At 50.9% G+C, this 53,590-nt stretch carries 54 protein-coding genes and 2 pseudogenes; 46 read left to right on the top strand and 10 right to left on the bottom strand.

Going from position 1 to position 53,590, the window contains the following annotated elements:
• Positions 1-78: 78 nt before the first annotated feature.
• The 18 genes and pseudogenes from NXS07_RS09115 to ssb all read left to right on the top strand — a co-directional run.
• Positions 79-228 (top strand): annotated as a pseudogene (locus tag NXS07_RS09115) (DUF1281 domain-containing protein); the annotation flags it as partial.
• 105 nt (positions 229-333) lie between these two features.
• A complete protein-coding gene (locus NXS07_RS09110) occupies positions 334-1,017 on the top strand; it encodes an N-6 DNA methylase (protein ID WP_258086574.1) in 684 nt (227 codons plus the stop codon).
• A gap of 228 nt (positions 1,018-1,245) precedes the next feature.
• On the top strand, positions 1,246-2,277 hold the full coding sequence (locus NXS07_RS09105; protein WP_258086573.1) for a TraI domain-containing protein: 1,032 nt from the start codon (positions 1,246-1,248) through the stop codon (positions 2,275-2,277).
• A gap of 87 nt (positions 2,278-2,364) precedes the next feature.
• Positions 2,365-3,381: a tyrosine-type recombinase/integrase gene (locus tag NXS07_RS09100; protein WP_258086572.1), complete on the top strand. Its 1,017-nt coding sequence runs from the start codon at positions 2,365-2,367 to the stop codon at positions 3,379-3,381.
• Positions 3,382-3,841: 460 nt separating this feature from the next.
• Complete coding sequence (locus tag NXS07_RS09095) at positions 3,842-4,729, top strand: ParA family protein (protein ID WP_238126522.1); 888 nt, start codon at positions 3,842-3,844, stop codon at positions 4,727-4,729.
• On the top strand, positions 4,726-5,121 hold the full coding sequence (locus NXS07_RS09090) for a hypothetical protein (RefSeq protein WP_238126521.1): 396 nt from the start codon (positions 4,726-4,728) through the stop codon (positions 5,119-5,121). The genes NXS07_RS09095 and NXS07_RS09090 overlap by 4 nt, the downstream gene beginning before the upstream one ends.
• The gene (gene dnaB-PI / locus NXS07_RS09085; protein WP_238126520.1) at positions 5,105-6,481 is read left to right on the top strand and encodes an SPI-7-type island replicative DNA helicase; all 1,377 of its coding nucleotides are present in this window, start codon (positions 5,105-5,107) and stop codon (positions 6,479-6,481) included. The genes NXS07_RS09090 and dnaB-PI overlap by 17 nt, the downstream gene beginning before the upstream one ends.
• A 3-nt stretch (positions 6,482-6,484) precedes the next feature.
• A complete protein-coding gene (locus NXS07_RS09080; protein WP_238126526.1) occupies positions 6,485-8,068 on the top strand; it encodes a ParB family protein in 1,584 nt (527 codons plus the stop codon).
• A gap of 76 nt (positions 8,069-8,144) precedes the next feature.
• Positions 8,145-8,738, top strand: a complete 594-nt coding sequence (locus NXS07_RS09075) for a DUF2857 domain-containing protein (protein ID WP_238126519.1) — start codon at positions 8,145-8,147, stop codon at positions 8,736-8,738.
• A gap of 7 nt (positions 8,739-8,745) precedes the next feature.
• Complete coding sequence (locus NXS07_RS09070) at positions 8,746-9,003, top strand: ParE family toxin-like protein (RefSeq protein WP_038203215.1); 258 nt, start codon at positions 8,746-8,748, stop codon at positions 9,001-9,003.
• A gap of 110 nt (positions 9,004-9,113) precedes the next feature.
• A complete protein-coding gene (locus NXS07_RS09065; protein ID WP_238126518.1) occupies positions 9,114-10,340 on the top strand; it encodes an STY4528 family pathogenicity island replication protein in 1,227 nt (408 codons plus the stop codon).
• A 7-nt stretch (positions 10,341-10,347) separates the two neighbouring features.
• Complete coding sequence (locus tag NXS07_RS09060; RefSeq protein ID WP_238126517.1) at positions 10,348-10,488, top strand: hypothetical protein; 141 nt, start codon at positions 10,348-10,350, stop codon at positions 10,486-10,488.
• 145 nt (positions 10,489-10,633) lie between these two features.
• Positions 10,634-11,347 carry a PFL_4669 family integrating conjugative element protein gene (locus tag NXS07_RS09055; protein ID WP_258086571.1) on the top strand — a complete coding sequence of 238 codons (714 nt, stop codon included), beginning with the start codon at positions 10,634-10,636 and terminating at the stop codon, positions 11,345-11,347.
• A 13-nt stretch (positions 11,348-11,360) separates the two neighbouring features.
• On the top strand, positions 11,361-13,355 hold the full coding sequence (locus NXS07_RS09050; protein WP_238126515.1) for a DNA topoisomerase III: 1,995 nt from the start codon (positions 11,361-11,363) through the stop codon (positions 13,353-13,355).
• Positions 13,356-13,489: 134 nt separating this feature from the next.
• On the top strand, positions 13,490-13,684 hold the full coding sequence (locus NXS07_RS09045) for a hypothetical protein (protein ID WP_155272371.1): 195 nt from the start codon (positions 13,490-13,492) through the stop codon (positions 13,682-13,684).
• Positions 13,677-14,141, top strand: a complete 465-nt coding sequence (locus NXS07_RS09040; RefSeq protein ID WP_238126514.1) for an STY4534 family ICE replication protein — start codon at positions 13,677-13,679, stop codon at positions 14,139-14,141. The genes NXS07_RS09045 and NXS07_RS09040 overlap by 8 nt, the downstream gene beginning before the upstream one ends.
• An 83-nt stretch (positions 14,142-14,224) precedes the next feature.
• A complete protein-coding gene (locus NXS07_RS09035; RefSeq protein WP_038203137.1) occupies positions 14,225-14,434 on the top strand; it encodes a hypothetical protein in 210 nt (69 codons plus the stop codon).
• A 14-nt stretch (positions 14,435-14,448) separates the two neighbouring features.
• The gene (gene ssb / locus NXS07_RS09030; RefSeq protein WP_238126513.1) at positions 14,449-14,961 is read left to right on the top strand and encodes a single-stranded DNA-binding protein; all 513 of its coding nucleotides are present in this window, start codon (positions 14,449-14,451) and stop codon (positions 14,959-14,961) included.
• Between the two features lie 49 nt (positions 14,962-15,010).
• Here ssb and NXS07_RS09025 read toward each other — a convergent pair whose 3' ends face one another.
• Both NXS07_RS09025 and NXS07_RS09020 read right to left on the bottom strand, forming a co-directional pair.
• The gene (locus NXS07_RS09025; protein ID WP_238126525.1) at positions 15,011-15,682 is read right to left on the bottom strand and encodes a DUF4276 family protein; all 672 of its coding nucleotides are present in this window, start codon (positions 15,680-15,682) and stop codon (positions 15,011-15,013) included.
• Positions 15,679-16,770 (bottom strand): AAA family ATPase, encoded by a 1,092-nt coding sequence (locus NXS07_RS09020; protein ID WP_038216558.1) that lies wholly within the window; start codon positions 16,768-16,770, stop codon positions 15,679-15,681. Before NXS07_RS09020 ends, NXS07_RS09025 begins: the two co-directional genes overlap by 4 nt.
• A 458-nt stretch (positions 16,771-17,228) precedes the next feature.
• Here NXS07_RS09020 and NXS07_RS09015 point away from each other — a divergent pair, with 458 nt between their 5' ends.
• The 7 genes from NXS07_RS09015 (at position 17,229) to NXS07_RS08985 (ending at position 22,602) form a co-directional block, all read left to right on the top strand.
• Complete coding sequence (locus NXS07_RS09015) at positions 17,229-17,513, top strand: helix-turn-helix domain-containing protein (RefSeq protein ID WP_013185134.1); 285 nt, start codon at positions 17,229-17,231, stop codon at positions 17,511-17,513.
• Between the two features lie 105 nt (positions 17,514-17,618).
• On the top strand, positions 17,619-18,155 hold the full coding sequence (gene pilL2 / locus NXS07_RS09010) for a PFGI-1 class ICE element type IV pilus protein PilL2 (RefSeq protein WP_238126512.1): 537 nt from the start codon (positions 17,619-17,621) through the stop codon (positions 18,153-18,155).
• Positions 18,152-18,847: a TIGR03759 family integrating conjugative element protein gene (locus NXS07_RS09005; protein ID WP_258086570.1), complete on the top strand. Its 696-nt coding sequence runs from the start codon at positions 18,152-18,154 to the stop codon at positions 18,845-18,847. Before pilL2 ends, NXS07_RS09005 begins: the two co-directional genes overlap by 4 nt.
• The gene (locus NXS07_RS09000; protein ID WP_238126510.1) at positions 18,829-19,380 is read left to right on the top strand and encodes an integrating conjugative element protein; all 552 of its coding nucleotides are present in this window, start codon (positions 18,829-18,831) and stop codon (positions 19,378-19,380) included. The genes NXS07_RS09005 and NXS07_RS09000 overlap by 19 nt, the downstream gene beginning before the upstream one ends.
• On the top strand, positions 19,377-21,440 hold the full coding sequence (traD, locus tag NXS07_RS08995; protein ID WP_238126509.1) for a type IV conjugative transfer system coupling protein TraD: 2,064 nt from the start codon (positions 19,377-19,379) through the stop codon (positions 21,438-21,440). Before NXS07_RS09000 ends, traD begins: the two co-directional genes overlap by 4 nt.
• 9 nt (positions 21,441-21,449) lie before the next feature.
• Positions 21,450-22,208 (top strand): TIGR03747 family integrating conjugative element membrane protein, encoded by a 759-nt coding sequence (locus tag NXS07_RS08990; protein WP_238126508.1) that lies wholly within the window; start codon positions 21,450-21,452, stop codon positions 22,206-22,208.
• Positions 22,209-22,437: 229 nt separating this feature from the next.
• The gene (locus NXS07_RS08985) at positions 22,438-22,602 is read left to right on the top strand and encodes a hypothetical protein (protein ID WP_155271321.1); all 165 of its coding nucleotides are present in this window, start codon (positions 22,438-22,440) and stop codon (positions 22,600-22,602) included.
• Positions 22,603-22,771: 169 nt separating this feature from the next.
• Here NXS07_RS08985 and NXS07_RS08980 read toward each other — a convergent pair whose 3' ends face one another.
• Positions 22,772-23,464, bottom strand: a complete 693-nt coding sequence (locus NXS07_RS08980; protein ID WP_038203107.1) for a DUF5710 domain-containing protein — start codon at positions 23,462-23,464, stop codon at positions 22,772-22,774.
• Between the two features lie 148 nt (positions 23,465-23,612).
• Between NXS07_RS08980 and NXS07_RS08975 the strand changes: the two genes are divergently transcribed.
• The 10 genes from NXS07_RS08975 to NXS07_RS08930 are packed head-to-tail and all read left to right on the top strand — an operon-like array spanning position 23,613 to position 31,389.
• Positions 23,613-23,939, top strand: coding sequence for an integrative conjugative element protein, RAQPRD family (locus tag NXS07_RS08975; protein ID WP_038203104.1), 327 nt, complete (start codon positions 23,613-23,615; stop codon positions 23,937-23,939).
• Positions 23,939-24,175, top strand: coding sequence for a TIGR03758 family integrating conjugative element protein (locus tag NXS07_RS08970; RefSeq protein ID WP_038203101.1), 237 nt, complete (start codon positions 23,939-23,941; stop codon positions 24,173-24,175). The genes NXS07_RS08975 and NXS07_RS08970 overlap by 1 nt, the downstream gene beginning before the upstream one ends.
• Positions 24,176-24,210: 35 nt before the next feature.
• Positions 24,211-24,588, top strand: a complete 378-nt coding sequence (locus NXS07_RS08965) for a TIGR03745 family integrating conjugative element membrane protein (protein ID WP_038203098.1) — start codon at positions 24,211-24,213, stop codon at positions 24,586-24,588.
• A 10-nt stretch (positions 24,589-24,598) separates the two neighbouring features.
• The gene (locus tag NXS07_RS08960; protein ID WP_038181466.1) at positions 24,599-24,973 is read left to right on the top strand and encodes a TIGR03750 family conjugal transfer protein; all 375 of its coding nucleotides are present in this window, start codon (positions 24,599-24,601) and stop codon (positions 24,971-24,973) included.
• Positions 24,970-25,626, top strand: a complete 657-nt coding sequence (locus NXS07_RS08955) for a PFL_4703 family integrating conjugative element protein (protein WP_038203094.1) — start codon at positions 24,970-24,972, stop codon at positions 25,624-25,626. Before NXS07_RS08960 ends, NXS07_RS08955 begins: the two co-directional genes overlap by 4 nt.
• Positions 25,623-26,459: a TIGR03749 family integrating conjugative element protein gene (locus NXS07_RS08950; protein WP_238126506.1), complete on the top strand. Its 837-nt coding sequence runs from the start codon at positions 25,623-25,625 to the stop codon at positions 26,457-26,459. The genes NXS07_RS08955 and NXS07_RS08950 overlap by 4 nt, the downstream gene beginning before the upstream one ends.
• Positions 26,449-27,879: a TIGR03752 family integrating conjugative element protein gene (locus NXS07_RS08945; protein ID WP_238126505.1), complete on the top strand. Its 1,431-nt coding sequence runs from the start codon at positions 26,449-26,451 to the stop codon at positions 27,877-27,879. The genes NXS07_RS08950 and NXS07_RS08945 overlap by 11 nt, the downstream gene beginning before the upstream one ends.
• Positions 27,879-28,235, top strand: coding sequence for a hypothetical protein (locus NXS07_RS08940; protein WP_038203085.1), 357 nt, complete (start codon positions 27,879-27,881; stop codon positions 28,233-28,235). The genes NXS07_RS08945 and NXS07_RS08940 overlap by 1 nt, the downstream gene beginning before the upstream one ends.
• Positions 28,223-28,624, top strand: coding sequence for a TIGR03751 family conjugal transfer lipoprotein (locus tag NXS07_RS08935; RefSeq protein WP_038203082.1), 402 nt, complete (start codon positions 28,223-28,225; stop codon positions 28,622-28,624). Before NXS07_RS08940 ends, NXS07_RS08935 begins: the two co-directional genes overlap by 13 nt.
• The gene (locus NXS07_RS08930) at positions 28,624-31,389 is read left to right on the top strand and encodes a conjugative transfer ATPase (protein WP_258086569.1); all 2,766 of its coding nucleotides are present in this window, start codon (positions 28,624-28,626) and stop codon (positions 31,387-31,389) included. The genes NXS07_RS08935 and NXS07_RS08930 overlap by 1 nt, the downstream gene beginning before the upstream one ends.
• An 86-nt stretch (positions 31,390-31,475) precedes the next feature.
• Here NXS07_RS08930 and NXS07_RS08925 read toward each other — a convergent pair whose 3' ends face one another.
• Positions 31,476-31,736 carry a hypothetical protein gene (locus NXS07_RS08925; protein WP_238126503.1) on the bottom strand — a complete coding sequence of 87 codons (261 nt, stop codon included), beginning with the start codon at positions 31,734-31,736 and terminating at the stop codon, positions 31,476-31,478.
• Positions 31,737-31,880: 144 nt separating this feature from the next.
• The gene (locus NXS07_RS08920; protein ID WP_038203072.1) at positions 31,881-32,216 is read right to left on the bottom strand and encodes a hypothetical protein; all 336 of its coding nucleotides are present in this window, start codon (positions 32,214-32,216) and stop codon (positions 31,881-31,883) included.
• Positions 32,217-32,371: 155 nt separating this feature from the next.
• Here NXS07_RS08920 and NXS07_RS08915 point away from each other — a divergent pair, with 155 nt between their 5' ends.
• Complete coding sequence (locus NXS07_RS08915) at positions 32,372-35,629, top strand: Ig-like domain-containing protein (protein WP_258086568.1); 3,258 nt, start codon at positions 32,372-32,374, stop codon at positions 35,627-35,629.
• Positions 35,630-35,844: 215 nt separating this feature from the next.
• Here the strand turns inward: NXS07_RS08915 and NXS07_RS08910 are convergent, their stop codons facing one another.
• From NXS07_RS08910 to NXS07_RS08890, 5 genes are all read right to left on the bottom strand, one after another.
• Positions 35,845-36,636, bottom strand: coding sequence for a hypothetical protein (locus NXS07_RS08910; RefSeq protein WP_258086567.1), 792 nt, complete (start codon positions 36,634-36,636; stop codon positions 35,845-35,847).
• 219 nt (positions 36,637-36,855) lie between these two features.
• Positions 36,856-37,497 carry an Imm43 family immunity protein gene (locus NXS07_RS08905; RefSeq protein ID WP_258086566.1) on the bottom strand — a complete coding sequence of 214 codons (642 nt, stop codon included), beginning with the start codon at positions 37,495-37,497 and terminating at the stop codon, positions 36,856-36,858.
• Positions 37,498-37,514: 17 nt separating this feature from the next.
• The gene (locus NXS07_RS08900; protein WP_080717788.1) at positions 37,515-42,107 is read right to left on the bottom strand and encodes a PAAR domain-containing protein; all 4,593 of its coding nucleotides are present in this window, start codon (positions 42,105-42,107) and stop codon (positions 37,515-37,517) included.
• Between the two features lie 15 nt (positions 42,108-42,122).
• Positions 42,123-42,578 carry a DcrB-related protein gene (locus NXS07_RS08895; RefSeq protein ID WP_038203062.1) on the bottom strand — a complete coding sequence of 152 codons (456 nt, stop codon included), beginning with the start codon at positions 42,576-42,578 and terminating at the stop codon, positions 42,123-42,125.
• 40 nt (positions 42,579-42,618) lie between these two features.
• Positions 42,619-44,730: a type VI secretion system Vgr family protein gene (locus NXS07_RS08890; protein ID WP_038203059.1), complete on the bottom strand. Its 2,112-nt coding sequence runs from the start codon at positions 44,728-44,730 to the stop codon at positions 42,619-42,621.
• A 403-nt stretch (positions 44,731-45,133) separates the two neighbouring features.
• Between NXS07_RS08890 and NXS07_RS08885 the strand changes: the two genes are divergently transcribed.
• From NXS07_RS08885 to NXS07_RS08840, 10 genes and pseudogenes are all read left to right on the top strand, one after another.
• Positions 45,134-45,532 (top strand): TIGR03757 family integrating conjugative element protein, encoded by a 399-nt coding sequence (locus tag NXS07_RS08885; RefSeq protein ID WP_038203054.1) that lies wholly within the window; start codon positions 45,134-45,136, stop codon positions 45,530-45,532.
• Complete coding sequence (locus tag NXS07_RS08880) at positions 45,529-46,497, top strand: TIGR03756 family integrating conjugative element protein (RefSeq protein WP_038216522.1); 969 nt, start codon at positions 45,529-45,531, stop codon at positions 46,495-46,497. Before NXS07_RS08885 ends, NXS07_RS08880 begins: the two co-directional genes overlap by 4 nt.
• A gap of 12 nt (positions 46,498-46,509) precedes the next feature.
• Complete coding sequence (locus tag NXS07_RS08875) at positions 46,510-47,949, top strand: integrating conjugative element protein (RefSeq protein ID WP_038216519.1); 1,440 nt, start codon at positions 46,510-46,512, stop codon at positions 47,947-47,949.
• A gap of 3 nt (positions 47,950-47,952) precedes the next feature.
• On the top strand, positions 47,953-48,297 hold the full coding sequence (locus tag NXS07_RS08870; protein ID WP_038216516.1) for a hypothetical protein: 345 nt from the start codon (positions 47,953-47,955) through the stop codon (positions 48,295-48,297).
• The gene (locus NXS07_RS08865; protein WP_238126501.1) at positions 48,294-49,808 is read left to right on the top strand and encodes a conjugal transfer protein TraG N-terminal domain-containing protein; all 1,515 of its coding nucleotides are present in this window, start codon (positions 48,294-48,296) and stop codon (positions 49,806-49,808) included. The genes NXS07_RS08870 and NXS07_RS08865 overlap by 4 nt, the downstream gene beginning before the upstream one ends.
• 658 nt (positions 49,809-50,466) lie before the next feature.
• Positions 50,467-50,889, top strand: coding sequence for a hypothetical protein (locus tag NXS07_RS08860; protein ID WP_038216507.1), 423 nt, complete (start codon positions 50,467-50,469; stop codon positions 50,887-50,889).
• 924 nt (positions 50,890-51,813) lie between these two features.
• Positions 51,814-52,731: an integrase domain-containing protein gene (locus tag NXS07_RS08855; RefSeq protein ID WP_238126500.1), complete on the top strand. Its 918-nt coding sequence runs from the start codon at positions 51,814-51,816 to the stop codon at positions 52,729-52,731.
• Positions 52,732-52,769: 38 nt separating this feature from the next.
• Positions 52,770-53,003, top strand: a pseudogene (locus tag NXS07_RS08850) (antirestriction protein); the annotation flags it as partial.
• Between the two features lie 66 nt (positions 53,004-53,069).
• Positions 53,070-53,279: a hypothetical protein gene (locus NXS07_RS08845; protein ID WP_258086565.1), complete on the top strand. Its 210-nt coding sequence runs from the start codon at positions 53,070-53,072 to the stop codon at positions 53,277-53,279.
• Positions 53,280-53,284: 5 nt separating this feature from the next.
• Positions 53,285-53,581, top strand: a complete 297-nt coding sequence (locus NXS07_RS08840; RefSeq protein WP_238126497.1) for a hypothetical protein — start codon at positions 53,285-53,287, stop codon at positions 53,579-53,581.
• Positions 53,582-53,590: the final 9 nt, after the last annotated feature.

Below are 53,590 nucleotides of genomic sequence, written 5' to 3'. Positions count from 1 at the left end.
CCTCCACTAATTCTTTCATTAGCGTCCCTCTAAAAATGAAAGAATTATCCACTCAATATTTTCATGCGTAACCCCTGGCTCAAAGGCTACGATTGCTATGACCAGGGCGAGCATGTGGACAGCGGCCACGGGCAGTCAGGACGGGAGAACCGGCCGGTGCTTTATCTGGTCAATGGTGAGAAAGCCGAAACCGTGCGGGTATTGCCGGCGATCGCGGTCGGGCAATAGCCTTTGGTTTAACGCCTCATCCATTTATCTTCACTTCAACCGAAAGGGGAACCGGTCCCCTTTCGGGACGTGTTTTCCTTTTTTGTCCTATAAGGAAAACACGCAATGGCATCTCGCCCTGGCCATCAAAAAGAATTTATTTCGCTGTTTAAACAAACAGCACGTTACCACAACCGTCATCAGGTCTTTCGGGATTTCTGTCACTGTGCAATGGCAGCCATTCACAATAAATACTGTTTCAGTGAGGAGCTGGAGCAGTATTACCTGAAAACCATCAACAAGTATAAACGGGACGATGTTGACCGGATTGTGCAGCTGTTTTCGCATGTGACGCTGGGATTAGCTCAGGAACCCTGCGATTTTCTGGGCAGTGTGTTTATGCGACTGGAGCTGGGGAATAAAGGCCTTCAGCAATTCTTTACGCCCTGGGGCGTGGCCAGAATGATGGCGGAAATACAGTTGCACGACGCTGCCGGGCTGTTGCAGACCCAACCGTTTGTCACTTTTTTCGAGCCAGCGTGTGGTGCGGGTTGTATGACTCTGGCCGCCGCCGAAGTGCTGAGAGAGCAGGGGCATGACCCGATGTACAGTCTGTGGGTTTCTGCGATTGATATTGATCCGCTGGCGGCGGTGATGGCGTACATCCAGCTTTCACTGACCGGCATTCCGGCCGCTGTCACCATTGGGGATGCCCTGCATGATGGCGGTAAAAAACGGACGCGTTACACACCCGCTCATTATCTGGGGAACTGGTCTCAACGTTTGCAGGAATATGAACAAGCAGCCTGAAACCCGTTTTCACGTTTTTTCCTTTTTTCTCTTTGCGCCTTTCGGGGCGCTTTTCAGTTTTTAAATGTCATTAATATGTTGATTTATGATGAAAATTAAGCTGATTCAGTCAGTCAGTTAATGGGTGACTCGAGTCAGGTTAATTTTCATTTTCGCAAAAAGAGTTTCTCCTTGTTTCAGATTGGGATTCACCGACACTGAGCCAAATTTGAAAAGGAGGAAAACAACATGTTTGCGCGTTTTAAATCGCATTTTACCCGCCCGCCAGCGCCACAGAAAAAATCATCAGAGCAAAAAACAAGCGAGGTTCGTGATAACGGGGGCTATTTCCGGCCACAATCGGCTGATGCGTTGCTGGCAACGCCCTTGCGCCGTCAGTGCCTGCAACAATTATGGCAAAACAGTACATTACCCGAAGGCTTGTATCAGCGTTTTTACCTTGCACCGGTGAAGCAATTGCTGGGCAGCGTTCAGCAGGTACCCGCCGCCCCGGAGGGCGACTGGTCAGGCCGTGGTGGGTTTGCTGACCTGACGATGCAATTTACCACCTGTGCCGTGCGGTTAGCGAAAGGGCATCTGTTACCACCGGGTGTCGCACCAGAAATGCAGGCAGCACAGAGTGTCTTATGGCAGACGGTCGTGTTCTGGGCCGCACTGTTTTATCACCTGCCGCTGTTGCGGCAGCTTGAAGGGGAACTGGAAGACGGGCATTACTGGCAGCCGGGTGTTTGTATCCCCGACAAACCGTTTCGTTTCCGTTTTCGCACACCGGAGAACATACCGACGGTTCCTCAGGAAGTGTTGCTGGCTGCCTGTCTGTTACCGGAAAAAGCCATGATGTGGCTGGTGACCGTACCGGAAGTCTGGCACTGTCTGATGCAGCATCTCAATGGGCGTCCTTCCACCGTCCCGCTGATAGATACATTACTTCAGGAAGCCGCCGGGCAGGTTCATTCCCCTTTGTGGGTGAAACCGACGGTTTCGCTGTCTCCGGTGACGGAGACGGCGTTCTCTGCCGGCTGTAACTCTGTGCCGGAAACGGCATCCCCGCCTCCCGTCAGTGATATAACAAGCCCGCTGCCATCTCCCTCTGACGATACCCTGGCATTATTGTCATTATTTCAGTCAACTGATGGAGCTTCGCAGCAAAATAAGGGAAAAAATCACCATCACGACCTGAAACTGACCAAACGGCCGGGGCGGGAGAAAGAAAGTATTGCCACTGACAGTCACCGGCATTCATCATTTAAAGATAAATAATTCAAATGGTTATTTCTATTTTATTGCCGCGAATCGTTTTGGGACAGGAAACGGCAGGATGACATGATGATCCGAGGAAAAAATAACATGTTGCACACAGCAGAAACCCTCAGTTGGGAAGCGCTATTAGAAGAGTACTTTTTTTCACATATCCTGAGACCGGATACCGAGTGGAGTTATTGCAAGGTCACACGGGGTTTTATCCGGTTTATGGGGGAAGCGGCATCACTGGCGCAGATCACTCATCGAGATGTGTTGTGGTGGCGGCGCCATCTTTTGGTGGAGAAAAAGCAGTCGAGCCATACCTGGAATAATAAGGTGGCTCACCTGCGGGCTATTTTTAATTTCGGCATGGAGCGAAAACTGCTGCCTCACACCGAAAACCCGTTTAACAACGCGGTGGTTAAAAAAGAGAAGAAAAAGAAGAAGATTTTGAGTCAATCGCAGATAACCCGTATTAATCTGTTGATGGGAAAGTTTGCTGAAGAGGAAAGAACCGAGGTTACCCCACGGGGAGGGTGTTGTGCCCTGTATCCGACCTGGTATTGGTCAACGGTACTGGCGACATTGCGCTTTACGGGGATGCGTCAGAACCAGTTACTGCACCTGCGTCTGCGGGATATTAACCTGGAAAGCAATTATATTGAACTGGGGCTGGAAGGCAGTAAAAACCACAGTGAATGGGAAATCCCGATTATCCCGCCGCTCAAACCCCGGCTGGCAAAATTAGTGGAAAGGGCGATTGCTGCCGGCGCTAAAGCCAATGATCCGATTTTCGATCTCAGTCGGTTAAGTGTGCCGCACCCAAGCCGGCTTTCCCGTTACAAATATGATATCAACCGGGAAAAACAACAGCTCCGTTCTTTCTTTCGCCGGCTGTCCAAAGAGTGTGATTTTGCGGTCTCACCCCACCGTTTTCGTCATACGTTGGCGACGACCCTGATGAAATCGCCGGATCGTAATCTGCCGCTGGTGAAACGATTACTGGGGCACCGTAATGTGGCGACGACGATGGAATACATTGATCTTGATATGGAAGTGACGGGCAAAGCCCTGGAGCGGGAACTGGGGGTGTATACTGATTTTGCTGATGAGCATGAATAAAACGGCGTAAAAAAAGACAGGGCAGGTCTCAGACAGGATTGAGGTGGAGGTGTGAGTGAACTGCCCTGCATCAATATGGAGGGTATGAAAAAAATGGCTAATTTCGATTCTCTGTCCCGTGAAGTATTCCCCTGACTTGACATCAGAATCAATTACTGAAATCATTACCTTGCACGAAAAAGAGTGTTTGCAAACGCAAACACTCTTTATTCTTTATTTACGGCTTTCTTAAATACTGAGTAGGCAAATCAGAATACCCATTGTTTAACATTTTCTTAACGGCCATAAATTTTAACTTACTTGTTAAGTTTATGATAACTAAAACAAATGAGCTATAAAATTTTGGTGCCCGGAGACGGAATCGAACCATCGACACGGGGATTTTCAATCCCCTGCCAGACTGATGAAAAATAAAACGTAATTTTTTTAGCTTGCATACTTAAATAACTGAGTATGCAATATGATAATTCTTCCCGTTATTTCCCCCAAAGGGGGCGAAGGTAAATCGACTCATGCAGCCAATCTGACGGGTTTTTTTGCCGATGCCGGTTTAAGCGTTCTCCTGATTGATGCGGATTATTCGCAACCCACTTCCAGCAGTATTTTTCCCCTGAGCTATGAAGCACCCACCGGCCTGTATGAACTGTTGATGCAAATGGTGGATCTGAATCAGCCGGAACAGATAATTTCCCGTTCGGTGATCCCCCATCTCGACATCATTGTGTCCAACGATCCCGATGAACTCCTGCCAACGGCGATGCTGCACGCGCCCGACGGGCGTTTGCGCCTGCGAAATATCCTGCAACATCCCCTCTTCAGTCAGTACGATGTCATACTCATTGATTCCAAAGGCGCGGCAGGTGTGATGAGCGAGCTGGTTGTACTGGCTGCCACGCATGGCGTTCTGGGCGTTATTAAACCCATCTTGCCCGATGTCCGCGAGTTCCTGCGCGGTACCCTTCGGATGCTGACCCGGCTTCAGCCTTTTGAAAACTATGGTATCCGGCTGCCCGCTATCCAGATACTGGTCAATGGTATTGAAGGGACTAATCTCGACAGGGATACGCTCCATGAACTGACCGACATTATCAATCATCAACGTTATGACGCCTCCGCACTGGGTGGCAGGCAAGTTTATCAGTTGTTGAATACCCGAATAGACCTGCTGGATATCTACAAACTGGGGCATGTCCGTGCCCAACCCGTCCATCGCCTTGAATATAAAACGACTCGAAAAAGTCCGGCTGCCGCGCAAACTATGCACAGCCTCGCCTGTGAGTTAGTGCCCTTATGGGCGGAAAAATTCGATGCGGTACTGGTTGAACAACCGACGGGAGACGCGCAATGAATAGTATCTGGCGAGCCGTCTGTTTCTGTTATGACAATGCGGAATTACCCTTCACGGATACACAGGATGAGTGGTTTGTGTTTATCGATGCTCCTGACCGTAAAACGGCACAGGCAAAGTTCCGGACATTATTACCTGCAGTCTGGGGTGTTTCTACTGAAATGGCTGAACATTTCAGTCCCCGTTCTGAAGAGGAATTACGCGAGCTGTCTTTGATGCTCAGTGCTCCGGATGATTTGGCACTGCTGGAATGTGGCTGGGAAAATGGCAAGCCACAGTATTTAATAGAAAAAAAGGTTTTATTCTGGGTTTCTGCGCCCGATCTGCAACAGCGCTTAATCAGGGCGTTGAATGCCGTCAGTCAGGAGGTCGCCGATGGATATGGCGCATGATCATTTACAGACCATCAGCGAAGTAGCACCCAGCTATGCTTATGCCGAAGTGGGGGTGCTGGGTGGTCTGGTGCTGGAGAATGAGCGCTGGGATGTTGTTGTTCAGCTATTGGCTGACGACGATTTTTACTTTCCGGCACACCGGATAATATTTCAGGCCATCGCTGAACTGAGCGGAAAAAATTGTCCGTTCGACCTGATCACCCTGACCGATACGCTGACCCAGCGCGGACAAATCGACCGGGCAGGTGGTTTTGCCTATGTGGCAGAAGTGTGTAAAAACACGCCGAGTGCGGCCAATATTGAGGAGTATGCCCGCATTGTGGCAGAAAAGAGCCGCTTACGTCAGTTACTGGCGCTGGGTAACGCGCTCAGTGCTGAAGTCTTTCAGCCGAATACCCGGTCAGAAACCCTGATTGAGCAGGCAGAAAGCCAGTTGTTCAATCTGGCTGAAAAAGGTTCAGCCCGCCAACATCAGGAAATGACCCTGTTGCAGGGGGCAGACAATCTGATTGCCCATCTGGAGCGAATACAGGGCTCACAGGGGATAACCGGTACACCGACCGGCTTTCAGAACCTTGATGAGAAAACCTGCGGCTTGCAGGCCGGTGATCTCATTTTGCTGGCAGCCCGCCCCTCCATGGGGAAAACCGCACTGGCTTTAGCCTTCTGCCTCGGTGCATTGCGCCATCGTGAAGAGGCTGTTGTGCAAATTTTCAGTCTGGAAATGCCGACCACACAACTCATGCTGCGTCTCACCGCCGTGGAAGGTGGTGTCTCTTTGAGCGCCCTGCGCAGCGGGCTGTTGGATGATGAGCAGTGGGGGCGTATCAGCCACAGTCTGGAGCAATTTGCTCAGTGGAACCACAGGCTGATTATTGATGATTGCAGTCAGCAGACCCCAGCGTTATTGCGTGCCCGTGCCCGCCGTTATACCCGAAAATACGGCAAACCGGCTCTGATTATGATTGATTATCTCCAGCTTATGCATTCGCCCGGACAGGAAAACCGCACGCAGGAAATTGCCGACATCTCCCGCAACCTGAAAGCGTTAGGCAAAGAGCTGGACTGCCCGATACTGGCATTGTCTCAGTTGAATCGACAGGTCGAAAATCGCCCTGATAAACGCCCCAACAATGGTGATTTACGTGATTCCGGCTCACTGGAGCAGGATGCTGATCTGATCCTGCACCTTTACCGCGATGAATTTTATCACCCTGAAACGCAGGATATCGGTATCGCCGAAATTATTATCGGCAAGCAGCGTCAGGGCCCTACGGGTACGGTGCGTGTGCGATTTGACGGGCAATATACGCGTTTTTCGGACTTATCAACAGACAGTTATGGTTACGGGGGTTAAATGATGGCACGGCAAAATCTCAATTTAGGCAATGCCCTGTTACAACAAGGGCGTCAGGCGGTGGTCATTATCAATGACAGTCAACCGATGGCTGAAATGCCGATGATACTGACGCTGGATCAGCTACGCCCCAATCCGGATAACCCCCGCACCGGGCGCAACCCGCGCTATGACGATATCAAGTTTTCCATCAAAGCACGCGGACTGGATACGGTGCCGAAAGTCACCCGTGATCCGGAAGGTGATGATGCCTATATCTTCAGTGATGGCGGCAACACACGTTATCAAATCCTGTCTGAACTGTGGCAGGAAACAAGTGACGAGCGTTTTTACCGTGTTCATTGCCTGTTTAAGCCATGGCCGGGGCGCCTGCAGTGCGTGATTGGACATCTGGCTGAAAATGAGCTGCGCGGTGAACTCTGCTTTATCGAAAAAGCGCTGGGTGTCTGCAAGGCCAGGGGGATTTTTGAGGAACAGCAGCAAAAGAAAATTTCTATGCGGGAGTTATCATCATTGTTGGGCAGAGAGGGCTTTCCTGTCAGTGCCAGTCATATCAGCCGGATGGAAGACACAGTGCAATACCTGTATCCGTGGATACCCGACTTGTTGGGATCGGGGCTGGGTGTCGGGCCGATCCGAACTTTGCTGGCATTGCGGCAGGATGCAGAAGCTGTCTGGCGGCAACATGTCGTCAGTATAAATCCGGAACCCGTCTCTACCTTCGATGAGGTCTTTGGTGCCTGTTGCCGCAAGTTTGATGCGCCGGAATCCTGGGCACCAGAGATGTTCCGGGATGAACTGATCGGCGATTTATTACAGGCACTGCCACACCCGTTGCTGAATTACGACCGCTGGATACTGGAATTAGATCCGAAGGAAAGCAACCGCAGACAGCTCTTTGGTGAGCAGGCCACGGCGTTTGAATATGTGCCGGAGCCGGAGGCATCTGAGCCGGATAAAGCGGCGCGGGTTCGAGCGCCGGAGCGGGGATCGGATCCACGGATAATTTCCCGGCCTGCAACGGAGTCGGTACAGGTGGATGAAATCAGTCTCTCATCTTCTGACGAGGAGCCAGCGCCTGCCGCTTTTTCCAGAAAAAATCCGGTTATACCCCCTTATCAACCGGATAACCCGACTGAGTCTGACCTGCCTGTCCCTGAAGCGGAGTACCTGCATTTTGCCCGGACGGGTCTGGAACCCGTCAGTTCGGTCTGGGAAATTTCACCGATGCAGGATGATACCGAGCACCTGCAAAACATGGCGTTTCGGCTGGCTTTCGAACTGGCGGAAACCATGGGGTGTGAAAGCGATTTGCTGTCTGCGCCGGATGAAGGAACAGCGGGATTTTGTCTGGCTGACAGACAAAAAGCCCGCCCCTTTTCGCATTTATTGCTGTCCCTGACCGGGGAAACCGCCCCTGACACGGGTGAATTGACGTTGACTGCCGTATTGCTCGGCACCGCCGGGCAGGAGGATGTTCCTTTACTGGATGATACCCAAACCGTGAAATTCTTACGCCTTATCCGGGTTATCCGCCGCCTGCGTGAACTTCAGCGTCAGATGGCACCGGAGAAGGTGACGGCGTAGCGGTGCCGGTGAGTTGTGCCTGTTTTCCAATGTGTTGTTCATTGCGTTTTGACTGGCCTGATATTGGAGGAAGTGTATGAATCATTTATCACAAGCAACAAACAGCCTGCTGATGCAGCTGGTGATGGATTTGAAGAACGGCTATATCCGCCGTTGTGAGTCATTGGGGCTGGCACCCGGCGAAATGCTGATGTTGCAGAGCCTGACGATTGAGGATTTGCATTACTTAGGCAACAGCCCGGTGTCGGTGCTGACTGTCCGGATCCATCACAGTAATCTGGCGCGCATATTACATCAGGCCCGTATCGAGCAACAGCGGACGCAACGTATTGACCGGGCACTGGAATTAGGCGGTTCGATTGAACTGATGAAGTATTTTTTTGGCTTATCCAGTCTGGAAATTGCGGCCCGCCGGCGTATTGCGGGCATGGCGGTGCGGGCGGGACGCGGCATGGTGCTGACGGAAGCCGAAAACCGTGACCTGTGGCAACGCTGGCAGGCCACAGAGATTGCCGATGCGGACAGTGCCGAAGGGCTGGATATCATGATGGATGTCGCAGAGGGTAACGATGTCTCGCTGACGTCCGTCTGGAATGCGGTCAGGGAATGGCAGCAGAGCGGGACGCCCGAACCGGCACCGGTAAAAAAACAGGCATGGGATGGGTATTAAGGCAACGATGTCAGGAAAATTAAGGGAAATTATGCCCGGTCTGCATGTACCGCTGACCGCACCGGGGCTGTTTCGCCGCAAGGCGCAGCAGCAGGTGAGGCGGTATCAACGGGGTGAGCGCAATTATGTCAGACTGAAAGAAAAAGGCACCGGTTATCTGAAAATCAATGTGGGATTGTTCTGGCGCCTGTTAAGCCGTAACGGCGGTCAATCCTGGGAGTTAATGCACCATGAACGTTACAACAATGAAATCCGTAAATCGTAAGCCATTTTGATTATCAGTGTTGTTATTCTGCACCTTGTCATTGAATTGGGACAGGGTGCAGCCATCACAATATTTTTTAACGGTTAACGCCGGAGAGATAAGGGATCATCATGCACCTGTCAGCAGACAGTTTAATTGCACATACCATTGCCAAAATGAAAGTCCGTCTGGCGCAACGGGCGGACGATGACGTTTCACAACTTCGCAGTGGTCTGCTGTTTATGGGCAATATCCACGATGCGTATCCGCGCCGTTTGTTGCTGGATGAGCGTTTGTCCCCGTTGGATAAAACGGGCTGGATGATGATCCGCCTGTATGCCCAACAAAATGAAGGGGCGATTTTTCCCAGCTATGACGAATTGCAGGTATTGCTGGCATCGCCCTATAAAGGAAAGGCGTCCCGTGAAACGGTCAGCCGGGTGCTATTGATGTTGCGAATAACCGGCTGGCTGAGTTTGTGCAAACGCATACGGGATGAGCAAGGGCGGGTACGGGGCAATATCTATGCTCAGCATGATGAGCCGCTGACCTGCCGTGATGCGGAAACCTTAGATCCCGGCTGGCTGGATGCGGTAGCGGAAGCCTGTCGCAGCAAGAACAGAACTATCAGCCAGACCGCCCGGGACGTGTTGACAGAAATTAAAGAAGATCCGCTGATGCGCCATCGTCACAGTCATATCCGTTTGCTGGAAGACCGGCTTGGGTCAGTGCAGACACCGCAGCAAAGGGTCATACGTCAGGGGATGAAAACGCCATCACCGCCGTCAGCGATTAAAACCGAACCGGGGGCCATCAAGCCGGGTTCGAAAACCGAACTCAGTTGCGAAAAACAGAGACTTAAGCTTAATTCGGAAACCGAACTCAGTCTAAAATCAACGGGTTATAATAATTTAATTAAACCGAACTGTAACGTACGTTCTTTCACACACAGTGTGAATAAAAAAACGTACGTCAATGAGCCATCGGGCATTTCGCTGCCGGAAGGGCTTTGCAGGCAGTTGGAGCCGGAAGATGTGATGATGCTGACCCACCAGTTGCAAGCGCTGCCGACAGAGCAGGGGCAGACTGTTCTCAGCAGTCTGGATAAGGCGTTAAGAGCAGGGAAAGTTAATAATCCGGTGGGTTGGTTGCTGGCGGTGATGAAACGTGCCCGTGAAGGTCAATTGTATGCCAAGCCCGGTCAGTCTGAACCCATTGCCCCTGTTGCTGAACCGGCAAGGCCGCGTGTTGAACTGACGCCTGAAACTCATCGTCCGGTATCCCCGTCTTCACACGTGCATGTGCAAAATGTGGTGAAGGATATTCGCCAGCGGCTGAATCTGGTGAAATACAACTGAGGTGGATGTGAGTGAAATTCGTACGGTGTTGGAGGCTCCAACACCGTATAAAAAACAGCCATCTTTATTTGTAACGGTGATGGTTGAAAATCATACCGTGTTGGCGCCTCCAACAAAGATTAAAAAGTATGCGGTGACACACGACTAATGGCGCTTAAATAAATCATCGTCCTGACAGGGAAATAAAATCAAAGGTTTTTACACCTTCCCATAACTGGTTATTGATTGAGTTCCGAATGCCTTTCCCCTGATAGTCCCGCAGACATAAACAGGCTAAACAGGAGATGATCTTTATGTCTGATATTGGCGAAAAAACGGCACCGCCGCCGCGTTTGCGTGCCGGTGTATTAAAATCCTCTTTGAATATTGAGCTGCATACTTACTACGCGATCCGGCTCTGGGAAGGGCGCAGAAGGGAGGAGATGACGAATCCCCGTAAGTTTTCAGATATTCTCGGTATGCCGCAGGTCATCAAACGCGCAGGTACTATCAGTGCGGACTCGGCAGCCGATAATCCCTACGCCGATGTCTGGCTGGTTAAACTGGAACAGACGCTGGATGCCGCCTCTGCCAATCTCCAGCAGAGCATCACCACCTTGCAGGATACCCTGACCTCCCTGCCGGAACACGTTACCTTATCGTCGGTGTCCTCCGTCGAGCCGCTGAATATCGGTGTCTACAGTCATTCACCATTAGGCTATCGCTGTGTCTGGTTGCTGGTCGGCTATGACCAGTTAGCCATGAAAACTTTTCAGGCTTTTCATTACGGCCTGATTTCACGTTCGGAACGTGATGCGTCGCTACACAATGGCAGCCATGCTATCCGTCAGGTTTATGGCATTGTGCGCTCTTACCGGTCACTGGCTGTCTCCCGACGTGATATTCAGGAAAAAACACCGGCAGGTCTGGAGGCCATGAAACTGCTGGGTGAACCCAACCCCGATATTCTGTCGGGCAGGTTGCGTTCGGTTTTTTCTCCTCCTCTGCGTTCGGTTGAGCAGGATTGAGAGAGGGGACGATATGCAGCTTTATTTATGTGAAAAGCCGTCGCAGGCCAAAGACATTGCCAAAGTTTTAGACGTTAAACAGCGTGGACAGGGTTTTCTCTTTAGCGCGGGTATTACGGTGACCTGGGCTATCGGGCATTTATTGGAGATGGCGAGTCCGGAGCATTATGGCGGGCAATTTGGCCCGCCATGGCGAATGGATGTTTTGCCGGTACTGCCTGCGCAATGGCAATGGGCCGTTAAAAAAGACACGGCGGATCAATTCGCGGTCATTAAGCAACTGTTGAAACAGGCGGATGAAGTGATTATCGCCACCGATGCTGATCGCGAAGGGGAAGTCATTGCGAGAGAATTGCTGGATTATTGCCACTTCACCGGCACGGTCAGGCGGCTCTGGCTTTCAGCGCTGGATGAAACGAGTATCCGGCAGGCGTTAGCGGCGATTTTACCGGGGGAGCAAACCGCGCCGTTATATCAGGCGGGATTGGGCAGGGCACGGGCGGACTGGCTGATGGGGATCAATTTGACCCGTCTGTATACCCTGAAAGCGCAGGTACAGGGTTTTGGTGAGGTGCTGTCCATCGGGCGGGTGCAGACACCGACACTGGCGCTGGTCGTTAACCGGGATAAGGATATTGCCCATTTTGTGCCAGAACCGTACTGGCAGCTGATTGCAGAACTGGAAAAAGAGAACGTGCGCTTTCGCGCCAAATGGCTGCCGGCGGCGGATTACTGTGATGAGGAAAAACGCTGTATCCGGGAGGAGATGGCTCAGGCCGTGCAGCAACGTTGTCAGCAGACAGAACGGTCTACGGTTATCGACGTCAGCAAAAAACGGGAGAAAACGCCGCCGCCGCTGTGTTTTGATTTGGGTACACTTCAGCAGGTGGCTTCCCGTCAGTGGGGAATGGGCGCCGGTCAGGTGCTGGCGATTGCCCAGTCCCTGTATGAAACCCATAAAGCGATCACCTATCCCCGCACCGATTGCGGTTATTTGCCCATCTCCATGCAGAAAGACATTCCCGCTGTTTTCACGGCACTGGCGCGAACCGATCCCGCCATGGCTGCGATTATCAGCCAATTGGATAAGCACGGGGTTTCCCGTGTCTGGAATGACAAAAAAATCACGGCACACAATGCCATTATTCCCACGCGCCATCCCTTTGATATCACCAAATTATCGGCGGATGAGTTAACGGTTTATCAGCTTATCCGCCGGTATTATCTGTCGCAATTTCTGCCGGTACAGGAATCAGATGTGACTGAGGTGATGCTGAATATCGGTGGTCAGCTATTCCGGGCGAAAGGGCGGGTCAACGTTATCACGGGCTGGAAGGCGTTGTTTACGCATGAAAAGACTGAGGATGAGCAGGAAGAGAACTGGCCGCTCCCGGAACTCAGTCAGAATGAGGTCTGTCATGTTATTGGGGTCGATATACAGTCACGGCAAACCAAACCGCCTGCGCCTTTTACCGAAGGCACCCTGATTGCGGCCATGAAAAATGCGGCCGGTTTTGTCAGTGATCCACAATTAAAGAAAGTACTGCGTGAGCATGCTGGACTGGGCACGGAAGCCACCCGTGCCAACATATTGGAGACCTTGTTTAAACGTCATCTGATTGAGCGGAAAAAGAAAACTATTCACTCAACTCCTTTGGCGCAGGAACTCATTGCCGGGTTACCTGATGTGCTGACTAATCCGGGTATGACGGCATTATGGGAACAGTCCCTTGATGATATCGCTCAGGGCAACGCGTCGCTGGCTGTTTTTATGCAAAAACAGGTGCAATGGCTTCAGCATTTAGTGGAGAAGGGTAAGATACAACCGATTCAGTTCACATTACCGGCAACACCGGAATGCCCGGTCTGCGGCAGTATGACTCAAAAACGGCAGGGGAAAAAATCCCCGTTCTGGGGCTGCGTAAACTACCCGGCCTGTAAGGGAATGTTGAATGCCAAAGCTGTGACGCAATCACGAAAAGCCCGGCGGGAAAATCAGCAGAGATGAGGATCCTATTGTTGATTGACTGCCCGGTACGATGCTTTAAAAATCAACCTGTTTACTTAAATGATCTGTGAGCCTGCAAAGATCGCCTCCGGGTGGCTGTAAAACTCCTGTAGCCTGAAAAGGAGAGCATTTCAATGCGGTACATCTGCGCCCCTTTGGAAGCAGATATTGCCAACACCAGGGCAACGAAGGTTTGTTATTTTATCCTTTATCAGTCAGCAAGACAACGTGCACGTCTGGCTCCTGCCGGGAAAACCATTCCCGTCAGGGGATGGAATTTTCTCCGTCACACCTTATTTTATACTCCATGGAGAACTTCTTATGTCTGAGAATACAACGCCATTAACTAAAAACGACTATTTCAATCTGAACATTAAGGGACTGGGCTATCTGAATAATATCCGCCATGTCAGCACGGCCAGCGGCACGTTTCTGAGCTGTGTGATTAATGCGCTGAACGGGCCGGGTGATAACCCGGTCTATGTGCGTTTTGATATTACCGTTGTCGGCAAGGAGGCGACCAGTCTGGTCAGTCGTTGCCAGAAAGCGGTTGATGAGGATAAAAAAGTGTTGTTGGGTTTTACCTTAAGCAATCCCTCAACCGATATTTTTACCCTGAAACGCGGTGACCATGCCGGAGAGCAGCGTGTCAGCCTGAAAGCCCGTCTGATTAAAATTGATTGGATCAAAATCGGTCAGGAAAAAGTGTATCAGGCCGAACAATCTGACTCTACGCCGCCTCAAAACGGTGTCACACAACAAGAATACGCAGAAAACTCTTTCTGATATTTGTCATAACTCACAAGCTTGCCCCGGATTTTCACATCCGAGGCAAGTTTCTTCTTTATTATCAGATAACAGGGGATGTGATGAATTTTTCAGCAATAGGCATTCTGGCATTGCAATATTGCCATAAACAACTGCCGTTAACCGTTTTACCCAGGCGCATCGGCTTTTATATCGGCACGATGGATGGCGATGCGCCTTGTTCCCGCGAATCGGTGGAATACTTCGCCAGTTACGAACAGGCTGAGTTAGCCCTGAAACAGGGGCGCTGGACACAACGTCACCCTCGATAACAGGAGAAAACAAGATGTCTTCACGCGGCGTGAACAAAGTCATTTTACTGGGATATCTGGGGCAGGATCCGGAGATCCGCTACCTGCCAACAGGCGGTACAGTAGTAACGCTTTCACTGGCTACCTCGGAAAACTGGAAGGATAAACAAATAGGCGAACTGCGGGAAAAAACCGAATGGCACCGGGTGGTGATCTTCGGTAAATTAGCGGAAATCGCTGAGGAGTATTTGCAGAAAGGGGCTCAGGTTTATATTGAAGGGCAACTGCAAACGCGTAAATGGCAGGATAATCAGGGCCAGGATCGCTATTCAACGGAAGTGGTGGTGAATGTAAATGGTTCGATGCAGATGCTGGGAAGCCGTAATGAGTCAAAGAGTATGGCACCTCAACAGGCCGGACATAAGCCGGCACAAAAGCAGCCACCGTCTAAACCCGCTAATAACGAGAGAAAAAACACCTGTGCGCTACAACCTCTTGCTTTACCGGAAAAAGAGGATACTGATTGGGATTCGGAGATCCCGTTCTGAATGGTGTTTTCATTATTAACGCATTGCCCTGTTAAAACAGGGCTTGTTTCTATTTTTTCGGAGCAAATTTAATACATTCTATCAAACCAGTCAGCGTTTCTAACCACTGATTAAAATGTGGGCATTGAGAACGAATGGTATCTAAACCAATATCACCAGCAATCAGTGGGCCATGTAAGGTTTTATGATAATGGGGGATGATGGCTAAAATACGCTTAGATGGTGCCGTTTGCGGGCTGTTATTAATATTCTCCGGGGTATCAAATTCACTTTTGATGGCTTGCAGTGCGGCAATAGGTGCACGGTCATCAAGCCAGTCTGCAAATTTTTCGGGTTGGCAAAATAGCAGCGCTTCAAATTCATGCAATAACAGATGGGGAATAAAATTGGACTGCCCGATATCATCAGCAAAAGCCTGCTCCAGCCTCACTACCCGTTCACTGGCAGCATTATTCTGTTGTTCGTTATAATCGGGGAAATCAGTAGGTAGACCATAGTAGTCGATGAGCGTGGTGACGAACGCACTAGGATCTTGTCGGCACAAGCGGGTAATTTGGTGTTTTACTTTACCGTAACTCGTGATCCCGCCTTTTTGGCTGGAACTTGTCTGAGCCAATATGGGTATCAGATAGATCTGTTGTACAAGAAAATAAGGTGCCAGCACATCCCGCACGAAAGTTTCTTCTGTCTGTCCTTCTACAAAAACATTGATGCGGATCATCGCTGTGGTCTCCCGCCGAGTAAATTTTTCTTCCATAATTCCCCGAGGCTATAGTCTTCAAGCCATTCAGAAAGCATTTCATTATTCAGGCGCTTAAAGGTGGAAGCGCCTTGTTGCTTATCAACAACAATCAGATCGTCAGCATCAAATTGGTTAACCAATTCGACTGACTGGGTAGAAATAATCAACTGGTGTTGATTGCTGGCATTTTTTATCAAACCAGCCAGCACATTGATGGCATAGGGATGGAGTCCGAGTTCAGGTTCATCAATAATAATTGAGCCGGGCATGTAATCTTCGGGTTGCAGCAGCACGGTAGACAATAAAATAAAGCGCAGAGTGCCATCAGATAATTCACTGGCTTTAAAAGGAATGTCCTGTTCTTTTTCTGTCCATTCGAGTTGAATGTAATCGGTATTATCCGGCGTGGGTCGCAGGTAAAAATCACCAAAAAACGGTGCAACCATCTGAATGGTTTTGATAATGCGAGTGTAATGTCGCTGATGGTGTTTTTGCAGGCGATACAGAAATGCCGCTAAATTGGCGCCATCTTCCCGCAGATAATCATTGTCATTAATACGATGAGTTTGTTTAACTTTGGCACTGTCACTCGTATCATGAAAATGGTACACCCGCCAACGGAGCATGGCAGGTAACGTATCATCTTTGATGCCCGTATTCTGTTTATCGAACTGAGATTCAAAATGACCCGAACCGATATCATAATCATCTTTGATATCCCCAAAAAGTGATTCATGCCGGAACATCATGCGATTGTCATTGGTGGGTTCCAGTTCAAATTTATAGCCATTGTGACCAAAATAAAGCTCAGAACTCATGTATTCGGTTTTTTTACGGCTAAAATGCAGCAATGTATCAGGGCCTCCCATTCTGCCAACAAGAGACTGTAGACGATGATCAAGTACGGTGGCAATGAGACGAAAAAAACTGATAAAATTTGATTTCCCAGCACCATTGGCCCCAATGAGTACATTCAGGCATCCCATCGGTAAATCACATTCTGCAATAGATTTGTAGCCTGTTATCTTAATCCGGCTTAAATGGTCATTATTGGTTACTGGTTTCATAATCTTGCCTTTTCAGCATCATGCGATTCAAGTTTGCCTTATTATACACTTTTCTGACGGCGGCTTAATGGGTATAATCGTCATTGAGTACACCTGCCACGCTGAGTCTTTCATTGAGAAAATGCGCAAATGGGCAGGTTTTTTTATGCTTTAAATTGATGTAGAAGGCATAATCCAACAATTTTATTTACTTGTTAAACTTACACGTTCGATTATTGAATTAAATAACGGAATTCGTTAAAGTAAAAAAGCTATCGGCAAAATCCGGTAGTGAGGAATCTCAGGCCTCATAAAAACACTCCACTGGTAGGATGTTTCTACCAGTGAGCCTGTTATCGCACCTTCTATGGCGGTTCAGGCGGGGGAGACTAACGTCTCGCCGGTTGAGTGTACCCGGTACCTGAGAATCCCTGTCTTGAATCGCCACCATTCAATAATCAAAAGAAGGGGAAGCAGGTATGACTATGACTCACACTCAGAAAGACTGGCACCCAGCCGAAATTATTTGTGCATTACGCAAACGTGGTACAACACTCGCCGCCGTCTCCCGCGAAGCCGGATTAAGCTCTTCAACTCTCGCCAACACCCTGTCCCGCGCCTGGCCAAAAGGGGAATGGATCATTGCGAATTACCTCGACGTTCATCCCTCTGAAATCTGGCCGAGCCGTTATTTTGACCAATATGGTCAGTTGATTGAGCGTACCGTGCGCAAAGCGGTTTCAGCAGAATCTTCAGAGCAATAAGCGGTAACGTTTTTATTTCCTAAAAGGCAGTTTCAGTTGTTGATTGAATAAATCCTGTTACTTCCTGCACATTGGCGCTTTGATTGCCGGGCAGGAATAACAGGAATGAGAATAACCGTATTAATGGGTGTATTGATCACAATCCTGACGGGTTGCAATGCCTCGTTAAAGCAACCGTCATCTCAATGTGCTCCCGAAAAAGCCATTTCAGCAACGCAGCTCACGCGCAATATTCAGCCCGTCTCACCCGATATTTATCAACAAGCACCGGAAGTTGTCCGTTACGGTCGTTATATACTGGTAAGTACCGACCCAACAGCAGCACAGCGTGACCCGCTTTCCCAATTGATTGAGGTTCATATCCCGGCGTCTCAGCATCCCACGGTAGCCGATGCCCAGCGTGACGTATTACGCCAGTCGGGTTACCGTTTATGTGTACCTGAAAAAAACAATGACTTCTTATATCGTCAGCCGTTACCGTCTGTGCACTATCAGTTAGGCCCTGTCCTGTTGCGTACCGCTTTGCAGCTTATGTCAGGCCCGGCCTGGCAACTGGAGGTGGATGAGGTGCAACGTGAGGTTTGTCACCATTTGCGTCCGGGTTATCATCTTCCACAACCCCGGCAGGGAAAGCAGCCATGAGATTGCATCAAATCGGTCTGGTAACGTGGATAATGCTCATCAGCCCAACATGGGCAGCCACACCGTCACCCTTAACGTCGCAGCAGGCACATACGGTGGAAAGCCAAAAGCAAACATTGAGAATACAGGCCGGGCAATGGGGATTGAACGCGGATGAATATCAGCGTTATCAGCAATTATTGAATGGTTCAAGGGGTATCCAGTCGCCGGGGCTTGATCCGTTGACAACCCTGGGGATTGAAGCGGAAAGTGATGCAGAACGCCGCCGTTATGCTGAGCAGTGGGTCAAAACGGAATTTGCCCGCACTGAAAAAGAACTGCGTTTTCAGCGGGAAGTGGATGCCGCCTGGCAACGATTATTTCCGGATATGTTGCCGGTCAATATGGAGAAATCCGGTGAGGCAAAGGGGCGTTTGGCGTTGTTTGTCAAAATCAACGATTGTCCGTCGTGTGATGCCCGCTTAACGGAAGTTCTGGCGTTGATGCAACCAGTTGACATCTATCTGGTCGACAGCAAGGGCAATGACGACACATTACGGCAATGGGCCAAAAAACACCGAATCCCTGTTGAGCGAGTGCGCAACCGGCAAGTCACCCTGAATCATGATGCAGGGTACTGGTTCCGGTTTGGGCAGGGTGTTATGCCGGTCTTATTGCGGCAGGGAGAACAAGGATGGCAGATCACATCATGATAATGAAACGGCTGAGCGTATTCCCCATTATCAGCCTGTTATGGATAAGTGCCTGCCATGCTGAACTGAACATCATTGCAGATTTAGGCGGCAAAGATGCCTCGCCTTTTTATGAAAGCATTAATGCTGAGCAACGCGATGAGCCTGTGTCATCGGTGCAAAATTCCTCATCCGAAATGGCAGGTGAAGCGGCGATGTTGCCTGTCAAAACACCGGAGCTGACGCCGGGAAAAGTAGCAAGCAGACCACTGCAATTGCCGGGGATTGGCGCACTGTTTCTGATTGGGGATGATCCGGACTCACGCCAGTGGTTAAGCCAGAATGCGGCCACATTGACGAAACTGCATGCTGTTGGTCTGGTGGTCAATGTCAGTGAAATGGCAGGTTTGCAGTCACTCAGGGCATCAGCGTCGGATTTATTGTTATCACCTGCTTCCGGCACCGAGCTGGCTCGTCGATTGCAACTGCAACATTATCCGGTGTTGATCACGGAAACTCAACTTTCTCAACTTTCCCAACAGTTGTCACAATGAGCCGCCGTTATGTGGTTGAAGCCCTGCTGCGCCCAGCCGTCGAGCTGAATACTGCGCTGGTCTCCGCCGTTGCCGCGTTTGTCTGTATCAGGGCACCCTGGGCCATCGCACTGGCACCTTCCGTCAGCTATGTTATGGCAGGCGGTTTTGCCGTACTGGCAATGATACGCACATGGCAGGGTATCCAGGTCATCCGCTATCGCAGAAATCTGCGCCGCCTGCCGCGTTACCAGATGAGCACCAGGCACATTCCTGTCAGTCACCGGCAGTTGTTTCTGGGCAGGGGATTTCGCTGGCAGCAGAAGCATACCCAGCGTTTACAGGATACGCGACGACCGGAAGTCGAGCGATTCGTACAACCGTCCCGGATATATCAGTTTGCCCGTGCACTGGAGCGCCGAACTGAATACCGTTGGCCGACATTATCTGCGCTATTACGCAAAGACTCGCCATTTAATCCGGTACGCCCGCTGCCGCCTGTGGGCGGTAATCCGGCTATCCACGGTATTGAACCACAGGAAGCTGATGTTTTTATGGATCTGCGCGAACGGGTCGGGCATACACTGGTGATGGGTACTACACGGGTGGGGAAAACCCGGCTGGCTGAACTGCTTATCACTCAGGATATCCGGCGCGGTGAGGTGGTGATTATCTTTGATCCCAAAGGTGACGCTGATCTGTTAAGGCGCATCTGGGCAGAAGCGCACCGCGCGGGTCGCGGCAATGAACTGTCCCTTTTTCATCTGGGCTGGCCCGAGATTTCGGCGCGTTATAACGCCGTCGGGCGGTTTGGCCGGGTGTCCGAAGTCGCTTCCCGTCTGGCCGGTCAGCTCAGCGGCGAAGGCAACAGCGCCGCGTTCCGTGAATTTGCCTGGCGGTTTGTCAATATTGTTGCCCGTGCTTTGGTGGCTCTGGGGCACCGGCCGGATTACCAGCTTATCACCCGCTACGTCAATAATATCAGCGAACTGTATCAACGCTATGCCACCCGAATGATGGAGGAAAGACAGCCGGATCTGCTGGCGCAAATCAATCGTTCCCTCAGCAAACTGAAAGAAAAAGACATTCCGCGCAATATGCACGGGCAACCCGATGCCCTCCGGCTCTGGGCTATGGAAATGACGCTGAGTTCTGACGCAGGCAAGCAACTCTATGACCCGATTCTGGATGGTCTGCGTTCTGCCGTGCGTTATGACCGTACCTATTTTGATAAAATTGTCGCGTCCTTATTGCCGCTGCTGGAAAAACTGACGACAGGCAAAATTGCCGAACTGTTATCTCCGGATTACCTCAATATGACGGATATGCGGCCCATCTTTGACTGGGAGCAGGTGATCCGCAAAAACGGGATTGTTTATATCGGTCTGGATGCACTGTCTGACAGCGATGTGGCTTCGGCGGTAGGTAACAGCATGTTTGCGGATTTGGTCAGTGTTGCCGGACAGATTTACAAATACGGCATGAACGCCGGATTGCCGATACGCCATGATGGCAAACTGGCAATCAACCTGCATTGCGATGAATTCAACGAACTGATGGGTGATGAATTTATTCCGCTGATCAACAAGGGGGGCGGTGCGGGGATGCAGGTTACGGCGTATACCCAAACCTCTTCTGATATCGAAGCCCGTATCGGTAGCCCGGCTAAAACTGCACAGGTGATGGGTAACTTCAATACCCTGATTATGCTGCGGGTACGGGATAACCGGACGGCAGAACTCCTCACCAGCCAGCTTCCTGAAGTGGAAACCTACAGTAAGACCCTGGTATCGGGGCATTCGGACATTGCTGATGTGGAACAGGGGCAGGATTTTACTTCTTCCACACAGGACAGGGTCGGCACCGTCAAAACACCGCTGATCACCCCGGCCGAAATGATTAACCTGCCGAAAGGGCAGGCGTTTGCGCTGCTGGAAGGCGGTCAGTTGTGGAAAATCCGTATGCCTTTGCCTACGGGGGATGACGATGATGTCCTGATGCCGGCCAGTTTGCAGCACATTGCCGAACAGATGCGCCGGCACTACCGCACCAGTGAAAACTGGTGGGAAGAGAAGGGGTAGTTTCCGGTTATGGCACAGTCAGAAAAACAATCTCGCCAACCTTCCCAACTGCCCCGCAAGCATGGCCTGCTTTATCGTCTGTTATGGGAATGGCCGTGGCAACTCATTGGGTTTATTGTGATGTCCTGGCTATTCAGCCTGTTACTGGAATATCTCGGTATGGCTTTTTTCTGGCCGGAAGAGGGTGCGACTCACAGTCAGAATATGATGAAAATTGAACTTAAATTTTTATCCACGGAATTTACCCGAAGCCTGTTGTTGGTTGAGCCTTCACAAACCGTTTCGGCAGGGTTGGCGCAAAACTATAAATGGTTGTTTGTAGACAGTGGTTTTATGGGCTGGGTTCAGGGACAGTCGCAATACCAGTTCAATAGTCGTAATGATTTTATGCGTGAATTCAATACGGTATTACAGGGTATATCGGGGCATTTGCGGGAGTATTGGCTAGCCACGGTGTTTATCACGATGGTGACGTTGACCCGGCTGGTAATTTTGTTGTTATCCGTCCCCTTGTTTGTGATGGTGGTGATAGTTGCACTGGTAGATGGGCTGGTACGGCGGGATTTACGGCGCTACGGGGCAGGGTATGAATCCAGTTTTGTTTATCACCATGCCAAACGAGGAATTAAACCTGCCTGCACCATTCCCTGTGTGTTGTATTTATCGTGGCCGGATGTTGTGCATCCTGCCGTGATATTGTTGCCTGCGGCGTTACTGTTAGGCATGGCCGTGGTGATCACCACATCGATGTTTAAGAAATATATTTAAATGGGTAGTTATACGAGTAATTACAGCCGTTAACAGCATAATGTAAATGTCGTTTTTTTAATCCAGATACCACTATTGATTTCAAGATTGGAACAAAATTGGCTGGTATAGTTTATTTCCTTAGATTAGTGGGTAAGGGGTGACAACTATGCTGACATAGGGGGATAACATTTATCGAGATCATCTAATACCATTTTGACAATCCATTTAAATTGAAGGGGATATAAATATGCGTAATAAGAAGCCTGGTATATGTTATTTTTGTCACTTGCCTGTAGGAATAGGTGAAGGACATTTTGAACTTATTAGAGGAACAAAAGGAAAGTTTGAGGTAATTCATTCGCATTGTGTTTTAATACAACGAGAAAAAAAAGGAAATCGTGGATACAGATAATAAAAACCTTGTTTCCTATTTTGTGTAATCGCCATTTCGCCATCTTATCTCCATCAAAAAATTATTTTTCAGGTTTCGTGGCGCTGAGTAATGGCAGATAAAACGGGTGTTTGTTTTGTCTGTCATTACTCAGAAGACAAGCCGCACGGCGGCGCGTCAGTCTTTCAGGCTAATGTCGATACGTTGAGGGCAAATTCACCACTTGCGTCATCCACTCAAACCAGTCACAGGCCTGACAGGCCCGGCTGCTTCCCTTCGGATCGAAATAGTAGTGATGATGCGAAATATCTTCACAATACCCGACAAACGGCTGATCGATACGGTGTAACTGAATAGTTGCGGCCTGCTCCTTCGATGCTGGAAAAAACGCGCCGCCAATTTCGGTAAACAGTTCGGTATCATCCAGCGGCGCATCACAGTGTTCGCAGTGGTTTATCCAGTGCTGCCGTTGCAGCGGCTGGCTGACGACTTTGCGAAGGCGGTGGTGAAAGCCAGGCAGCACGTTACGCATGAGGGTAGGAAGATCGGCGAGATAAAACAAGAACGCCGGTCTGTCCTGCTCGGTATAGTCAATTTCTGTGTTGGGTTCATCGTCGCTGTCCGCTTCCAGCAGCTTATGTCCGGCAGGCAGCATACAGGCCGTGACGGTGGTGTTTTTCTGACAGTGCGGGCAGGCTGTCTGAGTCTGGGCGAGATACCAGTATTCTGCATGGACATTGTAGAACGGCAGCCAGTTGATAAACGGCGTCGGGTCAATGCTGTTGTCGATATACCAGATTTGTTCGACGGCATCCCAGTGCGCACCCAGCTTCCGTGCCTGCTCGTATTCCTCATCAGGGACGCTTAAATCAATCCGCAGCATGTGTTTTCCTTCATTATTAAGTTTTGGCTGAATAAGTTAGCCAGACTATTTAGCTAATTTTCATCAAAGCATAAAGGGTTTATTGCTGATCTGCCCTAAAAAACCCCGCATCCTCGGCATCTTGAAATCCGTAACGAGGTGAATGTTTATGCACGGTTGCTTTTCCCTGTCCCGTTCTGCCTGTCTGCTGAGTCTAATCCTATTGTGTGTACCGCTTGCGCAGGCTGCCGAGAAAGACGAACTGGCGAGTGCAAAGCGTTTGATTGAGCAGGTACAGATAGCACTGGAGCGCGCAAGCCTCGCTGAAAAGCAGGCTGACATCCCAACACGTCCTCGTTATTACTTTGATTACCTCCGTATCAAAGCGGATCTCGACACCATCAAAGCCGGTATTGATCACTACCTGACCCCTTCCCGCGCCCAGCAGCAGGAATCAAACGTGTTATCCGGTCATTACCGTCAGGAACGCCCGTAATGACGGAGGCACAACGCACTGCCTTTACCGTGGCCTCGGGGCATTTTGATATCACTTTTCTGTATCTGGTTTGCGTCGGATTTTTCCTGGCCACCCTGTTTCTCTGGGCGGCCTGGGCCGCGGTGGATGTCTGGAACGGCTGGGCGAATGAAAAAGTACGTAATCAGACCATCAGCCAGTTTGCCATGCGAACCGCCATTTTACTGGTGGTCTCGGTCTGGATGTTTGCCAGCTGATGCAACGAACATAATGAACAAGGAATGGATTGAACATGAAGCCAATTTTTACTGTCTGTCGTCGTATCAGCACGAACCTGATAACCAGAATAAGCACCTTTCTTTTGTTGTTCGGTTTTTCCTGTGAATCCGCCCGGGCCGATTTGCCGGCTATCGAACCGCCAAAAAGTGGTGGCGGAGGTGGATTACTGGGACAGGTGAAAGGTTATGCCCAGGATGGCATCGTGATTGGCGGGCTGATCCTCTCAGCAGTGGCGTTCTTTAAGGTCGCTTCGGCGGCGGTTGAAACCTTTTCGGAAGTGCGGGACGGCAAAGCCACCTGGACACAGTTTGGCTCGATCATCGTGGTCGGCGTGGTGCTATTGGTTGCGGTGATTTGGCTGCTGGCGAAATCGGCCGGCATTATCTTTTGAGGTACCGCTGATGCAGACGATCCCGTTTTTACCCGATCGCTTAAATGCCGAACCGGTCGTATTTCGCGGATTCACCACACCGGAAATGGGGCTGGCCGCTTTGCTGGGGCTGGCATTCGGGTTGATGGTGAGCCTTCCTTTTATCCCGTTAGCTGGTTGGGTCATGATACCGACGGGTATGCTGTTCATGCCCTTGTTATTGATTAGTTTCGGCGGCCGCTGGCTCGCTCAGCTTAAGCGCGGCAAACCGGAACATTATCTCTGGCTGAAGCTGGAAGAGAAAAAGCGGCGAATGGGTATCGGTGATCCGGCATTGATTATTGCGGCTCAGGGCTGGTCGTTGCGTCGAAGTAGGCTGACTCATCGTAACGGGAGCCTGCGATGAGCCGGTTTCGTCATGCGCTGAAAAACCGTGATCAGCATATCCTGACCCTGCGGCTTGCCTGCGGGGTGCTGATACTGGTCTTGCTGATTACGCTCACGGGCTGGATGGCCTCACCGCGTAGTCTCACCATCCATAATCCGCCGGACTTACGCAGCGGCAGCACCCGCCCGTGGTGGGAAGTGCCTGCGCCGAGTGTCTACAGTTTTGCGTTTTATCTTTTCCAGCAACTGAACGCCTGGCCGAAAAATGGGGCACAGGACTACCCGGCTAAAATTGCGGCCTTGTCGTCTTATCTGACCCCCGCCTGTCAGGATTTTTTGCAGGCGGATGCCAAAACCCGGGCCGACAGTGGTGAGCTGCTTGATCGGGTGCGGGTGGTGTATGAGATCCCCGGCCGGGGCTACGAGACGAAAAGTGTGACGGTGCGTAACCGGGATAACTGGGTGGTGCGGCTGGATTTGGTGGCTGATGAATATTATCACGCCGAACCTGTCAAACGGGCGCTGGTGCGCTATCCCCTGAAAGTGGTGCGCTGGGAGGGCGATGCGGAGCGTAATCCTTTCGGGCTGGCACTGGATTGTTACGACGGGATGCCGCAGCGTCTGGAAGCCATGCCGCAACCTGTGGAAGAGAAAAAGGGCGTGTTCCAATGAAAAGATATCAATCTTGCTCTTCTGCCTGTTTTTGGCTGGGGTTGGTCAGCCTTTTGTTGTTCAGCCTCGGGGCAAAGGCCGATGAACTGGTGAAATGGGAACGCATTCCGTTATCCATTGCCCTCAAAGTAGGACAGGAGCGGGTTATTTTCGTAGACAGAAATGTCCGTGTTGGTTTGTCTCCGTCACTCAGCGATAAACTGCGGGTGCAGAGCGCAGGCGGGGCGGTTTACCTGAAAGCCAGCCAATCTTTTCCGTCTACCCGTCTGCAATTGCAGGACAGTGAAAACGGCGAAATTATCTTACTGGATATCACCGCCACCAAAATGGGGTCAACGGAACCCGTCCGCATTCTTTATCCGGATGAAAAAAATTCTGCTCCAAAAGAGGGGTCACCGCATCAGAGAAAATCAGCACTTTCGGCTCCCGCGCCTGTGATATTAACCCGCTATGCCGCTCAGCAGCTTTATGCCCCGCTGCGTACCGTCGAGCCGGTTACGGGGATCCACCCGGTCAATCTGCATTTACCCGGATCCATCACGACACTCTACCCTTCAGAACCGATTGCGGTTTCCCCGCTGGTCGGCTGGGGTGTGCAAAATTACACAGTGGTAGCCCTGAAACTGCGTAATACGGCTAAACGCAACATCACGCTCGACCCACGAGCTTTGCAGGGGCAGTTTGTGGCAGCGACGTTTCAGCATCGCTGGCTGGGCGAAGCAGGGACACCGGAAGATACCACAGTGCTGTATCTTGTGACCCGAGGACAGCCGGATAATGCCTTTATCCCTGAGCCGGTAACGGTGAAACCGGGCGGCCGTCATGCAGGTTAAATCCAACAGTCTGGTGAAAATCCTGGTGCTGGTGGTGCTGATGGTCGGCGGGTTTATCGGCATCAAAAGTTGCAGCTCAACAGACAGTACCGCACCCAACACACCCCAGAATAATGTTCTGTCCACGTTGTCACCGGAGGAGTTACAGGCGCTGGGTGTCGGCGGTGATACGCCGGAAGATACCTTGCGTACGCTGGTGGGAACACTCAATAAAGTGCGGTCAGAGCAGCAACGCTTAGGTCAGCAGAATGCCGATATCCTGAAAGAAAATGACCAGTTAAAAAATCAGCGTCAGGATGTCGCCGGTCAGATAGACGCGGCGGTGGCAGCTATCCGGCAGGACGATGAACAGCGCCGGCGTGAATTACAGGATGAACAGCAGGGATTGCTGGCACAGATTGATTTACTGACAGAACGGCTGAATTCAACGCCTTTGTCTGCGCCGGACAGTCTGATACCACTTGGGTCGGGAAGTATTCCGTATTCTGCCAATTCAGGCACAGGGCAGAATGAACTTATCTGGATAACACCCGCCGATGAAAAGCCCGCAGACATACAAACCCCCGGCAGTGGAAAAGCCACGGCGCAGTTCCCGGCCTCTTTTTTAAGTGAACAACCTGCTACCGGGCAAAATAAACCCCAAAGCCCATCGCTTCAAAACCCATCAAAGGAAGAAAATGAACAGCCAATCTATACCCTGCCTGAAAATGCCACGTTAGTCGGTAGTCAGGCCATGACCGCATTATTAGGCCGTGTCCCTGTAAATGGGACAGTGACCGACCCTTATCCTTTCAAAATTCTTATCGGTAAAGACAACCTGACGGCCAACGGCATTGAACTGCCGGAGGTGGAAGGGGCGGTGGTGTCCGGCTCGGCCAGTGGTGACTGGACACTCTCCTGCGTGCGTGGTCAGGTTAATTCCATCACGGTTGTCTTTCAGGACGGCACGGTGCGTACCTTGCCGGGGGCAGGGCGAAACACCCACGGCAGTGCGAACGGCATCGGCTGGCTGTCCGATGAAAACGGCATTCCCTGTATCAGCGGTGAACGCAAATCCAACGCCGCCACTTATCTGCCGACATTGTTTGCGCTCTCGGCCATGAATTCGGCTGGCGATGCCCTGAGTGAAAGTCAGCGTACCGCCCAGACCAACGGCACAGGCGGTATCACGACCGCGTTAACGGGCAATGCCGGACAGGCAGCATTAGGCAAAGCGATGTCAGGTGGCATGAATGACATGAGTGAATGGCTCAAACAGCGCTACAGCCAGACGTTTGATGCGGTTTACGTCCCGCCCGGTGCCCGTGTTGTGGTGCATATCACACAACGCCTGGCGATTGATTATGAAACGAAAGGACGTAAGGTGCGCTACGGCGTGAGTGAGCCAGCCCAACGTGATAATCAGGAAGCATTAGATTAATGGAAAAGACCCCTTCTCAGTGGATATTCAGTGCGGGTTCCCCGTATTGCCTGCAAGTGTCGGTGATGTCACTGACTGAACCCGCACGGGTGCAGCTTTACTGGCGTGCGGTGCGCAAAAAAGAGTGTCGGTTGTATCTCTCAACCGACAGAGAATGTCAGCCGTTGAGTGACGGTGATTTTACTGTCTTCCGCCTGACCGAAACCCAGTGGCAGGCAGTGGTTGACGGTAAAGTCAGCATGGCGCCTGAACAGTGGGTACCTTTGCCTTTTACCTTATCAGAGCTGGCGGTACACCCGGAATTTGCCACGTTTACCGTCCTTGGCACCCCGGAGGCTGCCGTATGCGGAAAATAAAATATTATTGGCTATTGGGGTTGGCAGGGCTATTAGTCGGATGTACCACTTCGAAAGACGCCTTACTCCCTGCCGGAAAGCAGACAGTACTGGCAATGTGGCAGGGGAATAAGGCAGGTCATGCCACCGAATCGGCAAGGGAAACACTGCGCCGTTCTTTAACTGTATCTGAACGGCTCAGGGCACTGGAAGAACCTTATCATTACAGCCGTTCGGCAGCGCAGGAAATCAGCCAGCAATTTCCCCGCTTACCCAATCCCGATATGGTGATGTATGTTTTTCCGCATCTGGTCGCTGGCAATACGCCGATACCGGGTTACAGTACAGTATTCCCGTTTTATCAGCAGGTACAGTATGCCCTGCCGGGTGAACGCACGGAGGCACTGTAATGAACATCCCCAAGGCACTGAACCGTCCCGGTAAATTGCGTGAGGTGGATGAAGCCGCGATTTACCAGGCGAACCCTTCCATCATCGATTACCTGCCCTGGGTGGAATATCTGGAAGATGGGCAATGTTTATTGTTGGATGACGGGATTTCCGTCGGTGCGGTCTATCAGATTGAATCCATTGCTACCGAAGGCCGTCCCGCTGAGCGGTTGACTGAAATCCGGGATCAACTGGAAGATGCGATCCAGGACAGTCTGGAAGAAGATGATATTTCGCCGTGGGTGGTGCAGTTTTTTTGTCAGGATGAAGATGATCCTGCTGACTATCTCAACACCTTGCGGGGCTATGTGAAGCCCTGGGCACAGGGAACACTGTTTACTGACGCCTTTCTGGCGGAATCTGAGCATCACCTGAACAGCATTGCCCGGCCTGACGGGATATTTCAGGACAGCTTAATCACCGGGCAACCGTGGCGGGGCCAGCAGCGCCAGACCCGCATGGTGGTTTACCGGTGGCTGCCTGACGGGCGCAGATCCCCTGTCAACCATCTGACCTTATCGGCGGTGGCTGCGCTCAATCAGGTCTGCGAGCGGCTGGTTTCATCACTGGCTTCTGCCGGTGTGATTGCCCGCCGACAACATGGCGGGCAGATCCACCGTTGGTTGCTGCGTCATTTTAATCCGGCGCCGGATTGGGGGATGGCAAAAGCCGATTTTTACCGTACCGTCAGTTATGAAGCCCCTACACAATCGGATCTCCCCGTCAGTAATGACTTTGCCGAAAGCCTGTGGTTCACCCCGCCGGTGTCTGATCCCGACGCGGGCGTCTGGTGGTTTGACGGGTTGCCGCATAAAGCGGTGCTGGTTGAGCGTCTGCGCCGTCCGCCGGAATCGGGAACACTGACAGGCGAAGTGAAACGGGGCGACAATATCAATGCCCTGATGGACATGATGCCGGCAGGGACGGTGGTTTCGCTGACCATTGTGGCGCAGGCACAGGACAGACTGGAAGAGGACTTTACCCGGCTGTCGAAAAATGCGGTGGGAGAAAATATTGAATCGCTGCGCGTCCGGCAGGGTGTGCAGGAAGTGAAGGAACTTCTGGGGCGGCGGCATAAATTGTACCGCAGTGCGCTGGCCTTTCTGGTGAGGGGCAAGGATCTGGATGATATAAACCACCGGGTGTATCAATTATCCTCCACCCTGCTGACAGCAGGATTACAGCCCGTCCGGCCGGCATTCAGTGTGTCACCGCTGAATGCCTACTTACGGGCACTGCCGATGTGCTTTAACCCGCAGAAAGACAAAAAACACTGGTACAGCCGCCTGACCTGGGTACAGCATCTGGCCGGGTTATTACCGGTGACAGGCCGTTCGACCGGCACCGGGCATCCGGGGTTCAGTTTCTTTAACCGGGGCGGGGCTCCGCTGACCTTTGATCCGATGAACAAACAGGATCGCACCCAGAATGCCCATTTACTGCTGTTTGGTCCGACCGGCGCGGGGAAATCCGCCACACTGTGCTCCTCGTTGATCCAGTTAATGGCAGTACACCGGCCGCGTCTGTTTATTGTGGAGGCGGGAAACAGTTTTGGCTTGCTGGCCGATTACTATGAAAGTCTGGGGCTGACGGTCAATAAAATCGGTATCAGACCGGGTTGTGGCGTCAGTCTGGCACTGTTTGCCGATGCCCATCAACTGCTGCAACTCAGTCCTGAGCAATTGCGCATTAACGAAGCTGATATTCCTGATACCGATGAACAACAGGAAGAGGAAGCTGATGAACAGCGCGATATTCTGGGCGAAATGGAAATTGCCGCCCGACTGATGATCACCGGCGGTGAGAAAAGAGAGGAAGAGCGTCTGACCCGCTCTGATCGGGGTTTAATTCGTGAGGCCATTATGCAGGCGGCACAGACCAGCTTTGACGAGTCCCGCCAGATGGTGGCGTCAGACTTACAAAATGCGCTTTATGCCATCGCCCGTAATCACCAGCAGGATGAGCACGGTCAGCCTTTAATTACTGCACACCGGCGGGCACGGGCGGATGAAATGGCCAGCGCCATGTCGATGTTTACACAGGGGTTTGAGGGAGAATTATTTAACCGTCCCGGTACGCCGTGGCCGGAAGTGGATGTCACCCTGATTGATTTGGGGACACTGGCGCGGGAGAATTACTCGGCGCAGATGGCACTGGCGATGGTCTCGCTGATTAACAAAGTCAATAACCTGGCTGAACGGGATCAATATCAGGATCGCGAACTGCAACTGGTGATTGATGAAGGGCATATCACCACCACCAATCCACTGTTATCACCCTATATGACTAAAGTGGTCAAAATGTGGCGTAAACTCGGCGCCTGGCTGTGGCTCGCCACACAAAACTTAGCGGACTATCCTGACACCGCCGAAAAGATGCTGAATATGGCCGAATGGTGGCTGTGTCTGACCATGCCACCCGATGAGGTGGAGCAAATCGCCCGCTTTAAGAAGCTGACTGAAGAGCAGAAAGCGGTGCTGCTCTCTGCCAGTAAATTACCCCGTTGTTATACCGAAGGCGTGGTGCTGGCAAAGAAAATCGAAGCCTTATTCCGGGTTGTACCCCCGAGCCTGTATCTGGCGCTGGGCATGACAGAAAAAGAAGAAAAAGCCGAACGGCGGGCATTGATGCGGGAACATCAGTGCAGTGAACTGGAAGCTGCGGTATGGGTGGCCAGAAAAATGGATGTTATGCGGGGATTGAAGGTTAATTCTGTAGAACACTGAACATTACATTTAGCTCATTGAGTAATAATGCCAATGGTGGCAGGTTGATGCGCTATCCCAGCACGATGGCCGGGATAGCGTTCAGGTTAGTCTTCGTATTTGAAGTCGACATTGAGCTTCATTTTTTCCACATCCACGGTCACTATACAGCCTGACCAATGCGGCGGTTGCTTCAAATGGATGTTTTCTACAAAAAATTGCCTGAGTGAAACTAACAATTCTCTAATTCTTTCATTTGTTAACCCATCGTTCTCTTGAGGGGAAAACCAATTCATCTCATCAGCTGAGTTAATATAATCATATTTAAACTGACAGCAATCTCCCTCAGGAGATAATTCTGTATCCATTATGATTTTTTTGCATCATCAGGCGCTGAATTGTATAGTAACTGACCTATTTCAGCATATATTTTATCGTCTAAACTCATCATTTACCTTTTGCTGTCTGTATTTAAGGAATAACTTTATGCGATGGATGGAAGTGTTTTCAGATCAATCTTCGTATTTGAATTCTATATTAATTTTCATCTTCTTAAGATCAACAGTGACCAAACAGCCAGACCATGAGGGATGATCATTAGTCAGGTTATTTTCTACGTAGTATTTACGCAGCATTGCTAAATTTTCTATAAGCTCTCTATCTGTTTTTGGTGATGGGGGTAAATACCACTTTTTACACCCACTTTCATCAATATAGTCATATAGAAACTTCACATGATCATTTCCGGGAGATAACTCTGCATCCAGTAAAATCGTCTGTGCATCATCAGGAGCCGTTTCATATAATATACGACCAATTTCTGAATAAAGTTCATCATCATTTATCATTATTGACTTCCTGATACATTTCTAAACTATTCATTAATTATCTCCTTGTTTATAATTATGTAATTTTTACAATGAGAAAAAGAATTAAACGCAGTAGCTGAGCTGTTTTTTCGGCATGTTACCTTTTTCATCATTAATGAAAAGGGTAACAGTCAGTGTTGCAAAAATTCCAATTCTCTCTGTCCAATAACGCGAATTTTCTGATTATCGGCCTGTTGAGTCTATTGCTTAGTTTTCAGGGGCAGGCCACGTCAGAACAGAAAAACGAAGGTAATCTTTCTGCCCACAAACTGGCTGACATCGCCTCACAATTAGGGCAGCAACTTCACCAATCGCAATCCCCCACCGACGCCGCACAATCAATCGCTGCTCAGCAGCTGTCATCGGCAGTCATTGCCACATTAACCCCGTGGCTCAACCAATTAGGCAATGCCCGGATATCACTCCCTTTTGATCACGCTTTTTCGTTAAAAGAAGCCGTGCTGGATTGGATGCTGCCGTGGTATACCACCCCGGGCTATACCGCATTCAGCCAGTGGGGAGTTAAAGCCGGGCACGGTCAGACGACCACCCATCTTGGTATGGGATACCGCTATCTGGCTGATAACTGGCTCTGGGGGGCTAATGCGTTCTGGGATGCTGAGTGGCCAGCTCAACATCATCGCTACAGTATCGGGGCAGAAGCGTGGCGCGATAACCTCAAACTCTCTGCCAACCTTTACCGGCGCTTATCCGGCTGGAAAACTTCCCGAAAAGTCACCGATTATGATGCGCGTCCCGCCAATGGCTGGGATATCCGGGTAGAAGGCGGGTTACCCGTGTTGCCGCACTGGGGCGGGCAGGTGGTGTTTGAACAATACTACGGGCAGCAAGTGGATTTATTCGGTGACAGCAGACGTCAGTACAACCCCTACAGCCTGACGGCCGGGCTGACATACACGCCGGTGCCGTTAGTTACATTGGGCGCGGATTTTCGGCACGGGAAGCAGGATCACCGGGATAACCGTTTTACGCTGGCACTTAATTACCAGCTGGGCGTCCCCCTGGCACAACAGCTTGATCCCAACGCAGTCGCGCCGTTACGCAGCCTGACATTCAGACGGACAGATTTTGTCAACCGGGAGCATAATATGGTGCTGGACTACCGCAAGCAGACGCTGATAACACTGGACTTTCCCGTTCAGCTTAAAGGCGATGCAGGCAAAATCATCACCTTTACGCCACGAATTACCTCCAAATATCCCCTTGCGCGTTTAGAACTCCGGGCTGATGAATTACAGCAAGCGGGCGGTAAAATTATTCACCAGACGCCTGACAAAGTTATGCTGCTTTTGCCAAAAGCAGCCGATAAAATAATCCGGCTTTCCGGTATTGCCATTGACAGGCACGGCAATCGTTCCCGGCCATCGGAAACCACCCTTTTTATCCAGCCGACGGAAACCCATGTGCAGGTTACCGCAAACCGGACGCAGGCAAGGGCGGACGGTCAGGACAGTGTGATGTATACCGTGATGGTGAAAGATCGTGACGGTGAACCTGTTCCCGATCAAACAGTGAGCTGGTCAAGTGACAAAGGCAAACTTTCACAAACCACACAGAAAACCGATGAACAGGGACTGGCGGCGGTGTTGTTGAGCAGCCATCATGATGGGGAGCATAGCGTACAGGTCTCGGTCGGTGATAATGTCACCGTGGCCCTGCCGGTGCACTTCAGCGCGGTATTGAAACTTGTTATCACCGCAGACAAAACACAGGTCAGAGCCAATGGTCAGGATGCAGTGACGTTTACCGTCACCGTAAAGGATGCTGCTGGCGTTCCCGTTCCTCAACAGTCCGTTAAGTGGCAAACCAGCCGGGGCAAGTTCCTGACCTTGTCGTCAACAACCAATAATCACGGGCAGGCCACCGCCGCATTAGTCAGTTTACCCTCTGGTATCGCAGAAGTGTCGGTGACTATCGGTGAAGAAACGTTTATGGCATCACCGGTTGAATTTTTACCTGCACTGACCCACACGTTGACCTGTGACAAAAGTACGGCCATTGCTGATGGACAGGACAGTGTGCTTTGCACGGTTGACGTGCGTGATGCGGCTGACCAGCCGATGGTGGGGAGGGAAATCGTGTGGTCAACAGATCATGGTCAGATTGGCGATGAACAGGTTATCACCGACAGCAGGGGAAAAGCCCGGGCACGGGTTATCAGCCGGAAAGCCGGTGTCGCCCGTGTCCGCGCTGACATATCAGGTACCATCATCACGGCGGACGGGGTCACGTTTAAACGTCAGTTGCAATCCGTTATCATCGCGGATAAAACCCACGCCAACGGAAACGGGCAGGAAGCTATCGTGCTGACCGCGATTGTTGAAGATGCGCTGGGGTTACCGGTTGAAAACCAGGCTGTCATCTGGCACACCGACAGCGGTGTCCTGTCATCAGCAGAGACCCGAACCGACTCGCAAGGGGTGACACAAATTCAACTGACCAGCACTGTTGCCGGTGAACATCGGGTATGGATTCAGGTTGATGATAAGACGGTGACTGCCCCGACGCTCTGGTTTGATGATGTGCTGACATCAACCCTGCATGCAGATAAAACCCGCATGATTGCCAATGGTCAGGATAGCGTCATATTGACCGTGACGGTGAAAAACCTGACCGGACAACCCGCCGTCGGTATCCCTGTCTGGTGGCGCTCGGACAACGGTCACTTTACAGACGCTCAGATTGAAACCGATGAAAACGGTGAAGCCCGTGCGACACTGAGCAGCCAGAAGGCAGGCACAGCTTCAGTAACAACCATTATTGATGACCAGGAAGTTATCTCGCCAACGGTGGAATTTATCCCGCCATTACGTATTGCCGATACCGTTGCCGTTGACAGTCAGGGCGATAATGCCAACCAGAAATCCTTTGGCACCCGGGGGCCTTCAGTTTTCTGGCGTGGCGCGAAATTCCGCATCATCATCGACGATAATACAGGCCGGGTGAACTGGCAGAGTGATTCTCCGGCAGTCACGGTATCCGGTGATACGGTGGTCGTACAGCAACGTCCTGATGGTGTGAGACTGACAGGTACCGATGAAGCAGGGCAGCAGGTGGTACTGACCTTAACAAGTGATACCTGGTTCGAGCGTTCAGGCATAACGAAAGATTTTTATTTTAATGCAACGCAAATTTGCCAATCACTCGGCAGCCAGATTGCGCCCAAATATGCACTTGAACGGCTTTATGAAGAATGGGGAAATTTTTATCATTATGAAGGCTGGGTGAGGGAATTTTATGTGGTTTCCACGGATTATCTTTCTGCCAGTTCTGGTTCAATGGATGCGCAGACAAAATGGGCATTCTGGGCAGAATCGGATAGCTGGATGCGAAATGCCTGGCATCGGCTGGCATTTGCGTGTGGAGGCTAAGGCGGTTCTGTGTTTACATGATTTTGCTTGATCTGCCAGCGTTGTCTGATCTTGCCAATTTGATTCATGAACTTGTTCTTTCCTCCTGCCAAGGAATAGACTCCGTTTGAGGTAATGGCGGAGTCTATTTGGCGGGTGGAATATGCAATATCATTGGTTTGATCTTTCTATAGAAACAGGCCAAACCAGAAGATAAATATTCTTCTGAAGCTTTATCACATGAGTTTCTCATCCTGAATATGGGTCATATTCATAAAAACTTCGCATAAACTCACATTTTTAGGCACAATGGTGCTGATATCATATTTTTTTGGACTAAAAAGAAAGGGAAAAAGATCCCGGCCATTCTCAAGTTTTCTAGTTTTATCGAGCGATTCAAAGTAGTTGTAGATCTCCGATACCACTGTTTTATGTATTTCACTTTTAACTAAATCATCTCTCTGATATGGGCTTTCATAGTGCCCATAGTACAGTTTACGAAGATAAGGAATATTTTCCTCTTCGTCTTCATCCATGGGAGACCTGATTAAAGCCATAATTTCATTCGTGCGGTCTTGCTTGACTCCGGTGAAAAAATCATTAAGGCACTGCTGTAACTGAGGTGTACATTTTCCCTGTGGTTTAGGTCGTTTTACTTCTTCAAACGTGGACTGTTCCGCCGACATGTTCAACATATCCGTCATGATATTTTTAAATTCTTCCGGACACTGGGTTTGTTTCACTTCCGCATAAACACAGCGGCCAAAATAACCGGAGTTGTGGGCGTAATTGTATTTTCTGATGGTCAGAACATAGGTTCCCGGCGGAGGTTCATCCCCTCTGATTTCAGAGGATTCATAGGCGAATTTGAAGTAAATCCCGTTTTTTTTGTTATAACCGATCAGGTTTCTCGCAGCAGCAAAATCGGCGACAGTACACCCATGATCGCAATAGAAGGGGATTTCGCCATTAATGAAAAGAAACCAGCCCTCTGGAAAGGTTATTTCGTTTTGTATTGGATTTATCATGTATTGTCTTCCTTTTCAAAATTTATGATTGTAAATCAATTTCATTGAATATAATTTAAGCTAAAAAAATTCACTCTCTTGACCTAGTATATACCTCAAGTAGAAAGAGTAAGATGATATGTTTAGGAGCCTTATGTGATGACAATTAGAAGCCGGAAAATCTCGGGGATCTGTCCGGCTTTATGTTATACAGAATGTAATTTTATTTCATGATTGTACTTATGGTAATTTCCTTTTCACTCTTTTTCTACTGCTTCCAATATCATACCCATAATCTAAACAATAGTTTTTAAAAGCCTCATCAAGTGGTACTATTTTTACTCCACTTATTTTCATTTTTAAAAATTTCTCTACGGCAGATTCAGAAAAAATCAAAAAATCAGCAAGTAAGGTACTACGTATTGTAAATACATCAATATTACTAGGGTTGTTAATAATTAATTTATGAGGCATCAAAGAACCAGAACGATCTTCTTCTAATTCAGAGTTGTTTAAATCCAAAAAATCGTCATTGCCTATAAAATAGAGATAATTAAAATCATCCCTAATTACACTTCCATCTTTAATTGATGTGGCTATCAAATTTTTAGATATAATCTCGCAGGTTTTTAAGTCATTGAAAAGATCAATAAATTTATTGGATGCAATATGTCCGGAACCATGAAAATAATAATTGAAATTTAGAGCGCCCACATTCCTATTGCATAACAAAAACAAACTATCCGGACACTCTAATTCTTTCATGTAATAAGGGAAAGAATAATCTGAACCTTCATAATCCCAGTTTTCGTTCACTTGCTTCTTTGTATCAACAAGAGCATGAAGATATCGTGGAATTAAAGAAGACTTGTAATCATTCATTAGTACATAATAATTCATTAATTTAGTCTCTTACATGGATTAGTGGGAACATCACCTGACCAAATCTTATTTTTCATCTTCATCTGGAGTTTTCTTATCTCGTCTCTTGCTTGACGGTCACTAAGGTTACCGGCGTCATGTCGGCGTTTAATTTCTTCTATACTCTGTCTTACCTCACCAGAATATGTATTGTGATTACTGCTATGGAATACTTTCATCCCCTTACCAACATCATCCTGCATTGCTTTTTTACTGCCGGGGATATGAATACCATTTTCCACAGAGTTCATTCTTCCGCCGATACCAATCTTATCCAAGAATTTCTGGTTTTCCTTCCAGATTTCAACCGGGATGACATGGTGAGCAGATAACCTGTCATACTTTTTCCCTGCCATCGCTTTATCTAAAATACTGCTATCCGATAAGCCATAGGGATCGACCCATCCCGTGGGATTATACACATATCCATAAGGATTCAATCCGCCTCTTAAATTAAGGGGGTCGGGTGTCAAATACTGCCCATTTTCAGGATTATAGTAACGAAAACGATTATAGTATAGCCCGCTTTCCTCATCTTCATACTGCCCTGCAAATCGTAAATTACAGCCAACGTGATAATCCGGGTCATTGGACGCAATCACCTGCGAGCGTTCTGCTTTGCCCCATGTGGTCAGCCTATGCGCCCAGACCAGCCCGCCTTCCTCATTGAGCATTTCACGTGGCGTTCCTTGATGGTCACTCACAATGTAATGCAGCTTGCCTTTCTCAAAACGAGCTGAGGGCGTCAGTGTGCCGGGTTCATATAACCAGCGGATGCGTTGATCTTCCACTGGGGTGCCATCCGCATATAAAGGTGTTTCCTCAACCAGTTGGTCACCACTCCACAGATAATCATGTCCGTAGATTTCTGAGGTGCCTGGCGTCAGATCCGGTCTGCCATCTAACCACCTTTTCAGATTCGCCGCGGTGAGTCTTCCATCGTGAATTTTGAATTTGCGTATTCGTCGGCCAAAAGCATCGTACTGATAGTGCCAGCGCGAGCCATCGGGTGTTTCACACTGCGTCAATTGATTCAGTACATCCCAACGGTAACGCCAGACTTGCGGCCGGAACCCGTCACGTTGCTCCGTTTTTTCAATCAGCCGCCCATTGGTGTCATAACGATAGCGGATATTACCGTGCTGTACCACCCGCCCGGCCTGCTGGCGCTGATCGATTTGCGTCAGTGCGCCGTGAGCGTCCACCGGCAGATGTTGACTCAGGTTACCGTTAGCATCATAACTGAACTGCTCTTCGTAAGGCCGTGCACCTTGATACAGTGTCTGAGCTATCTGTCCGTTCGCATTGTAACGGTAACGGGTCTGCCCCCAGCGGCCATCATCAATCACCCGGATGTTGTATGCCCGATCATATTGCCAGCTACGGTTGACTGCAGTTGCCTGTGGCGGGAAGTGGGGATCGTTCTGTTGCAGGGTTTCCCGGAACAGCGTTGTCGCCCGTCCTGCTGACTGATGAGCCAGCAAACCGGTTGCGGTGTAACGGCTGGCGAGGATAAAACCGGAGACACTTTCCCGTACAATTTCTTGTCCCAGCGGATCATGCTGTAAAGATAACGGGTTATGCTGGTTAAACTGGAAACGGTTTAACCAACCCATCCGGTTATAACCAAAATGCAATGTGTCCCCACCCAGTGTTTCTGCGGTCGGCAGGTCATTGAGATCATCCCATTCATGGGTAATTTCACGTCCGTTCAGACGCTCGCCAACCAGATGTCCCGCCTCGTCATAATCAAATTCCACCACCGTATCCGCTGAGGTGGCACGGGTCATCCTGCCTCGGGTGTCGTAGACATAATCAGTCACTGCCTGTAACTCAGAATGCAGTTTCCCTGCCTGCCAGTATTCCTGCCGCTGAACCTGGTCCTTGGCGGTATAATAAAAACGAATTAACTGGCCGTTGGGATAGCGTATCAGCGTCCGGCGGCCTGCACCGTCATAGGTATATTCGACTGTCCGCCCGGTAAAATCGGTTTCACGGATAATTTGCCCGGCTAAATCCCGCTCATAGCGATACGTTTCACCCGTTGCCATTGTCACGCTGTTAAGGCGAATTAAACGATCATAACCAAAATGCAGAACCGTACCATCCGGGCGGGTGAGCTGGGTCAGCAGGTCAAATGCCCCATACGCATAACGTGTGGTGTTCCCCTCACCGTCCGTGACCGCCGCGATCCGACGTTCATTGTCATAGTCAATGTGCTGTTTCACCCCATCCGGAAATTCAATCTCTGTGACACTGCTTTCCGGACTGGCATGAAACGCGCAGTGCTGATAACGGGTTTGCTGACCCAGCGCATCCGTCATACAACGCAGTCGTCCCAGTTCGTCCTGTTCGTAATGTGTGGTGTAACCGTTTGGTGCCAGTACCTGATGCAATCGGTGTTGTTCATATTCATAACGCCACTGGGCACCATCCGGTAATACCCGTCTGAGGATTTCGCCATGTTGATTGTAACGGTATTCCTCACGCCGTCCTTGCGGATCCGTCACGGCGTCCAGAGCACCTTGTTCGCTGTAGTGAAAAATCCATTTTTTGCCGTCCGGCAGTATGGCCTGCAACAGCTGGCCATACTCATCGTAATCATAGGTAAAAACTTCACCGGAAGGCAGCATGAGTTGGGTTAACTCACCGTAGGACGTGTATTCGAAGGTGGTTTTTCTGCCCAGCGGGTCGGTTTCTGAGAGTTTATGATCCAGATCCCATTCCAGTACTGTTTCCCGTCCCAGCGGGTCAACTTTGCGGGTGATCTGGCCATCTTCGTTGTACCAATAACGGGTACAACCGCCTTCTGCATCCAGATAGGTGGTCACTTTGCTGATATCATCATATAAAAAACGATCCTGCCAGTAGCCTTGTGGGGTACTGACCGAGGCCACCCGTCCCCGGTTGTCATACTCCATCGACACGTTGGTGGTGTCCGTATCATGCCAGCAGGTCATATAGCCGCGGGGATCATATTCGTGCCACAAATGACTGAACTGAAATGAATGACATTCTGACAGGTAGCGTTGTGCATTATACCGGCAAGTCACCAGTGTCTGGCGAAGCCCTTCTGTCAGGTATTCAATGGTTGTCAGCCGGTTCTGGTCGTAATTCAACAACAACCGATAACCGTCGGAATGGGTGATCTGCGACAGCCGGTACTTTCTCTCATCAAACGGATCTTCGTAATGGAAATCAATGCGGTTGTGGTGGCGATCAGTGATGGCTGACAACAGACGACGCTCACTTGTGTGCTGTTCAAAACTCAGGGTCAATTGTGTCTGACGGTCAAACAGGTGCAACCCTTCAGCCAGTGTCCCGAACAACAGGTAATGTCCGGCATGCAGGTTTACGGAAAAGACCTTTTCCTCTGGCGTGTGGAAGGTGTAAACGACGCCATCGGCATCAGTGAAGTGGGTCACTTCGCCATCCCGTCTTAAATGCTGTGACCAGTCATCCGCCCACTTCAAGCCAAACAGTCCCGAAAAATCCGCCGTTGAACGGTAGGTTCGGGTCAGTGACAAGGGCAGGGTGCCGGACAGGGAGAGCATCGGCCACTGTTGCAAAAAATCGCCCGTTGCCATATCGACCGGATCACCACAGTTATCGTCTGCCTTCGGTTTTTTACTTTGTTTCTGCGTCGATTCTTTCGGCTTATCAGATTTGGTCACCCCTTTTTTGTTGCGCGGGAACGGCAACAATCCGGCAATAACCACCGCCCACTGCAAGGCTTTGTTGCTTTCCTCCATAATAGGAAGCCGTTCACCCGTTTCCTTCGTAATTGAAATTGACCCGGCTGCACTGTTGATATTGGCGTCACAGGAGGTACGGTGCCCCAGACGGGCAATGCCCTTACCATTGGCAAACACGGTCTTTGCCCCTTCGGCGACTACACCGGGAGGATGGTCACTACACATAACCGGATCCCCGATACGGGCTACTGGTTTCCCTTCAAAGAACACATTGGGTGAGCCTTTGACAATAGTGCCTTTATTACTGCCATATTGTCCGAGCGCGGCACCAATCCCCGCACACGCGCCACCGACAAAACCACCTGCCGCTGCGGCGGCGGCAATGACTACCAGTGCGGTACCGCCGGTCGCAATAATGGCACCCACCACCACTGCCCCCAGCAAAATACCGCCCAATGCCCCCCACAGCCCCGCACTTTTGTTCTGGTGGGCAATCGCATCACCCTCTCTGGCCGGGTTTTCACCTTCTGTAGCTACAGTACTCATGCCTGCCATTGACGCAATCGTATGACCAATTTTATCGCCCACATACATACCCGCAGCCCCGCCTGCTGCGCCAGTGGCTAATCCCACAGCAAAAGGTGCAGCGGCCCCGGTTGCCACTGCATAAGCACCACTGGTCGCCAGTGTGGCATTCTCAAACGTTTCACTTTGTAAAAATTCCAGTGCCCGGTCAGACGTCGATTTTTCTGTCCGGGGCGGTACAGGTGCAGACTGCTCTCCCTGTGAGGATGATGCCCGGTGATTTTTTGCTGGAGGCTGATGAGGTCGGTGTGCCGCGGCGGCACCCATTATGACACCCTGTGTGACACTCATGGCTTTCTCTCCCTGTTATCCATTGTCCGTTTGCCCGTCACGGGGCTGGAAGGTCGCCATCATGGCCAGCATCTGTTCCCGCTGTGTGGCCGTCATTTCACCCTGACAGGTACCGGTGAAAATCAGGACTTGTTCGGGGACATTCAGCATCATCATCAATTGATGTACCGGGCCACCCGGGGCTCGCCAGCGAAATTCAAAGGTCTCGGTCTCAAAATTGTTCAGTTCGCCTGACTCATGGGTGATGGCCTCATAGTCCTTGAGCTGTTTACTTATGGCCGTCATTTCCCGTTCCGCAAACTGGCTGAATGCCAGTCCCCACGGTAAGTTGTCGCGGGAGACAGTAAAACTGGTGCCGTTTTTTTCATCCTGACTGTTCAACACGAGAATGCTGGCATCCTGCCAGCTGGCGGGCAGCATGACAGAGCCTTGATTGAAGTGGAAAGGGGCGAGATCATGTGTATTGTTCATGGAAATTCCTTCTTGCTGCAATTTAAAAAATCAATGCAGGTTATTTGTTGATGTTAATCTGACCACCTAATACGGTGACCCCGCTGTCGTTTAGCTCAATACTGGCGCCCCCAAAGGAAATTTTGATGTTTGTTTTCGTCATTTGGAGGGTGCCGCTGCCCACTTTCAACGTGATATCGTCTTCCGCTTCATACAACTGTGTCCCCGCGCCGGCTTTACCCGCCATCGTTTTCACCTGCACCACATTGGCTTCCGTACTGCGTTTTTGGCAGACATTTTCTGTCAGGTTGCCCTGTTCTACGGTCTTGTTCTCATCTCCCGTCTGGATGAGCAGGCTGCGGTTACCAGCCTCCACGACCAGACTCTGGTCATTTTTTACCGTGGTGTGCATATCCTTCTGTGCATGCAGAGCAAGCCGTTCACTGCCTTTGGCATCCTCAAACAGCAGCTCGTTATATCCCTCGCCTTTGTGGGTTTTTGAGCGGAAGGCCATCTGGGTTTTGCTGCCCGGCAGCCCGCCCGGCGGGATGTTGCTCGCATGGTAGGTTCTGCCGGTGACGATGGGCTGATCCGGGTCGCCATGCAGAAAATCCACGACCACTTCCTGACCGATGCGCGGGATAGCGAGCATGCCCCAGCCCTGTCCCGCCCACGGCTGGGTCACCCGGATCCAGCAGGAACTCTGGTCATCGGATTTGCCGTAGCGATCCCACGGGAACTGGAGGCGGATGCGTCCGTACTGGTCACAAAAGATCTCTTCCCCGGCAGGCCCCACCACTTTGGCAATCTGTGGGCCGTCAATGCTCGGTTTCGGCAGCGGTGTCGGCCGCCAGTGCTGGTTATGGCGGATGAAGCTGAACTGGCTGTGAAGCGTGGTGCCGTTGCCGCTGGTGGCCGTTTCCAGAGCACCCGGTTGGTTTCCGGAATGGCTCGTGCTCACCACCTGCCATGGCTGGTTCAGATCAGCCCGCGGGTGGTTGGTCAGAATGAACAGTTTCCCCGGCTGGATGGCAATCGCGTGACCGTGCCCTTGTCCGGTGATCGCATCGTTACGCAACGCTTCCAGCCGGTAGCGGGTGAAGGCTTTGCCATGGGCTTCGTCCTTGAACCGGCCGGGGTAGTCATAGTGCTCGTAATACTGCTCCTGTAGCTGTTCGTCCTTCATCTGTTCACGAAATTCGGCCGGCCATGCTGGATTTTTGAAGGTGTAGTCCTTCAGCTCAACCTTGGCCGGGCGTACCTGCGCGCTGCTGGTGAAGCTGGTCACCGACGGCTCGCCGGTGGTACTGATGTCACCCGGCTGATAAGGCAGCATAATGCCCGGCGGCACTGAACCGGCGTCGTCGGCGAACACCAGCGTGTTGCGACCGTTGCCGCATTCAAAGAAGTAGAAGATGCCTTCTTCCGCCGTCAGCCGTTGCAGGAAGTCAAAGTCGCTTTCCTGATACTGGACACAGAATTCCCGTGCCGGGTGCGGCTGGCGCAGGCTGAAGACCACATCACGAATGCCGTGTTCTTTAAGCAGGGTGGTGAGAATGGTCACGATATCCTGCTGCTGGAAGATGCGTGAGTTCTGTCGCAGGGAAGTGCGCCATAAATCCGGGTAAATCGTCATCTGGTAGGTGGTCTGGTGCAGCCCGGTGTTGCCCTGTTCAAAGCGGGCGACGCAGCCACTGAGACTGCGCTGTTCTTTGCCATTCTGCGTAATGGTGAGCGTCGCACTGCGATCGAGGACAGACGGGAAGTCAATTGCCGGATCAGCGCTCGCCAGCCCCACGTTGAGGGTAAAGAGCCGGGAGAACCCTTCGTTCAGCGTAAAATCGGTGACAACGAACGTCTGTGGCGGCAGGCTGCCTGCCGTCAGGGTAAATCGCAGGCCGCTCGGCGCGGAGTTTCCACCGCTACCCGCCTGTTGCAGCGCTTTGGCTGCGCCGCTGTGTCCGGCCGCCGCTTGCTGCGCCAGACTCTGACCGCCGCTGAGCGGGCCGGCAAAACCGCCGGGTTTCATCAGGCCACTTTTATCCGTCAGGCCAGCGGTACCGGCACCACCCAGTAGGCCTGCTGCCTGTTTCGCCAAACCTGTTGCCTGCTTTCCTTTTTCCAGCAGGGATTGTCCCTGCTGTAACTTCGTCAGGTGTTTCTTCATTGACATTGTTTCGTTTTCCTTATTTTTTACTTGTTATCTTCAATGCTGTTTTCCGCGGGGGTTCCTTTTACTTAGGCAATAGGACGTCCGGGCAGGTATTCACTGCGTTCAGACAGAAAAAGCCTGTTATTCATGCACATTTTTTTCTTATTATGATGAGGTGGCGACTGTTTTATCGGCATATTTTTCATTTCATTCATTACAAATTATGTCAGGGGATAAATCCGGACTGTTATTTTACCGATAAAACGATGAATTTTATGAATGTGATGCCCGTTTTATCGACATTTGGGAAAAATCTTAGCGGACCGGTGCGTTTATTTTTCATTGTCAGAAAATCAATTAAGCACTGACTTTTACCGCGGCTTTCTTCACGCTGGCCTGATGTTTTGCAGTTGGGACGGAGATAATGAAAAAGCCTTGTTTAGTGTTTTTGCTGGGATGGGGGCTGTCATGGTGTACCTGTGCCAAAACGCTGGTGTATACCGACCGTCAGCATCCGCCAATGAATCTGACGCCGGACAGCCACGTTGTCTGGCTGGATAGGCCTGAACAACTTCAGCAACAGTACTTTGCCCTGCTTCCCGCTGACCTAAGGCAGGCGATGGAACAGGCACAAACAAGGCTGCAATCACCCCAGTGGCGTGAGCAGGAACAGCAACTTATCAACGCTTATCGTGCTGTTGTCCATGCCTGGCAATCCGGTGTGCGCAAATACCCGGCGGTGGTATTTGATGATCGTGATGTGGTGTATGGTACGGCCGATATGGCCAAAGCGACGGCGCTCAGGGAGCAGCATCAGCCATGAATACGTCACGCTTGGCTTTTCCGGTGGTTATCACGCTGGCCGCGGCGTTTACTCCTTTTTCACAAGCCACCCTCAATACTGCCCAAATCGTGGCAAGTAGTATCTCGCCATCCTGCATTCAATGGCGGGTCAGCGGCATTTGTTACTGGCTGTTTTGTTCCTGGCACGGCTGTACGGTGAAAACCTCGGTCAAAGTGACCCATTTTCTGCCGCAGGCGGTGGTCTCTACCTATCATGCGCCCGGCGGCAACCCGTGGTCTGAAATGGCTTACATCAGCCCGTTATCCGGCGGACTGGAAAATGCGGTAACGGGGGCGTTATCCGGCCTGACCACCGGCGGCGGCAATCACACGGTTCAGATTGCCGGGAAGCAGAGTCCCCGTCTGCGTTTCAAATACGCCGATGCTATCGGGCATCCCGCTACCACTCTGATTGGCGGACAAATCCCGGGGTATTCCTGTCGCAGTGCGGCCACACCGCTGATGCCTTATTTTCTGAGTACGCTGGATACTGTCGCGTGGCGCAGCGGACTGCCGGAGTCGCTTTATCCTGAAGCGCTTATCCCCGGTCTGCGAGAACTGGGCAGCCAGCCGGCGGGCAATATGTGGGGCAATCTCTACCCCCGTTCCGGTTTTGTCACGCAGGTTGATGAGGATAAAGCCGCTGCCGTGGTGGCACAGCGGGTGGCGGACATTATCACCCGTACCGGGCAGCCCCATGTTTATCAGCCACTGGCCGGGCAACGCCGTGACGGCTACTGGCCGCCGGCCCCGGTTACCGAAAATACCGGCACGAAAAATCACCAATGGCAACGGTTGTCACCACAGTTAAGTCAGTCCTGTGCAGTATTCCCGGATGGCCGCCACACAGCGGCGGCAGACAGCAATCAGGCGTATGCCCTGTGGCAGCCCTACAGCTGTTGCCAGCGGCGCGGGCAACGTTTTCTCGGCAGTACGGACATATAAGGAAAAAACAGGATGATAAGAAAACCGGGACTGCTGATTGCGGGCGGGCTGGCACTCGCTACCGCTCAGGTTCAGGCATCAGAACTGTCGGTTTCCTTACCGGCCGTCAGTCACAGTGCACTGGGGTATGGTGCACAAAGCAGCGGGGCGGTCTCCGATACGCTGTTCTACACTCTCGGTGGCGGCTCGGTGATTTCTGAGCCGGCCAGTCGCGCGGGGTCAACCAGGCTGGCCGGGCTGGAACTCGGCTGGCGTTCGGATTTGATGTGCGGCAATTTTGACCTGAAAACCACGGTCAGTAATCAGCTCAACGGTATCACGGCGGGCATGAAAAATCTGATGAGCGAAGTCATTCAGGGCGCCACCGGGGCGGTCGCCAGTCTCCCCGCCATGATAATCCAGCGGGCCAATCCGGGGCTGTATGACATGCTGACCAATGGCGTTTTGCAGGCCAATGTCGCGTTCGACAAAGCCCAGTTCAACTGCCAGAACATGACCAAGCGGATGGGGGATTTTGCGCAAAACAATAAATGGACGCAGTCTGCGGCGATGCAGGAATACAAGGCACAGGTTAACAGCGGGGATGCTGACGCGGTGCGGGCCAATAACGCCGGCACCAAAGCCACCGGGACGGGCGGGCATCCGTGGATTGGCGGCCGGAAGCAGGGAGGAAAAGGGCAGAGCGCCATTCGACCGACCCGTGATTTAGCCAGCGCCGGGTTTAATATGATGAACCATCAGCCGGTACTGAGCACTGCTACCATCCGGCATCAGGATTGCAGCGGCAGCAGCTGCACCAAATTCAGCAGTGCGCGTGAGGCGGCAGAAGCCGTCGTCAACGTATTGGGCGACCGGACAATACGTACTTGTGCCAACGCGGCGGAGTGCATCAGCGGCGGCGGGGCGCACCAACCGGGCGCGACGGTTGCCGGCACGGGTTTTGCACCCATGCTGGAAGCACAGACTCAGGCCAATATGGAACAGCTGGTGAAGCTGGTCAACGGGACGGAAAAAGTGACGGCGGTAAATCTGGCCAAACTGAAAACCGGCAGCCTGACGGTCACCCAGGGCGTGATCCAGGCATTGCAACGTGATCCGGACAATGCCGCGCTGACGGCACGTCTGGCGGGTGAACTGGCGATGGCAGAGACCACGGAGACGGCATTGCTGATGCGCCGGATGCTTATTACCGGCATGTCCGAACCCAATGCCGCCGCGCAGGCCGAAGCCCTCAATGAGGGCGAACGGCGGATTGCGGCGCTGGACAGGGAAATCAATGCCCTGAAAAATGAAATGACATTGAAACGCGAACTGGCACACAACGCCATCCTGACCATTATTGAGCGGGAAAACCACCGGATTGAAACACATCCGCAGAAACACGTGACGGAAAGCAGTGATAAGCGTTTCTATCAACTGGAAAATCCGGCAAACCGGGTGACGGGAAGGTAAGTGATGACCGGTAACGCAAAAGCATCGTCCAGGCTGAAAAAAGGCGCTGGCATCGTGCTGGCTATTGCGGCAGTGATAATCCTTACGTTGCTGACGGGCTGGGCAGGGATGTGCTATCCCGAACACCTGTTCGCCTTTCGTCACCGGATGGAAAACCATCAATCGCTGTGGCTGGTCTGGCGGTTAAGCCTTTATGCGCTGTTGGGCTGGGGCAGCCGGAAGATTTTTCAGGCAACGCAACATAAACCCGCGTACCGGACATCGTTGATCCGTATGATGACGGCCAGTCTGCTGTTTATCCTGCTGTGTGAATACGCCCTGTCAGGCAGCATGGGGGGCAGCGCATGACGACAAACAGTTATCTGGAATACTTTCTGACCCTGCTCGGCTGGGTGGTGAATAATGGCTTGTGGCAGGTACTGATTGCCACCGGGCTGTTTACCGTGCCGTTGTTGTTTAAAATCATGGCGCTGTGGCTGAAAATCCGTGAAGACAGCGTGGAAGAAGGCAATGCGGGGCTCCAGTCGCTCTCCCGTCTCGAAAATATCCTGTACGGGGCGTTCTTTGTCATGATCGCCTGTTGCGTCCCGCTGGTTCAGGTGAGCCTCAGTACCCTGCAATATGATCCGTCCCGGGCCAAAACCTGCGGCACCTGGACGCCGAAATCACCGCAGGAAACGGGGTATGCGCCGGTGATTTCCAGTCTGGGCGAACACACGGCTGCCGTGCCGGTCTGGTGGGCGGTGGTGCACCGGTTATCGAAAGGACTAACCCAGGCGGCGATTGCTTCCGTGCCCTGCCGGCCGGATTTACGGCAACTGCGTTTTGAGGTGCAGCACACCCGTATTGCCAACGCCGCACTGGCAGCAGAATTGCAGGATTTTACCCACGATTGCTATGCCCTGGCGCTTTATCAGTGGAAACAACGCGATCAGGGACAAACTGGTGATCCCGCGGTGCTGCAGGATATCGACTGGCTGGGGAGTCAGACCTTCCTGTCAGGGGATTACACTACCCTGCAATCACGCACACCCCGGGTACATTTTCCGTGGATGGCGAGCCGGGACAGCGGCCGGCCCGATACCGGCCGGGGCGGCTATCCGACCTGTAAAGTCTGGTGGTCAGCCCCGCAAACCGGACTGGAAGCCCGGGTGCTGGCACAGGCCGATCCGGGGCTGTGGCTGCGTTTGTCGGCAGCCCTGAAAATGCTGGGCAAGGGAAGCCGTGAATATAAAGAGGCGGTGATCCGTCGTCTGGTCAGTCCGGTCAACCTGACGGTATCACAGGAGGGGTATGTCTACGCGGGTTATGGCGGTAATGCCGATTTTACGGTCTGGAACGGCTCTAACCGGGCCGGGGCCTCTGCGGGGGTGATGTTGGGTGGCCTGCTTGCTTACCCGATGCTGGATGCCGTGCGGCAGGCGCTGCCGATGGTGCAGGCCGTTCTCCTGATGGCGCTGTATATCCTGCTGCCGTTGATCCTGCTGTTGGCTGCCTATGAATTTAAGACCGTCCTGACGCTGACATTTGTGATTTTTGCGCTGAATTTCCTCACCTTCTGGTGGGAGCTGGCTCGCTGGCTGGACAGTTACCTATTGGATGCGCTGTACGGTTCAGAAACCCACAGCCTGTTTAATCTGGCCGGGTTGCAGAACACTTCGGATGATTTAATCATGGCGCTGGTGATGGGGATGCTGTTTATTGTCCTGCCGATGGTCTGGCTGGGTGCACTGGCCTGGGCGGGGGTGAGAATGGGCGATATCAGCGGCATGATGAACCAGGGCGTGGGACAGGTCAGGCAGTCAGCCGGGATGTTCGGACAGATAGTGATGCAGAAGATGATGTCGAAAGGAAAGTAGTCAAGCCAGGGGAAAACTTAAGGGACAGGGCGTTATCCCTTAAGCAGAGTGTGAATGGTGTGTGAGTTTTATTTTTTCGCCTGTTTAACCTGTTTATCATTGTCCCGATAATTAAATATCAGATAAATATTCTTAACGGTGCAGGTCAGTGAGTTATTTAAATAACATTCCAAAATAGTGCTACACCTTGTACAACGTAAGCCCTTTGTATTCAAATGGTTGAAGGCACTATGTGTAGCAGCATTATGAAATCCTATTTAATGCAAATATATTATTGAATTAATATATTATTTTTCTTAATTCAGGGCGGTTTTATATTCCTTTTCTGTTTTTTCATATTGGAATTGTATTAACTCAATATTCATGAGGTACATCACAAAAAGCAAATAACTTAATGTCATTTCATTCAATATGACTTACACTAAAAACGTTATACTTGAGATGTTCTATTACATTAACTCTCTTGTTTCTGGTAGTAGACAATTTATAGAAGCCTCAATGGTCGAAGCCATTGAGGCTTCGCCGTTTATGATAATGAAAATAAACAAGGCCGGACCCAGCTTACCTATTCAGTTTAGTTTTTTCGCTATTGAATTAATAATGAAATCGGTTAAATTGGAACATCTTTAATATATTCTAAAATGGATCAGGGAAAGTGATGAGCGATACCGATAAAAAGGATAAGAGCAAGAAAATTCAAAAACAATCCAGTCATTTTATTCCTTATAAAACGACGTATGATTTGCGTTTAAATAAAAGAGAACCCAATTTAATCAACATACTGATGCAGATTCAGGGTTATGAATATGGCTTTTTGACGGTGTTAGGTGTCCGCCCTTTATCGCAACGGGGTAACCATAAAAACAGTGCCATCTATGTCGTGCGGTGCCGGTGTGGTAAATACGCCGTCAGGACGCTCAAGGCAATCAGAAATCCGGCTAATGTGACTGACATGTGTGAGCATTGTCTTCACCTGTACAACCTGAGGCGCAGAAACCTCTTTCTCACTGAGGGAAAAGAGGTTGGTTTGTCAGAGTTAACCGGTATTAAATATAAAAAAACTTTAGAAATTAAAGAATAAGGAAGCCAGATTGCGCTTCGACGTTGAATGCCCAGCATACACCTTATTCTCTCTCCGTAAGATCAGTTTGTCAGAGATGATAAAAGGGACATTTGACCCGGCCTGATACAAAGGCTACCATCCTGAATGTGACTACCTGTGATCTGATCGCCTGCAAGGATCACCTCTTCTGAGTGGCGAAAACAAAACTCTCGTAGCCTGCAAGGGAGAGCAAGATTGCGGTACATCTGCGAACTTTTGGAAGCAGATATCGTCAGACAACAACCCTCCGTCCGGCGATGAAAGTTACCCGGTGTCATTCACAACCGGCTTATCACGCAATACGGGCAGAGCATTCTTTGCCTCGTTCCGAAAAACATTAACCTGCGTTTTGAACACTGACGATAAACGTCCTGATCTCTGTACAGCGATTGCGCGAAAAGATCAGAGGGCGTCAATGATTTCAGCGTCCACTGTTATGCGGCGTCACTTGCGTAACAGCGGAGCGATTACCAAGTGACGCCGCTGGGCGGCCAACGTCCAGAGCACGTTCGGTCTGGCTTTACAACCCATTTGAACCCCGAATTACCCAGTGAAACCTCTAAAAATAGGCCATTGACTGACATTCCGTTTGATTAACGAACGATCGTCAGGTCTGGTTTTCAACCCGCTGCCTTGCAACAGGCTGATGCAGTAAAAAAGGAGAGATGACACACGTCAAGATAATGAGGCGTTCATTCTGAAAATGATCAGGCACTGAACGGGGAGCATACCATCGCCGTGCTGAGCACGCAGCGAGCTCCTGCAATAACTCAACACAACCTCGCCCTGCTACACATTGTCTGACGCACCACGGAACGGTGAACCTGAACCGACACGCAGGGACTTGTTTAAAAACGACTGAAAAATGCATAAAACAGAAGCAAAGTAGCAGGAGATGTGTGGATGGCGCAGAAATCGACACGTTCAAAGGTTGAGCTGTTCAAAAAAGCATTTATCACTCATGCCCGACAGGCGGGCGGGAGTTTTGTCACGGTGGCAGATCGTGAGCGGATTGCCCGGCAGTATCTGGATTACCTGAAAGACAATGGTATCAAGCTCCGGCAGATGGACAGCCTTAAAGCGAAACATATTGAGCGCTATATTGCCGGGCGTAAGGCTAATCATATCAGCCACCGGACACTACAGAATGAAATGTCTGTGCTGAGAGCCATTTTGGCGCAGGCCGGAAAACACAAGCTGGCAGCACCGGATAATCCGCGTCTGAGCAATCGGGCACTGGGTATTGCCGATACGAGCCGCAAGGGAACGAAAACTGCGCTGACACCGACAGCGTTTAGAGAAGTTTTTCAGCAGGTCGAGCAAAAAGATCGGGGTGTGGCGGCGGTGATGCAACTGGCCTATGTGCTGGGGTTACGCACCAAAGAAGCGGTGGAAGCCTACAAGTCCTTAGTGACCTGGAAAAAAACGCTGGAAAACGGTCATACGTCCGTGCGGGTGGTGTTTGGCACCAAAGGCGGTCGTCCAAGGCAAACGATTATACTGGATCGGGAAGCCCTGCAACACGCTATTGCGTATGCCGAGTGCGAACAGGCAGGGCGCAGCGGCAGATTGATTGATAAACCCACTATCACTCAGGCAATAGACCGTTACCGCTATATTGTCAGAAGCGCAGGACTGAACGGCAATAAAGCGCCGCACAGTATGCGCTACCATTTTGCCCAGCAATCTGGGGCGCATTACACAGCGCAAGGATTCAGCGAGCGGGAAGTGCTGGCCTTGGTGTCGATGGATTTGGGGCACGGAGATGGGCGTGGGCGCTATATTAGGCAGGTGTATTACCGGAATATTGAGAGTGAATAAGTGCATCACGCTTCTGACATTATTTTCAGTATCTCTCAGCTGATGCGTTCGGGCTGACCGCGACAGCCATCGTGTTGACGCGTATCGCGAGGCCGGATGAATCGAATAACGAGGCGTTCCGGTTCAGCTCCCTGCGGGAATATGCACTGAGCCACCCGGAAGCATCATCACTAATGTTATCAGCCCATGATGCTGTTAACCCTTTTCTTAAGCGCCTGACTGGGGAGCCAAAAACACCTTCCCAGAGCCGGGCAGATGTTTTCTTTCTTTAATGTTAAATCAAGGAAAAATACACCCTGAACTCGATTTTTTTACCGGCACCGGATGACAACGATCCTGTGTTACGTGAAGAGCTGTTTACTGTTCAGGTCACCGACCTGAGGCAACATCCGAAATCGCCAACGTTGCTGCGGGAGGAAATCCTGACGGTGTGCGAAGCACCCACCATCACGGAAGCGGTGCAGCTGCTGAAAGTGCTCCATCTGCTGGGTGATTGGCCGCTGCCGGAGACGTTCTCTCATCCGGTACAATGCGCTTTTTTCCGCTGATCGTTATGATTTATGACGCGCAGGATAACAGAGTGCGCGGCGGCCGGTTTTATGACGAGATTGTCTGGGCAAAGCCGGTGATGCTGGCATCAGAGCGCCTGTCACTGGCGCAACGGCAACAGCAACAGCAATTGTGTCAGTCGGCGGTACTTGAGCAGAGCTGGCAGAATACCCCGGCAGCGCGTGCCTTGCGGTATAAGGTGTATTTATTATCGTTGCATGGGGTGTCATCCCGGTTCTGTCGCATTAACAGAGCGCTAGCAAGAGAAAATGATGTAATTGTTTTTTATGCAGCCAATTGATAGAAAAAG

It is taken from the genome of Xenorhabdus bovienii, assembly GCF_024721015.1.
Taxonomy (GTDB): domain Bacteria; phylum Pseudomonadota; class Gammaproteobacteria; order Enterobacterales; family Enterobacteriaceae; genus Xenorhabdus; species Xenorhabdus bovienii.
Note: the sequence above shows the minus strand (reverse complement) of the source record. Positions and strands in the feature narration are given on the sequence as shown.

What these genes read in the sequence shown, in the direction of transcription:
- ssb (WP_238126513.1), top strand. Translation starts at nt 14,449, where the DNA reads ATGTCTTCACGCGGCGTGAACAAAGTCATTTTACTGGGATATCTGGGG.
- NXS07_RS08940 (WP_038203085.1), top strand. Translation starts at nt 27,879, where the DNA reads ATGGAAAAGACCCCTTCTCAGTGGATATTCAGTGCGGGTTCCCCGTAT.
- NXS07_RS08855 (WP_238126500.1), top strand. Translation starts at nt 51,814, where the DNA reads ATGGCGCAGAAATCGACACGTTCAAAGGTTGAGCTGTTCAAAAAAGCA.
- NXS07_RS08860 (WP_038216507.1), top strand. Translation starts at nt 50,467, where the DNA reads ATGAGCGATACCGATAAAAAGGATAAGAGCAAGAAAATTCAAAAACAA.
- NXS07_RS08935 (WP_038203082.1), top strand. Translation starts at nt 28,223, where the DNA reads ATGCGGAAAATAAAATATTATTGGCTATTGGGGTTGGCAGGGCTATTA.
- NXS07_RS09070 (WP_038203215.1), top strand. Translation starts at nt 8,746, where the DNA reads ATGTCAGGAAAATTAAGGGAAATTATGCCCGGTCTGCATGTACCGCTG.
- NXS07_RS09080 (WP_238126526.1), top strand. Translation starts at nt 6,485, where the DNA reads ATGGCACGGCAAAATCTCAATTTAGGCAATGCCCTGTTACAACAAGGG.
- NXS07_RS08950 (WP_238126506.1), top strand. Translation starts at nt 25,623, where the DNA reads ATGAAAAGATATCAATCTTGCTCTTCTGCCTGTTTTTGGCTGGGGTTG.
- NXS07_RS08890 (WP_038203059.1), bottom strand. Translation starts at nt 44,730, where the DNA reads ATGTCAATGAAGAAACACCTGACGAAGTTACAGCAGGGACAATCCCTG.
- dnaB-PI (WP_238126520.1), top strand. Translation starts at nt 5,105, where the DNA reads ATGGATATGGCGCATGATCATTTACAGACCATCAGCGAAGTAGCACCC.
- NXS07_RS09000 (WP_238126510.1), top strand. Translation starts at nt 18,829, where the DNA reads ATGGCAGATCACATCATGATAATGAAACGGCTGAGCGTATTCCCCATT.
- NXS07_RS09105 (WP_258086573.1), top strand. Translation starts at nt 1,246, where the DNA reads ATGTTTGCGCGTTTTAAATCGCATTTTACCCGCCCGCCAGCGCCACAG.
- NXS07_RS08925 (WP_238126503.1), bottom strand. Translation starts at nt 31,736, where the DNA reads ATGGATACAGAATTATCTCCTGAGGGAGATTGCTGTCAGTTTAAATAT.
- NXS07_RS08960 (WP_038181466.1), top strand. Translation starts at nt 24,599, where the DNA reads ATGCAGACGATCCCGTTTTTACCCGATCGCTTAAATGCCGAACCGGTC.
- NXS07_RS09100 (WP_258086572.1), top strand. Translation starts at nt 2,365, where the DNA reads ATGTTGCACACAGCAGAAACCCTCAGTTGGGAAGCGCTATTAGAAGAG.
- NXS07_RS08990 (WP_238126508.1), top strand. Translation starts at nt 21,450, where the DNA reads ATGGCACAGTCAGAAAAACAATCTCGCCAACCTTCCCAACTGCCCCGC.
- NXS07_RS09110 (WP_258086574.1), top strand. Translation starts at nt 334, where the DNA reads ATGGCATCTCGCCCTGGCCATCAAAAAGAATTTATTTCGCTGTTTAAA.
- NXS07_RS09045 (WP_155272371.1), top strand. Translation starts at nt 13,490, where the DNA reads ATGCGGTACATCTGCGCCCCTTTGGAAGCAGATATTGCCAACACCAGG.
- NXS07_RS09040 (WP_238126514.1), top strand. Translation starts at nt 13,677, where the DNA reads ATGTCTGAGAATACAACGCCATTAACTAAAAACGACTATTTCAATCTG.
- NXS07_RS09055 (WP_258086571.1), top strand. Translation starts at nt 10,634, where the DNA reads ATGTCTGATATTGGCGAAAAAACGGCACCGCCGCCGCGTTTGCGTGCC.
- NXS07_RS08895 (WP_038203062.1), bottom strand. Translation starts at nt 42,578, where the DNA reads ATGAACAATACACATGATCTCGCCCCTTTCCACTTCAATCAAGGCTCT.
- NXS07_RS08840 (WP_238126497.1), top strand. Translation starts at nt 53,285, where the DNA reads ATGATTTATGACGCGCAGGATAACAGAGTGCGCGGCGGCCGGTTTTAT.
- traD (WP_238126509.1), top strand. Translation starts at nt 19,377, where the DNA reads ATGAGCCGCCGTTATGTGGTTGAAGCCCTGCTGCGCCCAGCCGTCGAG.
- NXS07_RS08870 (WP_038216516.1), top strand. Translation starts at nt 47,953, where the DNA reads ATGACCGGTAACGCAAAAGCATCGTCCAGGCTGAAAAAAGGCGCTGGC.
- NXS07_RS08920 (WP_038203072.1), bottom strand. Translation starts at nt 32,216, where the DNA reads ATGATAAATGATGATGAACTTTATTCAGAAATTGGTCGTATATTATAT.
- NXS07_RS08980 (WP_038203107.1), bottom strand. Translation starts at nt 23,464, where the DNA reads ATGCTGCGGATTGATTTAAGCGTCCCTGATGAGGAATACGAGCAGGCA.
- NXS07_RS09075 (WP_238126519.1), top strand. Translation starts at nt 8,145, where the DNA reads ATGAATCATTTATCACAAGCAACAAACAGCCTGCTGATGCAGCTGGTG.
- pilL2 (WP_238126512.1), top strand. Translation starts at nt 17,619, where the DNA reads ATGAGAATAACCGTATTAATGGGTGTATTGATCACAATCCTGACGGGT.
- NXS07_RS09035 (WP_038203137.1), top strand. Translation starts at nt 14,225, where the DNA reads ATGAATTTTTCAGCAATAGGCATTCTGGCATTGCAATATTGCCATAAA.
- NXS07_RS09015 (WP_013185134.1), top strand. Translation starts at nt 17,229, where the DNA reads ATGACTATGACTCACACTCAGAAAGACTGGCACCCAGCCGAAATTATT.
- NXS07_RS08970 (WP_038203101.1), top strand. Translation starts at nt 23,939, where the DNA reads ATGACGGAGGCACAACGCACTGCCTTTACCGTGGCCTCGGGGCATTTT.
- NXS07_RS09095 (WP_238126522.1), top strand. Translation starts at nt 3,842, where the DNA reads ATGATAATTCTTCCCGTTATTTCCCCCAAAGGGGGCGAAGGTAAATCG.
- NXS07_RS08900 (WP_080717788.1), bottom strand. Translation starts at nt 42,107, where the DNA reads ATGAGTGTCACACAGGGTGTCATAATGGGTGCCGCCGCGGCACACCGA.
- NXS07_RS08885 (WP_038203054.1), top strand. Translation starts at nt 45,134, where the DNA reads ATGAAAAAGCCTTGTTTAGTGTTTTTGCTGGGATGGGGGCTGTCATGG.
- NXS07_RS08955 (WP_038203094.1), top strand. Translation starts at nt 24,970, where the DNA reads ATGAGCCGGTTTCGTCATGCGCTGAAAAACCGTGATCAGCATATCCTG.
- NXS07_RS08945 (WP_238126505.1), top strand. Translation starts at nt 26,449, where the DNA reads ATGCAGGTTAAATCCAACAGTCTGGTGAAAATCCTGGTGCTGGTGGTG.
- NXS07_RS09025 (WP_238126525.1), bottom strand. Translation starts at nt 15,682, where the DNA reads ATGATCCGCATCAATGTTTTTGTAGAAGGACAGACAGAAGAAACTTTC.
- NXS07_RS08875 (WP_038216519.1), top strand. Translation starts at nt 46,510, where the DNA reads ATGATAAGAAAACCGGGACTGCTGATTGCGGGCGGGCTGGCACTCGCT.
- NXS07_RS09065 (WP_238126518.1), top strand. Translation starts at nt 9,114, where the DNA reads ATGCACCTGTCAGCAGACAGTTTAATTGCACATACCATTGCCAAAATG.
- NXS07_RS09050 (WP_238126515.1), top strand. Translation starts at nt 11,361, where the DNA reads ATGCAGCTTTATTTATGTGAAAAGCCGTCGCAGGCCAAAGACATTGCC.
- NXS07_RS08910 (WP_258086567.1), bottom strand. Translation starts at nt 36,636, where the DNA reads ATGATAAATCCAATACAAAACGAAATAACCTTTCCAGAGGGCTGGTTT.
- NXS07_RS08905 (WP_258086566.1), bottom strand. Translation starts at nt 37,497, where the DNA reads ATGAATGATTACAAGTCTTCTTTAATTCCACGATATCTTCATGCTCTT.
- NXS07_RS08985 (WP_155271321.1), top strand. Translation starts at nt 22,438, where the DNA reads ATGCGTAATAAGAAGCCTGGTATATGTTATTTTTGTCACTTGCCTGTA.
- NXS07_RS08975 (WP_038203104.1), top strand. Translation starts at nt 23,613, where the DNA reads ATGCACGGTTGCTTTTCCCTGTCCCGTTCTGCCTGTCTGCTGAGTCTA.
- NXS07_RS09020 (WP_038216558.1), bottom strand. Translation starts at nt 16,770, where the DNA reads ATGAAACCAGTAACCAATAATGACCATTTAAGCCGGATTAAGATAACA.
- NXS07_RS08880 (WP_038216522.1), top strand. Translation starts at nt 45,529, where the DNA reads ATGAATACGTCACGCTTGGCTTTTCCGGTGGTTATCACGCTGGCCGCG.
- NXS07_RS08965 (WP_038203098.1), top strand. Translation starts at nt 24,211, where the DNA reads ATGAAGCCAATTTTTACTGTCTGTCGTCGTATCAGCACGAACCTGATA.
- NXS07_RS08930 (WP_258086569.1), top strand. Translation starts at nt 28,624, where the DNA reads ATGAACATCCCCAAGGCACTGAACCGTCCCGGTAAATTGCGTGAGGTG.
- NXS07_RS08865 (WP_238126501.1), top strand. Translation starts at nt 48,294, where the DNA reads ATGACGACAAACAGTTATCTGGAATACTTTCTGACCCTGCTCGGCTGG.
- NXS07_RS09090 (WP_238126521.1), top strand. Translation starts at nt 4,726, where the DNA reads ATGAATAGTATCTGGCGAGCCGTCTGTTTCTGTTATGACAATGCGGAA.
- NXS07_RS09005 (WP_258086570.1), top strand. Translation starts at nt 18,152, where the DNA reads ATGAGATTGCATCAAATCGGTCTGGTAACGTGGATAATGCTCATCAGC.